We start from the raw sequence: 57,671 nt of genomic DNA on the forward strand, positions 1-57,671 counted from the left end.
TTCTCGCTGGCATTCGCCGTCCTGCCACCAACTCAGTACCCCGCTCTGGTCCACCAAATCGCTCGCCTTGATATCGTCCCGGCGACTCAGCAACTCAAGCTCTACCACATAAGGACTCGACAGCGATTCTTCCAGCTTGAACGACAGCACCGACAGGCTATCCTCTGCCAAACTGCCCGCCTTGAATCCAAAACGCATGCCGCTCCCTTGATGACTCATCTTCGCTGTCCTTATTATCCCTGTCCTTTCGCGGTACTCTTGCTGTCTGAGCTCTTGCTGTCTGAGCCCCGGCTTCCCTTGTTTTAGGGGAAGGCGTTGAGCTCCGCTCGCTGAGTGCCGTTTTGCTCTTGGTTTAAATGCGATTGACTCGAATGTCTGTTGAATGTCCGTTTAGCCGAATTGCACCAAAAGCCATTGGCCTGCTCTCTGGCTCTCCATCAACCGGTTACACTGTCAGTTGACGTCCCCACCAGAAAACACCCCAATGGCAAACAGCCACCGCAAGGCGGTGGCTGACACACACTATCAGGCTTCGATGGGCTTGCGCCAGTCATCCGCACCTGAAGTACCGGCACTCACGTGGTCCCAGTCTATCTTGCGATAGGCCATTGACACCTCAACCAATTGGGTGAAATCCGCCTTGTTCGGGTCCTGGCAGTGTGGCATGTGACAGTTGATGTCCACTATCGTCGCACCTTCAAGCTTGGTAGTGAAGAAGTGCTCCTGCTTGCCCTCGATAGAGGTGCGGTACCACTTCAGCTCAACCTTGTTCAGCTTCTCACCGGATGACAGCGAGTTGTACATCAAAGGCACCGCCTTGTTCAGCGCCACGGTGAACTTGAACGGCTTGTGCACCCGCTGACCCGAAGGCATACCTGACTGTGGGTCGGTCGGCACTGTCACCACATGGTTGAATTCCTGAACCAGCATCTCGTCTTCATGACCTTCCACAAAGATGTCGCCCACTGACTCGGCTGTAAACGCGCCTGCAGTGATATTGCCCTGGGTTTGACCTTCGATGGAGATATAACATGGTGTTGGCATGGTTAATTCCTTTTACTGTTGAATGAGTGATAAAACCTCATCACCCAATGCCAGAAGCATGCCAAATCGTAACCAACTGTTTTAAAACAACATCCAAACCAACCCCCACTCTCCGGGCAATTTCTTGCCCGAACCCGGGCAATTTTTTGCTCGCCGGGCAAGTTTTTGCCCGAAGAGAGTTGCCCGAAAGAGTGGCCTGAAGGAATGTCCCAAGGAATAAGCTGAAGTCGACTGGCTTTTGTGAGCCAATAACGCGTAATTCGATAAGAAAATGAATGGATAAAAAAACAGCAAGCCTTAGCTTGCTGTCTCAATTATCTCTACAAATCGCTTGAATGAGAGTCGCTTAAACAGAATTTTAAGCGGCGCAGGCGATTCCGGGATCGGAAAGCAACATAACGGCGCTGCGCCCCAGGAGATCGTTGATCATCTGCTCGCCCTTTTCACCCAGCTCTATCTGGGCATTTTCCCTGGCCATGGCCACGGCGCGAAACAGGGTTATCTCAGGATTGTTGTGTCCACAGAGACTAAAGAAGAGTCTCAATACTGCCCTGTGCTCTGCTTGTTGCAGCGCCTGCATCCAGGATTTTTCGAGTGCTTCAACACTGGAAAAATCCAGAGCGGCCAAAAACAGCCGACCAATGCGCACATCCAACCTGGCAAGAAAATCGATTTTGCGCGGAAAATGGTGACTGATCCCCGTGCGGCTAATCCCCGTTGCTTCTGAAAGAGTGGTGTAAGACATAGCCTCAAAACCAATAGTTAAGATTTGTTTGAGAGCTTCGTCCATAATCTGATTGATAGTCAGCTCAGTCTGAGCCTTTGAACGCTTGGCCATTCTTGTCTGCCTCTTATCCCCGTTGTTTTTATTGCCAACGAGCTTATCAAAGGCATAGAGAGAATACTGCCAAAAAGAGGGGTGTTAACAGCGTTTTTCACTTTTGTTCAGCAAGGGTTCAGCTAGGACAGCTGAAAAAAAGCCTTATTCGTCACATTATTGCAACATTTTTTCTTTAACCAACCAACGATTGGCCATTTCAGTTCCCACCAACTGTTTCAGAGTGGGTTGCAGCACTTTGCCCAGTTGCTCACGACGCCAAAACATATAGCCAGGAAGGGTTTGCCGACCAGCCCGGTTAAAGAGATGCTGCAGCAAGCTGGAAAACTCTGCCACTTCACCTGGAGAATAATGGCGGATCTCTGGATAAAAACTGAGCACAAATGTAGCAAAATCAGCAAATTCCGCGATTTGCTTCAGATCATACTTATTTAACACTTGTATCAGATAAAGTGGGCTCCAATGTGACAAATTGCCGATATCGGAAAATACTGCCAGGTTACGACGGTGGTATTGTTGCCACACAAGTTCCAGACTGTTCCATTCTTTAGCACAACGCCAAGCGAGATAAGTATCAGCCAACCACTCGTGGTCCAATTCAGACAACTCAGTAGGCAGAATGTTTCCTTGCAAGCGCTTTACTTCCAGATGCCCTAATTCATGCCACAGGGTTAGTTGCGGCTGATGCTGCAGCAAGAGTTCATGGTTTTGGCCGTTCCAGATAGCACTTTGACTTTGAGGGAGATAGTGCGGTGCCCAGAGAACCATACCGGCAACTCTTTCATCTTCGACGGGCAGAGACATGGCGCCTCTCATTCCCAGTGCATCGAAAAAAGCCTCTTGAGACAGGGGCAGTTGTTGTTTGACTCTATCGGGGAGTTGTTGCAGACACAGTGGCAGTTCCGATGGCGGGCATATCAAGGCTTGTTTTGGACCTACATCAGCCCAAAACAAGCTTCCCGATAGCAGCGCCGCCATCAACATCAGGGCTTGGCCATAATATTCTGAATAATGGCGGTGGTGGAGATACCATCTTCGAATCCCAGCACCTTGACACTGCCACCGGCGGCGATCACCTCTTCACCTCCGGCTATCTCCTCCACCCGGTAGTCGCCCCCCTTGACCAGGAGATCCGGCAGCAATCTAGAGATCACTCGCTGCGGTGTATCTTCACTGAAAGGCACCACCCAATCGACAGCGGCCAGCCCCGCCAGTACTGCCATTCGCCGCTCAAGACTATTGACCGGACGCCCCTCGCCCTTGAGCCGTTTAACCGAAGCGTCATCATTGACCGCCACAATCAATCTATCGCCCAAGGCACGGGCTTCTTTGAGGTAACTGACGTGTCCGGCATGGAGTATGTCAAAGCAACCATTGGTCATCACCACCCGCTCACCTCTGAGCTTGGCTTGCTGCATGGCGTACAGCAGTTGATCTTCGCTGACCACACCAAAGCCTGACTCTCCCTGATGTTGAGCCAGGGCCTCGATGAGTTCAATGCGGCTGACGGTGGAAGTGCCCAGTTTACCAACCACCACACCGGCGGCGGTATTGGCAATGGCACAGGCTTGTGGCAGGTCGCTGCCGGCCGCCAAAGCTGTGGCGAGCACCGAGATCACAGTATCTCCGGCGCCGGTCACATCATAGACTTCCCGTGCCACAGTAGGAATATGCAGCTCATCCCCTTCGCTGGTGATCAGTGTCATACCCTTTTCAGAGCGGGTAACCAGAATCGCTCCCAGTTGATGCTTGCTAATCAAAGCCTGGGCCTTGGCCACCAGATCGGCCTCAGAGCTGACAGTACCCACCACAGCCTCAAACTCACTCATGTTGGGAGTAATTAAACTGGCACCGGCATAACGGCCGAAATCGCTGCCCTTGGGGTCCACCAAGACACTGATCCCCTTGGCTCTAGCCTTGGCGATAAAGGCCTGAGGCTCAAAGATGGCACCCTTGGCATAGTCAGACAGCACCAGCACCTTGCAATCGTCCAGTAGAGCTTCGCTCTGCGCCAATAGCGCCTGGCTCTGCTCCTGGGCAAAGGTCTCTTCGAAATCCAAGCGAATAAGCTGTTGGTTACGACTCAGTACCCGCAGTTTGGTGATTGTGGGTTTATCTTCAACCGTCAGCCACTTAGGCTCCACACCTAGAGTACTGACACCTGTATTCAGGGCCGATGCGGCTTCATCGGCTCCGACAATACCGGCCAGTTGCACCGAGCCGCCCAGCGCCGCGATATTCAGCGCCACGTTGGCTGCTCCGCCGGGCCTATCCTCTATCTGATTGATACGCACCACAGGTACAGGCGCCTCGGGTGAAATACGGCCGGTTGGGCCAACCCAGTAACGGTCGAGCATCACATCACCAACCACCAGAACCTTGGCTTTTTCAAATGGGGGCAGAGTTACCTTCATAACGGACTTGTCTTATTAGGCAAAATAAACCCCGATTGTACCTAATTTTCACACTGAATTGGGTTAGAATATGCGGTAATTTTTCCTGTAAACGGGTTTATCGTTTTGGTAGAGAAAGCACAATTTTCCGCTCACTTGTATCACCCTAAATTCTGGTTGCTGTGGCTGGCTGTCGGTCTGGCCAGGCTGACCCTCCTACTGCCTCTCAAGTGGCAGATGAAGCTTGGCAGTGGCATAGGTCTGCTGGCAATGAAGCTGGCCGGAAGCCGGGTTAACACCGCCAAACGCAACCTGGAGTTGTGTTTTCCACAAATGAGTGAGGCCGAGCGAGAGACGCTGCTCAGACGTAATTTCCAGGAAACCGGCAAAGCGATTTTCGATACCATCAATGCCTGGTGGTGGAGCAACGACAAAGTGCAGAAGCACATGCAGATAAAGGGCCAGGAGCATGTGGAGCAGACACTGGCTGCCGGTCAGGGAGTTATTCTGTTTGCGGTTCACTGCTTGCCGCTGGAAATGGGTGCAAGAATATTTGGCCAATTTCAGCCCGGGGTTGGTGTGTACCGCCCCCACAACAACCCTGTAATGGAATATCTGCAGGTGAAGGGCCGTTTGCGTTCAAACAAGGCGCTGGTTCCCAAGCGGGATCTAAGGCAGATGGTGCGTTGCCTGCGTAACCCTGATGTCATTTGGTACACAGCAGATCAGGACTTTGGCCGCTCCAGCGCCATCTTTATCCCCTTCTTCGCCGTTCCCGATGCTGCCACCATCACCGGCGGCACCACTTTGGCCAAGCTGGGTAAAGCCAAAGTGCTGCCCTTCTTTGTTGAGCGCAACACCGACGATACGGGTTACAACATAGAGATCCAGGCGCCGCTGGATAACTTCCCCGGCGAAAATGAGGTGGAAGACGCCAAACGCGGTAACGGCATTGTCGAGCAGTTGATCAGCCGTAATCCGGCGCAGTACATGTGGCTGCACCGCAGGTTCAAGACCCGCCCCAATGAGAGTGATCCCTCGCTCTATTGAGAAAGTAGCCGTAAAAATGCCGACTCAAGGTCGGCATTTCTTCGTTCTTCGCTTTTTTCAGTCTTCAGAGGGCAATCTCAAACCAACCCGGCTGACTGTCCCTTCCTGCACCTCGGCGACTATCCAGTCCAGCCCTTGCCAGAGGAATTGATCCCCCACTACAGGGTGACTGCCGAGTTGCTGTAGCAGTAAGTCGGCAACCCGCATCTGCTCATATTCGGGTTCCAGCTGCATGCCGTAAATCGGTGCCATATCGGCCAGCATCACATCCACTGAAATAAAGAAGTCACCAAAGAAGCGGGGCGCCTCGCGTTTTTCTGGCGCCTCACTGAACAGCTGACTCAGAGGCTCCAAATCGTCCTCTTGCCCCAGCACACAAAGAATGTCATCGGCCATCAGCCTGGTACTCCCCGAAGGGTGCAACAGTTCGTTATTGCGAAATACGGCAGCAATCCGGGTTCCCGCCGGCATGGCAAGACGCCTCAGAGGCTCACCGATACACCATTTATTTTCACTGAGACGATAGACAAATATCTCCCATTCACTGGTGGGATAAATTTCCACCCCGGCGCGGGAAATAGGTGCCGGTTTGGGTGGCAACTCCACCTTGGCCAGCTGCGCCGCCTTGGACAAGGTACTGCCCTGCAGCAGCAAGGAAACCATCACCACGAAGAAGGCCAGGTTGAAGTAAAGCTGCGCTTGTGGCAGCCCCGCCATCATGGGAAATACCGCCAGAATAATGGGCACTGCGCCGCGCAGCCCGACCCAGGAGATAAACCATCTGTCTCTGTCATGGAAGCTGCGAAACGGTAGCAAACTGAGCCAAACCGCAATCGGCCGCGCCAGAAAGATCATCCCGAACGCCAGTGCCAAACCCGGTAAGGCGATATCTTTCAGATCCGATGGCGTCAGCAAGAGTCCCAGTACCAGGAACATGCCTATCTGACTGAGCCAGGTCATACCATCGAGCACGTTGAGAATCGAGTGTTTGCCACGGGTCGCCTTGTTACCGAGAAATAGACCCACCAGATAAATAGACAGAATACCACTGCCTCCCAGGGCATTGGAGATAGCGAAGATCATCAGTCCGCCACTCAGCACCAAAATGGAGTAGAGGCCTTCCGGCAATTGATTGCGATTGATAACCTGCCACAACAGCCAACCGCCGCCGACACCGAGGATCCCGCCCAGGCCAAACTGTTTGATAAAGCTCAGTGCCAAATAGCTGCCCGAGAGTTCATCGCCACTGCTGCCGAGAATGGCAATCAGAGTCACGGTCAAAAACACAGCCATGGGGTCGTTACAACCGGATTCGATTTCCAGTGTCGAACCGACACGCTCATTCACGTTTTTGCCTTTAAGCAGGCTAAATACCGCCGCGGCATCGGTCGAACCGACAATGGCTCCCACCAACATGCCCTGGAGTAAATTGAGATCGAATAACCAGGCAGCCAACAAACCTGTCAGCGTGGTGGTTAACGCCACCCCAAAAGTGGCCAATGACAAGGCCGGCCACAATGCCACCCTGAAACTGGCAACCCGGGTACGCATGCCACCATCGAGCAGAATAACCGCCAGAGCCAGGTTACTGACCAAATAAGCAACTGAATAGTCATTGAATACTATGCCGCCTGGGCCATCTTCACCGGCAAAGATACCCACCGCCAGAAATACCACCAAAATAGGAATACCGAGTCGCGAAGACAATGGGCTAAGCAGCACGCTGACTGCAATAAGCAAGGCCCCGACAAGGAAAAAGCTGTTGATGATATCTGCGTTCAAATGACCCTCCAGTTGAAAATGCGGGGAAGCTAATAAAAGAGAAACCTGACTCTAACGAGACTCCGGAAAACACGTGGGTTACAGACGGGATTATATCATTAATTCGGGTTATTTTTCAGTAGAAACAGTTGACTTATTTTTACTGCCAGCGAAAAAGACCAGTAAAAGAAGCCAGGTAAACCCTTAAAAAATGGAAAATTTACCTATAAAACATCAAATCTGAACCCAAAGAAACATAAACTCAAATTAATGAAAAAAACTTTATTTTTTCAAATAACTAAAGAATTTGAAATCCAAGAATTCTCGTCAAGATATCAGCTATAGCTTTCTGGCAAACAGCTAGTGTCATAATGACAGTTATTAATGTTAAAAAGACACTTTTAATACAATCAAAATGACATCATCAAAAACACACAAAAAAGTAATGCACTGATTAAAAACAAGAATAAAAGTTGGCACGTTGGCTGCTCTATGTAGGAAAACCTATCAAATAGACTTTGTCAGAGGGATGCCAATGAGCAGACAAAAATTCACCCTGATCGCACTGTTACTTGTGTTGGTCGCTTCTTTCACTGTACTTCTCAGTATCGGCAGTGAAATCTATCGGGAAAAACCACCGATTGCCGATGTCTATAGCGACAGCCAGGGCCAAGTGGTTTTCAGCGGCAAGGACATAGAACAAGGGCAGCTGGTTTGGCGCTCCATGGGCGGACATCAACTTGGCTCAGTCTGGGGCCATGGCGCCTATGTGGCTCCGGATTGGACCGCAGACTGGCTACACCGTGAGGCCGAAGCCTGGCTGGATATTCGAGCCAAGGAGACATACAACAAGCCTTTCAATAGCCTGGACAAGAGTACTCAGGCCGCATTGGAGCAAGCTTTAAGGGACGATTTGCGCCATAACACAGTCACTACAGACGAGAGAGGTCACACCCGGGTGGTGCTTTCCGATACCCGTATCGCCGCCATGGCGCAAGTGAGTCAGCACTATCAATCTTTGTTTGGTGACGATCCCGCGCTGAATGAGCTTCGGGAAGCCTATGCGATGAAAACCAATACCATAGGATCTGCCGAGCGCCGTCAACAGCTCAATGCCTTCCTGTTTTGGGGCGCTTGGGCCGCAGTGACCGAGCGCCCGGATGCCAATTACAGCTACACCAATAATTGGCCCTACGATCCACAACTGGGTAACACACCGACATCAGACAATATCGTCTGGTCGATTCTGAGCATAGTGACTCTGCTGGCCGGTATCGGTGCCCTGGTTTGGTATCATGCCGCCGGCAAACATGAAGCCCTGCCGGCTCCCGCCACTGAAGATCCCCTGTTCAGACACAAACCCACCCCGTCACAAAAGGCCACGGGTAAATACTTCATTACCGCTATCGGCCTATTTCTGCTGCAGATACTGCTCGGTGGCGTCACGGCGCACTATGCGGTTGAAGGCCAGGAATTTTACGGTTTTCCCTTGAGTGAGATCCTGCCCTATTCAGTGACCCGCACCTGGCATACTCAACTGGCAGTATTCTGGATAGCAACGGCCTGGCTCGGTACCGGGCTCTATATCGCACCGGCGCTTTCCGGCCACGAGCCCAAATATCAACGCTTCGGTGTCAACCTATTGTGGGTCGCTCTGCTGATAGTGGTGCTGGGCTCCATGGCCGGTGAATGGCTGGGGGTACAACAATACTTCTCACTGGACAACAACTTCCTCTTCGGTCACCAGGGTTATGAATACATAGATCTCGGCCGGGTGTGGCAACTGCTGCTGTTGGCCGGATTGATGATCTGGCTGGCACTGGTGAGCCGCGCCATGTTGCCCGCCCTGAAACAGGAATCTGAGCTAAAGCCTGTGCTCTGGGTACTCTACGCCTCCTGTGTTGCTATCGGCCTCTTCTATGGTGCCGGGCTGTTTATGGGTAAACACACTAACCTTGCCATCGCCGAATACTGGCGTTGGTGGGTAGTACATCTGTGGGTTGAAGGCTTCTTTGAAACCTTTGCTACCTCGGTTATCGCCCTGATGTTTGTGCGTCTTGGCCTTATCCGTGCCCGCAGTGCCAATGGTGCGGTACTCTTCTCTACCCTGATCTTCCTGACCGGAGGCCTGATAGGCACACTGCATCACCTCTATTTCACCGGCACACCCACTTCGGTCATCGCCTGGGGCGCTATCTTCTCGGCGCTGGAAGTGGTGCCTCTGGCCCTTATCGGTTTTGAAGCGGTGGAAAGCTATCGCCTGCGCCGGGCCGCTCCCTGGATGCAACGCTATCACTGGGCCATCATGTTCTTTGTTGCCACCGCTTTCTGGAATCTGGTGGGCGCCGGTGTACTGGGCTTCCTGATCAATCCACCGATTGCCCTCTATTACATTCAAGGGCTGAATACCACTGCCACCCACGCCCACGGCGCCTTTATGGGAGTCTACGGCATGTTGGGGATAGGCCTGATGTTGTTCTGCCTGTCAGGACTTGCCGGTAAACTGCGCTGGGAAGACAAGTGGCTCAAGGGGGCATTCTGGAGCCTGAATCTGGGGTTGGCCGCCATGCTGTTCCTGTCATTGCTGCCGGTGGGCATAGTGCAGTTCTTTGCCGTACTGGATCATGGCTACTGGTTTGCCCGCTCGGCAGAGGTGATCCACAGCCCGCTGGTAGAACGCCTGGTATGGATGCGGATGTTCGGTGACATCATCTTCTCCGTCGGCGGTTTATTGCTGGGCGCCTTCCTCTTGGGATTGTTGCGACAGGCAGTCAAGGCCAAACGCTTGGCCATTGCTACCAGTCACTAGCCACTCACACTGAAAAATAATGTCAAAATGACATTCCACTGTCCCTGGGGTAGACTCACCCCAGGGATTTTATTCAGGTCAGCTTATGCCACTCAGCCATTCCGATCTCACCCGTATCGCGCTGGATATCACCTCAGGTTTGCCAAACAGCGACAGATTCAGCCGTCTGCTGGCGACGGTACGGGACAATCTCCATTGTGATGCAGCCGCTCTGCTGCGATTTCAGGGCAATAGCTTTATCCCACTGGCAATCGACGGCCTCAGGGCCGATGTGCTCGGTCGCAGCTTCAACATCACAGAGCACCCGAGACTGGAGGCCATCGCCCGCGCCGGCGATCTGGTGCGCTTTCCGGCAGACAGCCAATTGCCGGATCCCTACGATGGCCTGATAGCCGCCCACACAGATAAGCTCAAGGTGCATGCCTGTATCGGCCTGCCGCTGCTGGACAAGGAACAGCTAATAGGCGCCTTGACCATAGATGGTCTGGACCCTTGCCAGTTCGACGATTTCAGCGATGAAGAGTTGCGAAGCCTGAGCGCCATCGCCGCCGCCTCCCTCGGCAATGCCCTGCTGCTGGATAAGTTGGAAAGCCTGTCGCTACAGAGCCAGAGTCAACCATTGCCGGAAACCGGCCACAGTGAACTTCTGGGGGAAAGCCCGCAGATGTTGGCGCTGAAGCGGGAAATTGCCGTGGTCGCTCCCAGCGACCTGAACGTGTTGATCCTCGGTGAAACCGGCACGGGTAAGGAGCTGGTTGCCAAGGCAGTACACGCCGCCTCGCCCAGAGGCAACAAGGCTCTGGTGTACCTCAACTGCGCCGCCCTGCCAGAGTCGGTCGCCGAGAGTGAACTCTTCGGTCATGTCAAAGGCGCCTTTACCGGCGCCATCAGCAATCGCGCCGGTAAGTTTGAATTGGCCGACAAGGGGACTTTGTTTCTCGACGAGATAGGCGAGCTCAGCCTACCGCTGCAGGCCAAGTTACTCAGGGTGCTGCAATACGGCGATCTGCAACGGGTTGGCGAAGACAGAAGCTTGACAGTGGATGTGCGGGTTATCGCCGCCACCAATAAGGATCTCAAAACCGAGGTGGTTGAAGGCCGCTTTCGCGCCGATCTCTACCACAGGCTAAGTGTTTTCCCGCTACTTGTGCCGCCACTGAGAGAAAGGGGCCGCGACATACTGCTGCTTGCCGGGCATTTTCTTGAACGTTGCCGCAGCAAGCTGGGGCTGGAGCGTCTGAGTCTGTCCGCCGAATCGGAAGCCTGGCTGCTGGCCAACGACTGGCCAGGCAACGTCAGGGAACTGGAACACCTGTTGCACCGCGCCAGCGTGTTGGCGCGCGCCGCCAGTGACCATAACCAATGCCAGTTGCAACTGGGTGAGTTGCAGTCAAAGAGCCCCTCTCCAAGTGCGCTGCCGCGCCAGTTGGACACAACAGTGCCTGCAGAAGCCATTACACTCAAGCAAGCCACAGCGGAGTTCCAAAGACAGCTGCTGCGCAGTGTGCTGGAGCGGCATCAATACAACTGGGCCGCCAGTGCCCGCGAGTTGGGCGTCGACCCTGGCAACCTGCATCGACTGGCAAAACGCCTGCAACTGAAATAGTTTTTTTGCCGCAATCTGTTGAAATCTGCGCCGGAAAAGGTAAGGATGCCTGCTCGACTCTGATGCTTGAAACCATGGCGACTGACAGCGTTTAATGAAGAATAATATCCTATGACAAGAATTCCCCGCCTCGCCCTGTTACTGGGCCTGTTGCTTCCCGCCTGCCTGTCGCAGGCCGTTGAATATCCTCTGCCGCCAGAGGGCAGCAGTATCGTCGGTGACAACCAGTATTATGTGGTGCCCGATGACAAGCGCACACTGGAGAGTGTTGCCGACGAATATCAACTGGGGCTGACCAACATGACCGAGGCCAACCCAGGGGTCGACCCTTTTCTTCCCAAGCCCCGCAGCACATTGCTGATCCCTCACAAGCTGATCCTGCCGGATGCCCCCCGTAAAGGGATAGTGATCAACGTGGCCGAAATGCGCCTCTACTACTATCCCAAAGACAGCAATACGGTACAGGTCTTACCCATAGGCATAGGCCAGATAGGTCGGGATACCCCGGAAAACTGGGTGACCAAGGTTTATCGCAAACGCGCCAACCCCACCTGGACCCCAACGGCCAGGATCCGCAAGGAATATGCCGCCAACGGTATCACCCTGCCCAAGGTCTGGCCCGCAGGCCCGGATAACCCCATGGGCTTGTATGCGCTTTATATCGGTAACCTGTATGCCATTCACGGCACCAATGCCAGCTTCGGTATAGGCCTGCGTGTCAGCCAGGGGTGTGTCCGCCTGCGTAATCAGGATATCGAGCATCTGTTCAATACTGTGCCCAACGGCACCCGGGTACAGTTTGTCAATCAGCCGATAAAGGCCAGCCTGGAGCCGGATGGCGGTCGCTATCTGGAAGTGCATCAGCCGCTGTCGCGCACCGAGGCCGAGTTTGAATCCACCGCACCTGTGGTATTGAAGATGACCCCGGCCATCAGCCGCTTTATCGCCCATGCCGATACCGACTCCACCGTGCTCAAACGCCTGTTGGATGACAGAAGCGGTATCCCTACCCGCCTCAACCCCTGAAAGCCTTTCAAAAGCAAGACCCCAGCCTAGGCTGGGGTCTTGCTTTTGAGCGGTATCGCTTTTGGCTGTTACCCCTTGATGGGAGCCAACTGCTGCTGCACAAAGGCGTGCATCACGGCGCTGTTGGCCAGAATTCGCTGATCCAGATTCTGGGTCGCCGGCGTTTCACTGCAAACACCCACCTTGGCACCGGTGCGAACCAGCCAGGCCTCGAACGAAGTATCAAAGTGGTTGAAGATGACCCCGTCTTGCACCGGACAGCCATCGATATCGCCATCGGCGGTAATATCAAAGAAACGCCCCAGAGTATCACGCAGCTGCAAACTGAATTGGCCGGGTGATTGTCTGGGCTCAAAAGAATAGATATAGGTTTGTTGCTGCAACACATCCTCATGACAGGTCAATATGCCTTCGCGGCTGGCGCCCTGCAGCAGTTGGCCATATTCCAGCAGCAGCTTGCCTTCAACCGAAGGTGAACTGGCTTCGCCCTCTTTGGGCTGTAAAAACCCCCGGTTGGGGTTTTCACCGAACTTATTGAATCTGTGCCCCTTGGCAAAGCCAGTGGGGTTGACCAAAGGCAACAAGCTTAGATTAATTCGCTCGAAAATATCCTGTTGCAGTTCACTGAGGAAATGCAGCAACCCCCAAGGGCCGGCAGCCTCTTCACCGTGGAATCCGGCACTGATCAACACAGAGGGCAGCTCCGCCGTCGCTGAGGGCGACTGATACAGCTCCAGTGGATAATCACCTATTTCGCCCAGCTTCTTGCGCCCCAACTGCAGACGATCAACTTCCTGTTGCAATTGGGCATAGAAATGTTCGATATCCGTACTGTCGCAGGCAAAAATGTCTGAATGCCATTGAAAAGATGCGAAGGGGGAACGGCTCATAGTGCTTTTATGACTCAGATGAATGAAGGGCAAAGCTATGATATCAGCTTTATATAAAAACAAAATCCATCTGAGCCAATAGCGCTCAAAAGCCCTGGACTCAATCGTCGCGGGTCAGGACTTCCAGCAGTTCAATTTCAAATTCAAGATCCGAATTCGGCTTGATCAGCGCCCCAACCTGGCGTTCGCCATAAGCCAAATGTGCCGGAACCTTGAGTCGGCGTTTGCCACCGACCTTCATCCCCATCAAACCCAGGTCCCAGCCCTTGATCACCCGCCCTGTGCCAATGACACACTGAAAGGGACGGCCCTTGTCCCAGGAAGAATCAAATTGAGTACCGTCACTCAACCAACCTCGGTAGTGAGCCGTAATAAGCGCTCCTTTCACCGCGGCTTTGCCCTGACCTTCCTCAATATCTATGATTGCCAATTCTGCCGTCATGGCTTGTTCCTCAACCTATGGCTCAAAAGGCGCATCTTAGCCGTAAAAGGAACTGAACACTATTCCATGAATAGATGAAGCGGCATGGCAGGCACTTTTCCTTCAGGCTCAAGCCCTTGCTATACTGGCCGCCCGCGGCACTTATATGGCACTTAAATAACAGTCACAGGATGAGACGTCCAGAATGAAGCACACAATTTCACCCTCTGAACGCTATGCCCAAGGCCCTTGGCAGCAAGACCCCGCCCAGTTGCCTGCGCTGGCAGCGCTTGATCAGCGTTTTCAGGCGCTCGGTCAGGGAAACAAAGTCCCCGGGCTCTACCTGTGGGGGGATGTCGGCCGCGGCAAGACCATGTTGATGGATCTCTTTTTCAATGCCGTCGAGGGGCAACCCAAGCTCAGACTGCATTTTCATCACTTTATGGCCAGGGTTCACAGAGATCTGAACCGCATCAGCGGCACCCGTGAGCCTTTGGATCAGATTGCCGCCACACTGGCCAAAGAATGCCGCCTGTTATGCTTCGATGAGTTTTTCGTCTCGGATATCGGCGATGCCATTATTCTCGGACGTTTACTCGAAGGCCTGTTTAACCGTGGCGTTATGCTGGTCAGCACTTCCAATACGCCAATCGAGCGCCTCTATGAAAACGGCCTGCAGCGAGAGCGCTTTTTACCGACTATCGACTTGTTGCAACAGAAGATGGAATCGCTGCACCTCAATGGCGAGCAGGACCATCGCCTCACCAAAGGCGCGCCCCATGCCCAGGCGGCACTTCCCCTGCTTCAGCTTGGCAATGAACCTGACTTCAGCCAGTGGTTTTCAAAAAACGCCTCGGGTCCAGGGCAACTCAACATCATGGGCAGAGCGCTTTTTTTCCAAGCCATGGAAGCCACACAATCACTGGCCTGGTTTCGCTTCGATCAGCTCTGCGAAGGGCCGAGATCCACTCTGGATTATATGGAGCTGGCCGAAACACTGGATACTCTGCTGCTGAGCCATGTGCCCAGGCTTGGCGGTGAGCGCCGCGGCTGGATCCGCGCCCGCGGCACCGAAGATGCTGCCGAAGCCGTCAGCACAGGCGATAGAAAACTCAGTTATGCTCCGGAGGATGATGCCGCCCGGCGCTTTATCGCCCTGATAGATGAGTTTTATGACAGGGGTAAACAACTGGTGCTGCATGCCCAAGTACCACTGGAGCAGCTTTATCAGGGCGACGCCCTCAGCTTCGAGTTTCGCCGCACCTATAGCCGCTTAACCGAGATGCTGGGCAGCTCAGAGCTGGCGCCTGGTGTTATCCAATAGGCGCACTGACTCGGCCGCCTCGGTACGCATAGCGTCCAGCGCTTTGCTATCAAACAAGGTACCGCGATAGAAGAGCCCTCTTATCGATTGAGTGGCACCTATGTCCTGCAGCGGATTGTCCTGCAGCCATAGCAGTTCTGCCTTTTTGCCGACTTCAATGCTGCCATAGTCCTTGCTCTGGCCCATGAAGCGGGCGCCATTAATGGTAGCCGAGCGCAGAATATCAGCATTGTTCACCCCGGCCTGTTGCCAGAGTTGCAGCTCAGTGTGCAGCCCTTCGGCGGGGTAAACATAAGTGTTGAGCGCAGCAGAATCGCTGCCCGCCAGCAGGGTAACCCCGGCCTGCAACAGTTTTGGCAACTCGGCAGCCAGCGCTTGATAATGCTGCTTACGTGTCTGCCACTGCTGAGGTGTTTGCGCTCCCATACGCTCAATTCGCCAACGATATTTTTCGGTAAAAGCTCGGGTCAGAAACGCCATGAAAGGATCTTGGCTGTGATCTTGAGTATCGAGCCAGGCCAACTGGTGGCCGCCAATCAAGGTTGGTGTCACGGCAACGCCTTTGGCTGCCAACATGCGGTAACCCAGCTGCGCCTGCTCCGGGTCGAACCCATCACGATACGCCTGGCTCGCCTGCTTAGTGCTCATGCGTCCGGCCGCAACCGCAGCAGCAATTTGAGGCTCTTGGGCATTTCCCAGCCTAAGTACATATGAAGCATGTTCTATGCTGGACAGCCCGCTCTTGGCGGCTTCGAAAATGCTGACCCCATAGGGAATATGGCTGGATACCAGATGTCCACGGGCACGGGCCTCTTTGAGTGTTTCCAGATAGAGAGCCGCCGGCATGGTATTTTCAGTGATCTTGATAAAGTCGACCGCCATACTCTCAAGCTTGTCCATGCCTTGACGCATTTCGGCGCCATCGGCCACTTCCAGATCGCCATTCCAGACAGAGTCCGGACCTTCAAACTTCTGCCCGGCGCTGAAAATTTTCGGCCCCAAACGGTTACCGGACTCAATCTGTTTACGCCATAACAGCACTTCCGGCGCCAGATCGCTGGCCGCTTCACGCACCGCGGTAATGCCGTAACTTAAGTAAAGCGGCAGTAACAGGGCATTGTCCTCCACCAGTTCCCGGCCTTCGAAGTGCACATGCATGTCCCACAAAGATGGCATCAAAATGCCGCCCTGAAGATCCACATTGCGCTCAGCCGTTAACTTGGCAGAGCTGTCTTCAATGGCGCTGATCCGCCCCTCATCGATCGCCAGTTGTTTACCTGATAGCAAACGCCCCTGCTCCACATCCAGCAAACTGAAATTGGTCAGCAGCCACTCATGGGGTTTGGCCTGCAGCGGCGGGGTAAATGATGTGGCCAAGAGACATAACAGCGACAGTTTTTTCAATGACATTCCGGCTTCCTTAATTATTATTTTAGGTCTAATAAACAAATTGTTATCAACAGTTCCAGGTCTTTGGAGAGTCACAATACCAACCTCTCCTGCCGAGGAATGATTTCGGCCTTATTGAGCATGAACCTTGGAGACTCGTTGCTGCTCATCTGTCTCCCGGCGCGCAGGCAAACCTGATGGACCAAAACCAAAACAAAGCACGGTCACCACCAAGACAAACAACCAATGCAACAACCACAGTGGAGCAAAATAGGTACTGCTCTGCATCACAGGCGCTGCGCCGTCAAGCAACAAGGGCGGTATGATCAAGGGAGGCAGCGCCGCCAGCAGGAAGCCGCCGCCCTGCACCATGGCACTGAGGCCGGCCGTCTGCTCGGCGCCGCGGTATTCTTCATGCACCAGGAGCAAGGTAAGTGAAAAGCTGCCGCCAAGCCCCACGCCAAGCAGCAGACTCCAAAGCACAGGGGCGCCCTGAGGCCACAAAGCCAAGGCCATAAAGCCTACTAATTGCGCGATAAGAGCCAACCACAACCAGGGACGGCGGTCGGCTTTTGCTTGCTTGCTGGCGAAACGACCAGCCAGCAGCGGTAACGTCAGGGCTGAAAACATCTGTGCCAGCGCCATCAGGGCCACCAGCCGCCCACTTGCAAGCTGAGACATGCCCAGTTTCTGATAGCTGAGCGGTAACCAAGCCACCAGGCTGGCATAGCCTCCATTGATAAGCCCGAAACTCAGCAACAAAGACCAGGCCTTTGCCCGGCGCCATGGCAAGCTTGGTTTAGCGGGCGCGGGATTATCCTCCCCTGATGTACTCACAATAGAGCCTTCAGTCAGAGGTGCAACTCTGGAAACAGCCGGTTGAGAGTCACGCCTGGCCAACCAAAGTGCGAGCAACAACACTGGTATGCAAGGCAGCGCCCATAATGCCAACACCGAAGCCCCCTCTGAAAACAGCGTTATCAACCAAGGAGTGACTCCAGCGCCCAGAGCGCCGCCGCCCATCAACAGCGCCGAGTATCCCCCCATTAATACCGGCAAGTGTCCGGCGAAATGCTGTTTGATAAGCCCTGGTAACTGCAGTTGCATCCAAGCTACGGCAAGCCCGGCCAGCAAGGTGGAGAGCCAAAGCAGTGGCATGGTAACTCTTGCTCTGAGTACCAGCGCCAAAGTCAGCAAGCCGAGGCTAAGAGCCACACCGGGCAAGCTGGAGAGCCTTTTAGGTAACCAAGGGGCAGTCAGCGCTCCACCCCCCATCAGCAACATTGGCATTGAGGTCAGCCATCCCAGAGCCTGCACCTCAATACCAAGCTCGCTACTGAGCTGTGCCAGCAAAGGCCCGGGCGATGTCAGAAAAGGCCTCAACGCCAGTGCACCACCAAACAATAACAGCAGCAGAGCCACTGCTTTCAGCCTGGTCAAATACGGCTGTTGAAGTGTCATTGCTCTTCGCTATCCCCAGTTGGATTTGCCTGAGCATCATGTGCCAAAGCGCCATAGAGCCAGGCAGGTTCAAAGGAGCTTTGACAACGACGAATGGTAAACCCCGGGCTTTGTGCAAGCTTTTGGCTCTCCAAACCCAGCAAACCATAGCTGGCTTCACTGGAGAATCCCCAGAATTCGGCATCGTGATTATCGAATACATAGCGTATCTCACGTATGCCTGCCATCAAGGCGGCAGCCAAACACATGGGGCAAGGGTGACCACTGGTGTAGAGCACGGCACCATCGAGTTGTGTCGTCTCTAATGACTTGGCCGCCGCACGTATGGCCTGCATTTCGGCGTGAGCCGAAGGGTCGCAGTCGGCTGCGACCCTGTTGACACCTTGTGCAATAATCTCCCCGTCTTTCAGCAACAGGGCGGCAAAGGGTCTGGCGCCGGACAGCAGATTATCTTTGGCCTTGATCACCAAGCGTTCTATTAGCTCGGCTTCTGTCAGCGGCATGCTTGTGAGTGTTGCTTTCATTCTGTGGCTTCCAGGCAAATTTTCCATCCAGTCTAAAAACTGCCTATTTGATTTGGAAATTAAATAATGAAATATTCATCAGTGGAATTCTCACTAATCCGGTACTGATGAAAACACCTCATTCTCCCGCCAACCTGGCACTGCTCGATCCTGTATTACTGCGGGCCTTTGTCGCCGTCGCCGACAGTGGCAGTTTCACCCGCGCCGCGGCCGCCACTCACCTGACCCAGTCAACAGTTAGCCAGCAGCTTCGCCGTCTGGAGCAACAATTGGGTTATCCTTTACTGGATCGCAGTGGCCGTTATGCCCAAACCACACCGGAAGGTGAGCGACTGCTTACTTATGCCAGACAGATACTGGCGCTGATGCGGGAAGCCGGAGGTCGAACACAAGAGGCGTTTACCCCACTTCGATTGGGAGTGCCGGAAGATTTTGCCGGTGAGGTACTGACCCAGGTGTTGGCCGAGCTGCAACGCCAGGAGCCGACATTACAACTGGAACTGACATCTGGGCTGAGCCAAGGCCTTTATGAAGCATTTCGTGATGGCAAACTGGATATAGTGCTGGTGAAACAACGCCTCGGCGCCAGTCGCAGCGTCGCCTGCTGGCCAGAACCTGTTTGCTGGTTCGACAGTCGCAGCCACTCGCTGGCAGAAAAGCGCCCGCTACCTTTGGTGGCCTTTCCCAATGGTGGTTTATATCGAAGTGAGATGATCCAGCTGCTTGATGAAACCGGGATAGAGTGGCAAATGGTGCAAGTCAGTAATTCACTGTCACAGGTGAAAGCCGCTGTAGCCGCAGGCATAGGAGTGAGCCTGTTGCCCAAACGCCTGCTCACAGACGCCCATATTCAGCAAGAGACTCTGCCACCGCCATTACCGATGGAACTGGTACTGCATGCTGCGCCCAGCCTGAACCATATGGGCAAGCGGCTAATTCAGGACTTGGTCGCCCGTTGTAATGACTTGATGGTTACTTAAGAAAACAAAACGCCAACCCAGCTAATCGCGCCCCGGCTTTCTGCGGTACATCAAGCCGTCGGCCTGAGCCATCAACTCGGCCAAGCTTCTGGGTTGGGCCGGATCGTATAGGGCTTCTCCGAGGCTGGCACGGATCTGATAGGGTTTTGCCAAGCGGAAGTTGAGTTCGGCCAAGGCTTTACGGAACCTCAACTTGATGGCTCTGACATCCAATGGTCGCAAATGGGTCAGCAGTACGGCAAACTCATCACCTCCAAGCCTGGCTACCACATCCGACTCGCGGAAACAGCTCACCAGCATGGCGGCAAAGGCCTGCAACACGGCATCACCTTCACTGTGACCATAGGTATCATTAATGGGCTTGAATTCGTTGAGATCCAGATACAGTAAGGCACCGTAGAAACTTTCACGACAACAGGAAGACAGTGCCATCTCCCCCAGTAACTCAAAGCCCCGGCGGTTGGCCACGCCGGTGAGTTCATCCTGACAGACCTCTTCCATATGCTGCAGTTCGTTTTCCACCATATGGCCGAGATCTTCCAGACACAGCTTATCTTCCTGGGACAGTTCTCTTGGGCGTACATCTATGATGCAGAAGGTGCCAACCCTACAACCATTGCGCATAGTCAAAGGATAACCGGCATAAAAGCGGATATGGGGAGCGCCGGTAACCAGAGGGTTGTCGGCAAAACGAGGGTCCTTGAGAGTATCCGGGATCAGCATGGATTCAGGCGACAGGATGGCATGACCACAAAACGACTGATCTCTGGGTGTCTCCCTGAGGGAGATACCTAAGGAAGGTGCGAACAAGTCCCATGCGTGCTCTGCGTCGGCTTACAGGCCTGGATGCAAGGCGTGGTTCGCAGCAAATGGCCCTAGTCCTTTGCAAGAAGCACAACACAGCAGGCAGGCTTGTAAGCCACGCCCTTTGGGGCTTTCACAGCAACCGGCTCTCTGCGTTATCCGACTTCGACAGGCCCCGGCATGCCTTCAGTCAGATGCCTTGAACGCCAATTGCTGTGTCAGCCAGAGTGCCGCGAGGACTTATTCGCACCTTCCCTAAGCTGGACTTGAACCATTGTCGTTTGGCATCAACCAGACTAACCAAACAGATGGGCACTTCAAACAGTCGCTGCGCCATGCGGCTGATGCGATCAAAGCGCTCCTCTGCTTCGGTATCCAACACCCCGAGTCCTTGCAGGGTAGCCAGCCTTAGTGGCTCATCCAAGGGCTTTTGGGGTCTTGGCATAGGCATTCCTCAACAGTGGCTTCAGGCAAAGCAATCGACAAAACTTCTCCGTTAACTATAGATAGCCTGAGCGCACCGGTAAACTATTGCCCCAGGATAAGCTCATAGATGTTACTGACCCGTTCGGCCTGCTCCGCCACTTTTTCCTGTGCCACCAGCCCTGGCAAACCGGCCAGAGTCAACCTGTGGTTTTCATCCCTCAGCATGCAATAGGCCTGAGTCAGATGCTGCGCCGACATCAAGGGCAGCAGCTCAAGCTCAGCCAACACCTCAAAAATCCGCACATTATCAGACCAGATACACAGCTCGGGGTGCTTATGGGCATGGGCCAGCACCAAATACTGAGCGATAAACTCAATATCGGCGATACCGCCAACGCTTTGTTTAAGATCGAACATTCCCTGCGGCGCTTTGAGCAGATGGTCGCGCATCTTAAGGCGCATCTCACGCACTTCGCTGGCCAGCTGTTTCCTGTCTCTTGCTTGGCGCAGCACGCTGTCACGCACCGCCTGAAATTCCTGCGCCAGGGCGTTATCGCCGAAGACAAAGCGGGCACGAACCAAAGCCTGATGTTCCCAGGTCCAGGCCTCCTGCTGCTGATACTCGCCGAAATGCCCAATTTCACTGACCAAGAGCCCGGAGGCGCCCGATGGTCGCAGGCGCATGTCTACCTCGTAAAGCTCGCCCGACATGGTGCGGGTGGAAAACAGGTGTAATATCCGCTGCGCCAGTTTGAGATAGAAGTGCCCTACATCCAACGGCTTGTCACCGTCAGTCGAACCGCCCTTGGCATTGTGCAGAAACACCAGGTCGAGATCCGAGCCGTAGCCCAGCTCAATGCCACCCAGCTTGCCATAGCCGACGACGGCAAAACCTATCTCCCCTTCAGCCAGGCCAGGCGGCACGCCGTGGCGCTCTGTCATTTGCTGCCAGGCCTGTTGCACCACTTGCTCTATGATGGCCTCGGCAAGAAAAGTCAGGTGATCGCTGACCTGCATGATAGGCAAGACCCCGGTGACATCCGCGGCGGCAATTTTCAACTGTTGCGACAGTTTAAACTGCCTGAGCGCCTCCATCTGCTGCTCCATATCCTCTTCCGGAACCCGCAGCAGGTATTGGCGCAGTTCACTGCCGTAGTCATCCAGAGAGGTGGTGTCATAAAGCTGCGCCGGATCGATCAGTTCATCCAGCAACATGGGGAATTTCGCCAGCTGCTGGGCAATCCAGGGACTGGCACAACACAGGCTCACCAATTGTTGGCGGGCGCCAGGGTTTTCACACAGAAGTTCAAGATAAGTGGTACGGGTGAGGATCTGCTCCAGTACGCCGGTTACCGGCTTGAATGCCTTGCCGGGATTGGGCTGCAGCGTCAGCTCCTCAAGCATTTTCGGCATCAGCTTATCCAGGGTATCCCGCCCTCTTGGCCCTATGGCCCGACGTGATACCGTCTCGCGCCAATGAGCCAGACTGCTCCAGAGTTCATTGTCTTCTATGCCTCGCTCGGCCAGCAGCGATTGTATGTCTTCCTCGCTGTCACAGACCCAAAGCTGACAGGCCCAGCTGTCGCTTTGCTCCTCATTGTCTTCATCACCGCCGACGGTATCGCGAAAATGGCGATGAATCTTGAACATGGCGGCCTCAACCTCACTGCGCAGCTCTGCCTCATTGGCCATCCCCAACGCGTAGCAGAGACGATGCCAATCCAGGCCGTTATCCGGCAGGGTTTGGGTCTGTTTATCCCCTATGGCCTGCAACAGGTTTTCTACCCGGCGCAGCAGCAGATAACTCTGCTTGAGTTCATCTACTGCCAGGTACTCAAGTTGCCCCAAACTAAAGAGGGTATCTATGGCATCGAACAGGCTTTGACTGCGCAGCGCCGGCTCCCGGCCGCCGCGGATAAGCTGAAAACTCTGCACCACGAACTCCACTTCGCGGATACCGCCGGCACCGAGTTTGATGTTGTCCTTGAGCTGTCGTCGACGCACTTCCTGGGCAATCAGGCGCTTCATCCGCCTTAAGGAATCTATGGCAGAAAAGTCGATATAACGCCGGTAAACAAAGGGGCGTAGCAGGTCGTGAAGCTCATCCGAGTATTGAGTCCAGGGACCAAGCGCGCGGGCTTTGACCATGGCGTAACGCTCCCAGTCACGCCCCTGCTCCTGATAATAATCCTCAAGGGCGCTGTAGCTGACCACCAGCGGGCCACTCTCTCCATAGGGGCGCAAACGCATGTCGACACGGAACACGAAACCGTCGACTGTGACCTGCCCCAGCAGATTGACCAGGCGTTGCCCCATGCGGATAAAGAACTGCTGGTTATCCAGGCTGCGCCGACCGCCCTGGGTCTCACCGTGTTCCGGAAAGGTAAAGATCAAGTCGATATCAGATGAGAAGTTCAGCTCACGGCCGCCCAGCTTACCCATCCCCAGGATCATCAAAGGTTGTGGCTTGCCGTTGCAGTCACAGGGGGTTCCCAGACTCTGGCACATTTCGCGATAGAGCCAGTCTCTGGCGCCGATGATCAGCGCCTCAGCCAATACAGAGAGATCGAGCAGTGACTCCTGCAGCGGGCTATAACCCATGAAGTCGCGCCAGGCGAGGCGCACCATTTGCCGGTTGCGATAGTTTCGCAGCACTGACTTGGCGGTTTCTTCCTGGGTGACAGGGTCGAGCAGGGATTGGATTTCGTCGGCAAAGTCTTGTCTATCCAGGCGAGTGAGCTGGCCGCTAAAGAAGGGGGCAATCCATTCAGGGTGGCGGCACAGCTGAGTGGCAACATAATCACTCAGGCCCATAACCCGCTGCAGCTCCTGCTGCTCGATGAGGCTGAGCTCGGTAACCACCTCAGGCCAGCGCTCCACCAGCAGATGCCAATGCTTACCGGCCTGTTTGCACAGCAACTCGGAAAACGGCTTTTGACTGTCACACCCCAATTCCATAGTTATCCCTGTTCGATTGTATTCAAGACTATTTAGACATATTATGTCATCTTTGCCGCACAAACGTCCGCTCGACATGGATTTTAACCGGCCGATGCAGATGATTCTGACTTCACCCCAATTCTTGTGGGTGATACTCTGTGCACAGATTACACCAACTTGCACTGACGGCCTACGGGGACCAGAGGTTTTAGCAGCGTTTGCCGGGCTCAAGTGCTTATCATAATGGAGAAAACATGGCAGGAATGCTGATCCGTATTCTCAGTCTGCTGATGCTGTTATCACTGACAGCCTGCGGTGACGACAGACCCGAGCAGATTGCCCAGTTGCAACAGCTGAATGACCAACGTCTGGAAAAACTCGGCCAGATGCTGGACAAAGACCAGCTGCGCAATGGCATCTTACTCAAACAGTATGGTCAAATTCTGGCGCAGCAGCGGCCGGAGCTACAGCCGCTGGTGGAACAACTGACACTGGATGCCACCAGTAAGGGACCACTGTACAAGTCACTGGAAAGCAGGGTGAAAGACGCCAAGGTGGCGAGCAACTTTGTCAATCTTGACCAACAGTTGGAAGAGGGAAACAACCTCTATCAAGCACTGGACTCTAGCCTGTTCAACGACATGCTGTCAGATCCCGTCAATGTGATTGCCGATATGTCAGAGGGCAAACTCGCCAGGGTCAACGCCATCAGCCGCGAGGCTTCAACCCTGGCCAATGGCTCGGAAGACTTTGGTGCCGGCAGCCAGTTAGTGGGTAACCCCGCCTATGGCCAGTGGCAAACCGATTCCAACGGCATGTCCTTTTGGGCCTGGTATGGCATGTACTCCATGTTTTCCAACCTGTTCCACAGGCCGGTTTATTATGACAACTGGTCCAGAGGCAGGGATTACAGCTACTACAATGATGTGGGGCGCTATCGCTATACCTCCCCCAAGCAGGCTAAAGCCCAAACCCAGGTCTATGAGCGCACCAAAAAACGTTTCGACTCTCAAGGCAAACGCTTTGACAGCCCTTATGCCAAGTCCCGCTCCGGCTCAAGCGCCCTCTCTCGTCAGAGCAGCGCCGCACCCAAGCCATCCAGCAGTGGACAAACGGCCAGCAAGTTTCGCTCAAATTACTCTAAAGACAGCAGTTTCCGTAATTCTGGCAGTCGCACCAGCCGTGGTGTCAGCCGGGGCAAATAACTCAGCCAGGATCACAACTTAAGGAATGAACATGACTCTATTTCAGGAATTCGGCATCACTCAGGAACTGGCCGTCATACTCGCCATCGACCTTTCTATCGCCGTGGTACTGCTCACTCTGACCCGCTACCTGCAGGGCTGGAGTGTTCGGGTAAACAGCAGTGAAGAGCTGGCGGTCAGAGACAACTTCGCCTTCGGCATCAGCACCGCCGGCGCTGTGGCGGCACTGGGTATAGTGCTGACCGGCGCCATTACCGGCGCCGCCGCTCACAGTTATCTGCAGGAAGCCATCGGCATGAGCGCCTATGGCCTGTTTGGGCTAGTGCTGATAAAACTGGGGCGCTTTTTGCACGATAAAATCGCCTTGAATAATATCGACAAGAACGCCCTGGTGCTCAAAGGCAATGTGTCGGTTGCCATAGTCGATGCCTCGGCCGCTATCGCCACAGCAATTATTATCCGTGCCGTGCTGCTGTGGGCCGAAGATCTGACCCTGGATACCTTTATTGCCATCCTCAGCGCCTTCGCTATTTCTCAATTGATGCTGGTGTTGCTGACCCGCCTCAGAGAGAATCGCTACGCCGCCCGCAACCAGGACAGCTCAATGCAGCAGGCGCTGGCGCAGGGAAATACCGCCCTGGCGATACGTCATGCCGGGGCGATGATCGCCATGGCACTGAGCTTCAATGCCGCCAGTCACTTTATCGTCTTCAGCCCTGAAGCCTATGTCACCAACGCCCTTGGCTGGCTGGTGTTCTCCTTCATTATGTTGGTGGTACTGAGCCTGTTGCTGCCCTTGGTCAAACTCCTGGTGCTGGCAAAAATTGACCTCGCCGATGAGGTGGAGAAGCAGCACAACATAGGCTTGGCCGCAGTTGAAATGGCGATCAGCATAGCGGTTGCGCTGATCCTCACCGCTTTGATGGCCTGATCCCGTGGCATTAAGTAGTAACGCCAACACCCAAGAGCCCAACAGACGCCACTTAGGTGCCCTCGATGATGCCCTGCTTCTGGGGATCATGGGGGTACTGGCGGCCTGTGGTCTAATATACGAATACCTGCTTTCCCATTATGCCGGGCGCATTTTGGGCGCCCTCGAGGCAGCCATCTACACCATGATAGGCTTGATGATAGTCTCCATGGGCCTGGGGGCCTTTGCCGCCCGCAAGATAAAGTGCGCCTTCAGTGGCTTTGCAGTATTGGAATTGACTGTCGCCTTGCTGGGCTCGCTGGCGATTCTAATCACCGCGGCCGTCATCGGCTTTGGCCACGAGCTGCCGGAACTGATAGGACGAACCCTGGGGCTACCGCCGGATCATCTGCCTCAGGGTGGCTTTATCGGCCGTTTTCAGGAGTTATCCCGCTACCTGCCCTATCTCTGGGGTGTGTTGCTCGGTTTGATGATAGGCATGGAGATCCCGCTCATCGCCAGGGTGCGTCAGGCACTGTCCGATGAACACCTGTTGCATAATGCCGGCACCATTTATGGCGCCGACTATATAGGTGCTGGTGTGGGTGCGGCGCTCTGGGTCGGCTTTATGCTGGCGCTGGATATCCAGCTGGCTGCAGCCATGACCGCCGCCTTTAACCTCTTGGCCGGGTTTATCTTTATCATCCGCTTCAGGGACAGGATCCGCGCCGCCAACTGGTTACTGGCGGCACACGTACTGGCCACAGGAGTGCTGCTGATGCTGGCCATCAAGGGGCCGACCTGGGAGCAAGGATTCAACAACCTCCTGTATCAAGACAAGGTGGTCTATGCCAAGGCTACCCGGTTTCAGCAACTGACACTGACCAAGCGCCTGATGGGTAACCATCTGCCGCCTGTTTACTCCCTCTATATCAATGGCCGGCTGCAGTTCTCCTCCAGCGATGAGCATATCTATCACGCCTTTCTGGTACATCCGACTCTGGCTGCCAGTGCCCGTCACGACAAGGTGTTGATCATAGGCGGCGGTGATGGATTGGGCTTGAAACAGGTACTGAAATGGCAACCCAAGCAGGTCACTCTGGTGGATCTCGATGCCGAGATGGTCAAACTGTTCAAAGAACCTGGGGCTGAAGTACCGGAAGATCTCAGGACAGCATTGCTCGGCCTCAACGGCAACGCCTTTGCCGATCCCAGGGTGGAAATGGTTTTCGACGATGCCTTTAACGGTGTCGACCGCTTGCTGGCCCGCGGCGATAAGTACGATGCCATCATAGTGGATCTGCCTGATCCCTCACATCCGGATCTCAATAAGCTCTATTCAGACCTGTTTTATAAAAAACTCAGGGAACTTTTGAGCGCAGATGGGGCCATCAGTATACAGTCCACCTCGCCTTACCATGCGACCAAGGCCTTTATCTCTGTAGGCAAGACCCTGGCACTGGCGGGATTCAAGGTGAATCAGTATCACCACAATGTGCCCAGCTTTGGCGAATGGGGCTGGACCATAGGGACACTCAATGGCCAGGACGCCAAGAGCCGGCTGCAGCAGATGCAGCAACTGCCGGTAGAGGATGACTGGTTGACGCCCGGGCTTATTCGCGGAGCCTTCGAGTTTCCGAAACAGTTTTACACTAAGATGGACCAGGTTCAGCCCAATACCATAGGCTCACTGCAGCTGTATTACTACCACCTGCAGGCATGGACAGATGAACAGGGTGTAGCAACCTTTTAAACAGGCAAAGATAACGCTTGACATATTATGTCTCGGTGTTATCTTTAAACGCAGACATAATATGTCAAAGAGGACAAATATGAATATTCACACTATTGCCAATCATTTAAATGGACTTGGCGACAACAGCTCTACTGGGTTCCAGTTTGACTGTTACCCCATTGAAGGGGATGTAGAAGTGTTGCAGGTCAATGTGGTTGGCCGTGAAGAGATCCCCGTATTTGTTTCGGTAACGGAAAACCAAATCCTCTGCATCAGTTATCTCTGGGGAGAGGATGAACTCAAGCAGGAACGCCGTGCCGAGATGTTTGAAACCATGTTGGAACTCAACATCCCTATGCCACTGTCTTCATTCGCCAAGATTGACGATAAATATGTGGTTTACGGTGCACTCTCCCTGCAATCGAGCATGCTGGAAATAGAGCAGGAACTCTCTGTCCTGTCTGACAACTGTCTCGAAGTCATTGACGAACTGGTCGACTTTTTGAAATAAGGAGCCAAATCATGGGCATACTGAACAAAATTCTTACAGCATTCCGCGGTGGGGCCAACGAAGTCGGCCAAAGCATAGTGGATGCCAACTCAACCCGCATCTTCGAACAGGAGATCCGTGACGCCGAGAAACACCTCACCAAGGCCAAGCGTGAACTGACAGATGTGATGGCCAAAGAGATGCAAGCCAGCCGTGAAATCGATCGCATTAAGCGTGCTGTCGCCGAGCATGAAGGCTATGCCACTCAGGCACTGGAAAAAGGCAATGAAACTCTGGCACTGGAAGTGGCCGAGAAGATTGCCCAGCTGGAAATGGAACTGGCCGAGCAACAAACTGCCAATGACAGCTTCAGCGCCCATGCTGCCCGCCTGAAAGATCTGGTGAAGAAGACCGAACGTCAGCTGGCCGACTATCAGCGTCAGTTGAGCATGGTCAAGACCACTGAAAGCGTACAAAAAGCCACGGCTTCCATTACCGACTCTTTCGCGTCAAGCAACTCCAAGCTGCTCAACGCCAAAGACTCACTGGAGCGTATCAAGGCACGTCAGCAACAGTTTGACGACCGCCTGAAGGCTGCCGAAAATCTGGAAGCCGAGAACAGCGACCAATCGCTGAAAGCCAAGCTGGCTGAAGCCGGTATCGGCGAGCAGAAGAGCAACGCCAGCGATGTGCTCGAGCGTTTGAAAGCCAAGAAAGGCTGATAACCTATGGGATTCTTTGGCAGCCTGTTTGGCAAAAAAGAAACTCCAGTGCGTCAGCTTAAGCACCCATCAGAGCTGCAAAAGGGCGATATGATCTCCCTTGATGACAGCTTTGCCCTGCCCGCGCATCTGCGCGGGCAGCAGCTTAGGGTCGAAGCCGTCAATACCTATGAGTATCAGCGCAGTCAGTCGACTGAGTGGGTACTCAAGGGGCACAGCGGCGAAGCCATCTATCTGGGGCTGGATGAAGACGACGAAACCTGGCTGGCTTTCTCGCTGAAGATAAGCCGCGCTCAGGTGGATGCCTTATTCGATCTGGATGATTTCTCCGCGATCTTCGATGAGCCGGGGAAAGCTGAGCTGAGTACCAAGGCACTCACTGCCGAGACTGAGATGCTTGAGCAATGGCTCGGGAAACACTACCATCAGGTCAGTTTTGCTGAGTTTGGCTATTTCCACCGGGAAGATTACCGTGGACTCAGGCCGCCTCAGGATGCTGACGGTGCAACAGGTGATGCCTTCGAAAGCTATCAGTTGCTGGATGACGATGAGTCTCGCGCTCTGGATATCGAAGTCTATGAAGGCGGCGAAACCGACGTTGCGCTGACCCTTTACCGCCCCCTCAGCGATATTCGTGACTACTGGCCAGGAGAATAATGCGGCATGAGCAAGAACCACCCTTATCCGGAAAAATGGTTACAAAACCAAAAGGCTGCCAAGGCGACTCAGGTAGCTTTTGATCTGGATGAAAGGTTTCAATACTCCATCCGCAAGGCGGCCCTGGATACAGGTGTCAGCCCTTCAGATCAGATACGCATGATATTGGGTTTATCCGTGGCCAAGCGTCCCAAGCGGCCACGGTTAACCGTTTCGCTCAGCCCCACCGATTATGTCCAGCTCGCCGAAAAATACGGCCTGGCTCCGGATGCGCAATTGGAAATCAAAAAACGGGTATTGGAAGACCTGGTACAATTCGTAGACGAGCAATAAACAAGCGCGTTTACAGCTAACGGCAAGTCTTTTACCCTGAAAGGATACAAAGTTTCTCAATGGAAGAACCAATGCCGGATAAATCTCGCTGGTTCCTGAAACCGCCTGTTCAGGTCTCCCCTTTCGAATTGGCGATGATGATGTTGTCGCTGATCTCTGTGGTTGTGATCCTTATCATGACCTTTGTCCCTGTCGATCCTGAAACCCACAAGTTGTTGTTTTATATCGATACGGGTATCTGCTTTATCTTTATGAGTTATTTCCTGGTGGGTCTGTTCCGGGCAGAGAATAAACTCACCTATATCAAGTCTCACTGGGTCGACTTTGTCGCCAGTATTCCGGCGATTGAAGCACTGCGCTTTGCCCGTTTATTTCAGATCCTCAGGGTATTGAGGCTCATTCGCATGAGTCGTTCCCTGATAGGGCCACTGCTGAAGCAAAGGCGTCAGGCCACCATCGCCAGCTTGCTGGTATCCATGGTCACCATCATCACCATAGCCTCGGTATTGATGTTGCTGGTGGAAAGCGGCGTCGAAGGTGCCAATATTCAAACCGCCGAAAACGCCATCTGGTGGGCAATAGTGACCATTTCCACCGTAGGTTACGGTGACTTTTACCCTGTGACGACTGTGGGCCATGTGATAGGTGGCGTAGTCATCGTCTGCGGGGTCAGTTTCTTCGGGGTTATTTCCGGTTATATGGCATCACTATTTGTCGCTCCCGATGAGCAAGAGAGCCTGGAAAACCAAAGCAAGGTCATCAAGAGCGAGTTGGATCTGGTACTCGAACGCATGGAAGCCAACCAACAACAGATGCTGACGGAAATCGCCGACTTGAAACAGAAGCTGGCGCAGCAACAACGGGACTAATCAATCGACTAAAAAGGACGCCGAGGCGTCCTTTTTAGTGCTTACTCCCAGGCGATTCGTCCGGAACTCTTACCAGGCATCAGCGCCAGTAGGGTTGCTGCTGCAGTGCCATCTTGCGGGATTGTTCCATGGCAAAAATCAGACTCTGCTGTTTGTCTGCCAAAGCCTCGGCAAGCTCTGGCGCCAACTGCTCGGCCATGGCATAAGCGCCAAGACTGATGATCCCCTGACTCAAGTCCTGCCAAGGCGCGCGGAAACTATCGCGAGCCTTGGATGAGTAGAGACTGCCATAGGCCAGCCCCACCAAAATACCTTCATCCAAGGGAGCTGCCAGCTTGAGATAATCATCACGGCTGAGTTCGTCTCCCGGCATGGCCGCCAGCAGTTTTTGCCAGGAAGCCTCCTGCAGACCGTCACAGGTTCCCTTCAAGCCCCCTGCCACGGCTATCTGCATCTCGCCACTGGCCAGCTCAAGCAACATATTCACCAGTTGCAACTGCAGCTGACCATAACGGCAATCCTGCCATAGCGCTTGCAAGCGGCTGCGGAAATCCATCTTTTGCAACTGTTGCACGGCTCGCTCGCGCACGCTCTCGGCATTGGCCAACTTACCAAGCAACAATTTATCCTGGGCCAGACGCGTGAGAGAGTTGGCTTCTGTTACAAAGGCGAGTTGCTGCTCCAGCCAGAAAAATCCCGCATCTGTCTGGCTGTTGCCCAGAGTAAACTGGCCCAGAGTCAAGCGCAGCAGGCGCACACAGGAACGCAGACGCTGCCACAATAACGCTTGCCCTGCCGGGTCATCCAAACTCTCGGCAATCATGCCCTCCAACAGTTGCCAACGCTCCAGCGCCGTTTCCAGCACCACCAGGAGGGTAGCTTTGATATCACTGTCGCAGGGCAGGCTGATATATTGCAGCGCCTCCAACGCCAGCGGACTGGCCTGCTGCGCCAGACGATAACCTCGCTGCGCCTTGCTGGCCTTCCCAAGACGCATGGGCAAATTGGCAGCAACCTGCTGTGCCAGCGGCAAGAGATCGGCCGCCCGGCCACGCTTGAGTTCAAACTCCAACTCACAAAGCGATTCGCTCTGGCCCCCGGCGGCGATAGTGCCGGTATCCAGAGCCAGTTCTATCAGGCTCTCCCCCTGAACCACCAACCAGCGGCAACGCTGAAAATCGGTATGAAACAGGCAGGTAAGCCGGGCCTGCAACGAATCGATGTCGGAATTCTCAGGCCAAATTTCGGCGGGAAATAGCGACAAAACCGGGCTATTGGCGTCTATATCGACATTGTATTCCGGCCGACTGTGGATCCCACCGCTAACACGACCGGCCGTTTTTATGGTTTGCTCCCGCTTGCCATCACATCCGCGGACTCTAAGGCCCATATCCAGCTGACGCAGTGCCAGCTCGGGCGTATCATAATAGCCATTACTTAGCTGCTGGCACCCTTGGGATGTGGCGGCGGGTAAGGAGTTCAGAAATGTGGTCAGGCGACTGACTTCCGTGGCGGGGAAAAAGAGCTTAAGTTCTATCTCATTTTGTTGATTGTCGGCATCCATGGTGCACTACTGCTCATTTTGTCATCAAAAATTCATCATCTCGTCATTTCGAGGTCACAATGTCATATTGTTGTCACAAAAATGACCTAGGATTATCCTGTCGGGTGATATATAACCCGATAGAATAAGAACTGACGTGTTTTCTGTAAAAACACAGTTTCAATAAGCGGACGCTTGGGTTAACATTCGCCCGCTTTTCCAATAGTGGAATAACCTAAATAGGTAAACGGCTATGCCAGTAAACTCTATTTTAGGCGTGTTTGCAAAATCGCCGATAAAACCTCTGCAAGAGCATATAGACAAAGTATACGATTGCGCTTCGTTACTTGTGCCCTTCTTCGAAGCAACCATAGCTGAAGATTGGGACAATGCGGTCACTATTCGCAAGAAGATCAGCCAAGAGGAAAAAGAAGCTGACTCACTGAAACGCGAAATCCGCCTGACACTGCCAGGTGGTTTGTTTATGCCAGTAGAAAGGACTGACTTGCTGGAGCTCCTGACTCAACAGGACAAAATCGCCAATAAAGCCAAAGATATTTCAGGTCGAATCATCGGCCGCCAACTGCTTGTCCCTCAAACCATCCAAACCCCTTTCATCGCTTATTTGCAGCGCTGCCTGGATGCAGTCGCCCTGGCCAAAGAAGCGATCAACGAGCTCGATGATCTGCTGGAAGCAGGCTTCCGTGGCCGTGAAGTGGATTTGGTTGCCAAAATGATCAGTGAACTCGATGCCATCGAAGAAGACACTGATGATCTGCAAATTCAGGTGCGTCGACAGCTGTTCGCTATGGAAGCTGAACTGAATCCTATCGATGTCATGTTTCTCTATAAGATAATTGAGTGGGTTGGTGACCTGGCAGATCTTGCCGAACGTGTCGGTTCCCGCCTTGAGCTGATGCTGGCTCGCGTCTAACAAACAAAAGGTTATCAAGGTAACAACATGGTTGATGTATTAGTCACCTATGGCCCCTGGCTCATAGGTATCGCGGCTGTTTTCGGGTTTCTTATGGCCTGGGGCATTGGAGCCAACGACGTGGCGAATGCAATGGGTACGTCTGTTGGTTCAAACGCAATTACCATTAAGCAAGCGATCATTATCGCAATGATCTTTGAATTCGCCGGGGCCTATCTGGCCGGTGGCGAAGTCACCAGCACCATTCGCAATGGGATCATAGATTCCAGCTACTTTACCGAAGTGCCGGAACTCCTGGTCTACGGCATGATAGCTTCGCTACTGGCCGCAGGCATTTGGCTGGTCGCCGCATCAGCTCTGGGCTGGCCGGTTTCCACCACTCACTCTATCGTGGGTGCCATCATAGGTTTTGCCGCCGTGGGCGTGGGCACTGAAGCCGTTGCCTGGGGCAAAGTCGTTGGTATCGTTGGCTCTTGGGTCATCACCCCTGCGATTTCCGGCTTTATCGCCTTTATGATTTTCCAGAGCGTACAAAAACTGATTTTCAACACCGAAGATCCTCTGGGTAACGCCAAACGTTATGTGCCTTTCTACATGGCCTTTGCCGGCTTTGTAATGTCTTTGGTCACCATCACCAAAGGATTGAAACACGTTGGTCTCAAGTTCAGCACTGTCGAAGCCTATCTGCTGGCACTGGCGATTGCCATTCTGGTGGGTATCGCAGGTAAAATTGCCATCAGCCGCCTGAAAATGAGCAGCAAAAATGACCGCCAAACTCAATTTGGTAACGTGGAAAGAGTCTTCGCTATCCTGATGGTAGTGACTGCCTGTTGTATGGCTTTTGCCCATGGTTCCAATGACGTGGCCAACGCCATCGGCCCATTGGCCGCGGTAGTCTCTGTAGTCAGCAGTGGCGGAGAAATCGGCTCTAAGTCAGCTTTGGTTTGGTGGATTCTGCCTCTAGGCGCCGTCGGTATCGTTATGGGACTGGCCATATTCGGTAAGCGCGTAATGACCACCATAGGCAAAAATATTACTCACCTGACCCCAAGTCGCGGCTTTGCCGCCGAGCTGGCTGCTGCGTCAACCGTGGTTATCGCCTCGGGTACAGGTTTGCCTATCTCCACCACTCAAACTCTGGTGGGTGCGGTACTGGGTGTGGGCATGGCCAGGGGTATTGCCGCCATCAATATCGGTGTGGTTCGCAACATTGTGGTCTCTTGGGTCGTCACCCTGCCAGCCGGTGCCGGCTTGTCTATTCTGTTCTTCTTCACCATTAAAGGTGTGTTCGGCTAACAGAAATAGCTGTAGAAATCACGGTAAATATCATGATTATAAGAGGGAAGTCGAATGACTTCCCTCTTGCATTGGCGCCCTCAAATCCCTAGCATGTGGGCAGTATTTTGCGACAGAGAATGACTAAGTGTTAAGACTCCTGACTCTCATAGGGATGATGCTCCTGTCTCCCACCCTATTGGCCCAAGGCCAGACGCGCTATATTTCGGACGATGTCTTCATCTATATTCATGGTGGACCCGGCACTCAATACCGGATCCTGGGTAGTGTCGAAGCCGGTCAGCAGATAAGCGTGTTGCCTGAGCGCCAAGGCGATTACACCAAGATTATCGACCATAAGGATCGTGAAGGCTGGGTATTGACCAGCATGATCTCCAAGGACAAGTCGCTGCGTTTTCGCGTCTCAGAACTGGAAAGCCAGTTGGCCGAAGCCAAAGGCCAGCTCACAGGACTTCAGAGCGAAAATGGTGACTTCAAGGGCGAGCTTGGCAGCCTCAAGTCTCAGCTGAGCAAGGCCCAGGCGGAACTGGCTGAAGCCAGCACAGAACGCGACGAAGCCATAGCTAAGCTCAAGTCGATGAAAGACAATGAACGTTTCCGTATGTGGCAGGAAGGCGGACTCATCGCCGCCCTGGGTTTAATCCTCGGGGTCATTCTGGTTTACATGCCAAGACCACAGCGACGCAAGAAAGATCGTTGGATGTAATAGCATTTTTTCCCTTCTCAAAGGCCAGTGTTTAAAACCACTGGCCTTTTGTTTATGTGACTTTACAGCTGGGCTACGTAAAGCCAATTAAACAATTTTCACATTCCCGCCAAGATTGGTGTCACAGATCACATTTTGATTGTATAATCGGCGCGCGCAAGCGCCAATATTGTATACAAAAATAATAAAGCGTCTTTTGCGTCAGACATATTCCAGGTAATTCGAGCAGTCCTTAACTGCCCCCAACCGGCTTAGATGGAAGCGATAACTATGTTCAAAGCGAGTGAAGTTCTGGCAGGCCACTATGATAGCGCCAATCTCGACGAACTCTTTAAAGCCATCAGTGACAACTATATTGTCGACGAAGAGCAATATCTGTCCGATCTGATCAAGCTAGTCCCGTCGAGTGACGAAACCATAGAGCGTGTGACCCGTCGCGCCCACGACTTGGTCAGCAAGGTTCGTCAATATGACAAAAAAGGTCTGATGGTAGGTATAGACGCTTTTTTACAGCAATACAGCCTTGAGACTCAGGAAGGCATCATACTCATGTGCCTGGCCGAAGCCCTGCTGCGGATCCCGGATCCGGAAACGGCCGATGCCCTGATTGAAGACAAGCTATCAGGTGCCAAATGGGACGAGCATCTGTCAAAGAGTGATTCTGTATTGGTCAACGCCTCGACATGGGGCCTGATGCTGACGGGCAAAATCGTCAAACTGGATCGCAACCTGGATGGCAGTCCAAGCAACTTATTGAAGCGCTTGGTTAATCGCCTGGGTGAGCCGGTGATCCGTCAAGCCATGTATGCCGCCATGAAGATCATGGGCAAACAGTTCGTACTCGGCCGCACAGTTAAAGAAGCGCTGAAAAACAGTGAAGACAAGCGCAAGCAGGGCTATACCCACTCTTACGACATGCTGGGTGAGGCCGCTCTGACCCAGAGAGACGCCCAGAAATACTTCCAGGATTACTCCCACGCCATCAGCGAATTGGGAGCCCAGCAGTACGATGAATCCCAGGCGCCCAGACCGACGATTTCCATCAAACTGTCGGCGCTGCATCCCCGCTATGAAGTGGCCAATGAAGACAGAGTCATGTCCGAGTTGTATGCCACAGTGATCAAGCTGATTGAGCAAGCTCGCAGCCTGAATGTCGGTATCTCTATCGATGCCGAAGAGGTAGACCGTCTCGAGTTGTCGCTCAAGCTGTTCCGCAAGCTATACAACTCAGAAGCCGCCAAGGGCTGGGGCCTTTTGGGCATAGTGGTGCAGGCTTACTCCAAACGGGCACTGCCTGTACTCCTGTGGCTGACCAAGCTTGCCAAAGAGCAAGGTGATGAAATCCCGCTGCGACTGGTGAAAGGCGCTTATTGGGACAGCGAACTCAAGTGGGCTCAACAGGCAGGTGAAGCCGGTTACCCTCTCTACACCCGCAAGGTGGGGACGGATCTCTCCTATTTGGCCTGTGCCCGTTTCCTGCTGTCGGACAAGACCCGTGGTGCCATCTATCCACAATTTGCCAGCCATAACGCCCAGACGGTCGCGGCCATCAGCGATATGGCCGGCGATCGTGAGTTTGAATTCCAGCGTCTTCATGGCATGGGACAGGAACTGTACGACACTATTTTGGCGGAAAGCCGAGCTCGCACCGTCAGAATTTATGCCCCGATAGGTGCCCATAAAGATCTGCTGCCCTATCTGGTGCGCCGTCTACTGGAAAACGGTGCCAACACTTCATTTGTGCATAAGTTGGTGGATCCCAAGACACCGATCGATTCACTGATCACCCACCCTCTGGTGACAGTCAAACAATACAAAACCCTGGCCAATAACAAGATAGTGAAGCCTGCCGACATTTTTGGCAGTGAACGCAAAAACTCCAAGGGACTCAATATGAACATTCTCTCTGAAGCCGAACCCTTCTTCGCAGCACTGGATCAGTTCAAGACTCATCAATGGCATGTCGGCCCGCTGATCAATGGTGAAACCCTGAGCGGCGAGTCAAAGGCGGTTGTCAGCCCCTATGACACTACTCAAACCGTCGGTCAGGTGGTTTTTGCCGACAACCAAGCCGTCGAGCAGGCCATCAGTTCAGCCGTCGCAGCTTTCCCTGCCTGGTGTCGCACACCGGTGGAAAAGCGCGCCAACGCGCTGCAAAAACTGGCCGACCTGCTGGAAGAAAATCGCGAAGAGCTGATCGTGCTCTGTACCCGCGAAGCAGGCAAGAGCCTGCAGGACGGCATAGATGAAGTCCGCGAAGCCATCGACTTCTGCCGCTACTATGCGGTGCAGGCCAAGAAGATGATGAGCAAGCCCGAGCTACTCCCTGGGCCGACCGGCGAATTGAACGAGCTGTTTGTTCAAGGCCGCGGTGTCTTTGTCTGTATCAGCCCCTGGAACTTCCCGTTGGCGATTTTCCTCGGTCAGGTGACTGCTGCCCTTGCTGCCGGCAACACAGTTATCGCCAAACCTGCCGAGCAAACCTGCCTGGTGGGTTACCGCGCCGTACAACTGGCCCATGAAGCCGGGATCCCCAAAGAAGTGCTGCAATTCCTGCCGGGCACAGGCGCCAGTGTCGGCGCCGCACTGACCAGCGACGAACGTATCGGCGGCGTATGCTTCACAGGTTCTACCGGCACGGCCAAGGTGATCAACCGTGCTCTGGCTGCCCGCGAAGGCGCCATCATTCCGCTTATCGCCGAAACCGGTGGTCAAAATGCCATGGTGGTAGACTCCACCTCCCAGCCGGAGCAAGTGGTCAACGATGTGGTTGCCTCTTCTTTTACCAGTGCCGGCCAGCGCTGCTCGGCGCTGCGGGTACTCTATCTGCAGGAAGATATCGCCGATCGGGTACTGGAGATCCTCAAGGGTGCCATGGATGAACTCAGCATTGGCTATCCAGGTTCAGTGAAGACAGATGTCGGCCCTGTGATCGATGCCACAGCCAAGGCTAATCTCAACGCTCATATCGAGCACATCAAACAGGTAGGCAAGCTTATCAAACAGGTGGAGCTGCCCGCTGACTGTAAGGATGGCCATTTCGTTGCTCCAACAGCGGTGGAAATCGATTCCATCAAGGTGCTGGAGAAAGAACATTTCGGCCCGATACTGCACGTTATCCGTTTCAAAGCCTCAGAGCTGGACAAGGTGATTGCCGATATCAACAGCACAGGCTTTGGTCTGACTCTGGGAATCCACAGCCGCAATGAAGGCCACGCCCTGAGCGTTGCCGACCGAGTCAATGTAGGTAACGTCTATATCAACCGTAACCAGATTGGCGCTGTGGTGGGTGTACAGCCCTTCGGTGGTCAGGGGCTTTCCGGCACAGGCCCCAAGGCTGGCGGGCCACACTACCTGACCCGCTTTATGACAGAAAAGACCCGCACCAACAACATCACAGCCATAGGTGGCAATGCCACTCTGCTATCACTGGGTGATGCGGAATAATCTCCACCCATGAAAAAAGCCAGGAATAGTTTCCTGGCTTTTTATTACCTGCTCACGGCAAACAAACTCACGCTATCAGCTCTTGGCTTCCTCGGGACAAAAGTTGTCCATCACCAGAGCGCAGGCTGCATCGCCGGTAATATTCAGCGATGTACGTATCATGTCAAATACCCGGTCGAGGGCAAACAGCAGTGGCAGTCCATCAATAGGGATCTTGGCCGCCAGTAATACGGCCACCACCAGGAAAGAAGGTCCCGGCACCCCGGCCTGGCCAATAGCGCCCAAGGTGGAGGTGAAGATGATAGCCGCATAGGCGGCAAGGCTCAGATCAATGTTATACATTTGGGCAAAGAACATGGCGACCAAACCATAATAGATGGCGTTGCCGCTCATATTGATGGTGGCACCCAACGGCAATACGAAAGAAGCCGTGGCTTTTGAGACTTTCAACTCCTGCTCACAAGTTTCCATATTCACCGGCAAGGTTGCCATGGAGGAAGCTGTGGACAGCGCCATGACCTGTGGCTTTTTCATTGCACTGATAAAGCGTGCCGCCGACACCTTGGAAAACAGTTGCACCACCAAGGGGAAGAAGATGAAACCATAAATCAAAATTGCCCCAACGAAGACGATGAACAGTTTAAATACCACCTCCAGGGCTTCAAAACCAAAGGTGCCGACTGAGTCAGCCATCAGACCGAATACGCCTATGGGGGCCACCAGCATCACACAGTTGATCATCCATACCATGGCCTCTGTGATGGCGTTGAGCGCGCCGAGGATCGGCTTGGCACCATCGCCCTTGACCTTGGTCAGTGCTATGCCGAAGAAGATACTGAACACCAGGATCTGCAGAATATTGCCGCCTGTCAGCGACTCAAACACATTGGTTGGTATCATGCCGATGAAGGTATCCATCACCCCGGGGAGATCGCCCTGCTCCTTGGTGACTTCCATCAGATCCGTCATACTGTGAGCGGTAAAATCAACACCCTTGCCCGGTTCAAACAGGTTTCCCAGCGCCAATGCCATCGCCACGGCAATGCCCGAAGTCACAATAAAGAAGCCGAATGTTCCGAGACCGATTTTCCCAGCCGATGGCGTATCCCCCAGGCTGGCGGCACCGGAGATGATGGCCACCAATACCAGAGGAATGACCAACATCTTGATTAGGTGGATAAAAATAGTCCCCAATGGGGCAAACATGCTGGCATCTTTGCCCAACCACCAGCCGACAGCCGCCCCCAAAAACATGGCAATCACGACTTGCACGCCGATGTTGCCAATCCAGTGTTTGTTATTCATTGTTATGTCCCCGCCGCACAAGGGCGTCATCTTGTCAAAATCAAAGCGGGCAAAGGTACCACATTCAAGCCAATCGCTTCCGTGAGTTTTCTCGACTCAGGCTCAACAATTAGTCAAAAATGGCAAAAGATGCAAAGAGAATTGGAAAAATTCAATTCTCTTTACCTAGAAATGAGGAAAGTTTAAAAAAACTTGGATTTTAGCAGCCAGAAGTAGAGATATTTCAAAACCTACAACTGAGTAGAAACTGCCAAGGCTGCAGCTGCGGCCAATGCCACCAGCACTATCCAGACCATTGCATTGCCGCTCCCCGGCTCTTGGTCGGCCAATTCCAGTTCCGGATGCCCCTGCAAATAGTCTTCCACCTTCCTCTTTGCCTCTTTTAGGCTCAAGTTCTCACGTTCACGCAGGTGTTTAATTGCAAGAATCTTTTGCTTGTCTTCCAGTAAACTGATCACTTCCAAATCCAAGGAGCTTTCTTTGGTAGGGTTCATAGTATCTTCCTGATTGAGGGTGGACATCATTGTCACGACTTTCCTAATACAGATAACTTTAGCCATAAAAAGGTGTTGAGCCAAGTAGTAACTTGTTCTCTTTTTTAGCTATTAATGTTTTCCTACGGGATAAAAGCCTGGCTCCTACAAGGCAAAAAACATCAAAGCGCATTGATTGCGCTGCAACCGCATGTTTGTGCCTCAATTGCGGCCAATATGGGAGATTTATTCCCATAACCGCTTCAGAAAAAAACCACTACAGCACGGGGATTTTCACAGTAACCCGCTATTTATTAACGGCAACACCCGGTTATTAACAAAGTTTAATTCCCTCCTCATCTTGGCCTCATCTGCAGTTGTTTATTCTGCCGCCGTTTTTGAAATCCATGACCCTAAGGAGAACAGAATGCAAAGAAGCATATGGCTGGTTCCTCTCGTTGCCGGACTGAGCGCCTGTGGCGGTTCAGACTCCAATGAGCCGAACAATCCCGATCCCCAACCGCCGGTTTCCACTTTGGCCAAGACTATCCAAGGTACCCTGCAAAAGGTCGATACGGATAAGCTCTGGGTCAATGGTGTAGCAATCCCGGCGGCCCGGGCCAGTGTTGAAATCAATGAAACCAAGGCCAGTGTCGCCGAGCTGAAACCCGGTATGCAGCTCAACATCAAGACAGATGGCAGCAGTGCCACCAGCGTGGATTATGACCCTGTGCTGGTTTCCCCGGTGAGCGCTATTGATGGCGAGCAAGCTGTTGTGGCCGGCTACCGGGTGACTGGGTTGGACATAAGTAAAATCAAGGCCGGTGACATAGTTGAGATCAGTGGTTATAACCTGAGTGATAACCAGTTCAAGGCCACCTACTTTGCTATCGACAATGACAGGCAAGAGATGGAAGTTGAAGGCCGGGTAAGCAAGCTGGACACCCATCTGAAGCAGTTCTATATCGGTAGCATGCAGGTGGACTATGGTGCCAATGCCGTGCAGGTAGAAGGCACGCTGGCCAATGGTTCCTGGGTAGAAGTTGAAGGTCAATATCAGGGTGAAGTATTACTGGCTTCTGAAGTGGAAGTCGAACGCGCCCCGGATTTGGACAACGGCACTGAGGTGGAACTTGAAGGTCAGGTTACCTGGGTCAACGAGTTGCAAACCCGCTTTACCCTGAACCAAAAATGGCAAGTGACACTGGATGGCAAGACTCTCTTTGAAGATGGCACTGTTGCCGATCTCAAACCCGGTGCCTTGGTCGATGTGGAAGGCCTGTGGCAAGACGATACTCAAGAGCTGAAGGCCACCGAAATTGAATTTGAGAAACAGAGTCAGCCTCCTGTAATTGCAGGCCACGGCTTCGAGGTTGAAGGCAAGGCAGTGTATGAGGCCGGTGTATTCAGCATCAACGGCATAGTGCTGACACTGACGCCTCAGACCCGCTTTGAAGATGGTTTGAACCAAGCCAGCCTCAACGGCACCTGGGTACAGGTTGAAGGATCAGAGCAAAATGGCCAATTCCTGGTAATGGAAATCGAACCTGAGGTGCAGGAAGCGGACATAGAGCTCAAGGGCTTGGTCAATGATGACGGTCAAGGCGCCAGCCTCTGGGGTTATAAGGCCAGCGACGACAGCCTCAAGCCTCATATCGGCAAGAGGGTCGACCTGGAATGCCGCTTCAGTGGCGAACTGCTGAGCCAGTGCCGCCTGGATGATTGATAGCGCAAGACTTTGCTAACCCAAGGTTTTGGGCAAAAGAGTGCCGGCTTTCTGCCGGCACTCTTGTATCTATTTCTGTAGACGGCTTTATCGCAAAGGCCTGAAGCCTGCGTAACTCAACTTGCCTTGCTGGTTTAACGGGTCACCAAGAGGTTTTAGTTTGGCCTCGGTGCGGCTCTTACAGCCACAGCCGCCACAACCGCCTTTCGCATCCGCTTCATGGCCATGATCATCACCATGACAAGCTGCGCCGGTTTCATTATGACCATGGCAACCACAGCCGCCACCACAACCTCCTTTGGCTTGATGTTTGAGTGATGGACGTCCAGCCGCGGCATTGGTCAGCCGCAACTGAATATCGCTGGCCGCAACCAGCAAAGCGGCGATATCGCAGCTCTCTTTGCCTGGCCGACAAACGCTGATGCCGCCATCGAGCAGCTTACCCAACATTCGCTCGCCGATTTGATCCACCAACACAATGCGGCCACCTTTGTCCTTGATAAGTTGCAGCATCGCCTTTTTGGCGGCGCAGTTACCGCCTGCGACTGCCGGGTTATCCAGGGTAAAACAGTGGTTATGGTGGTTATCATAAAAGGCCAGTTCTTTGGCCTTGGTAAAATGCCCGGCCAAGCGGCCCCGGCTCAAGGGTATCACTATCATCTCTGTTCCTCAGTGTGGGGCAACTCCAGCATCTGTCCCTCTATCAGGGCCTTGGCCAGCTTATGGCGTGCCTGCTTAATCAAGTTACCAAAGGTCTGTCTGGATATCCCCATCTGCTCGGCGGCCTCTTGTTGCGCCAGACCGCGAAAGTCGGCTAGCGCCAGGGCCTCAAACTCATCGGCCGCCAAGGCGACCGCCTCCAGGGCTGAGGCCGGAATGCCGTTGGGTTTGTAGAAGCGGCAGGGCGTGCCATGCTGCAGGCGGCGGCATTTTCTGGGTCTGGGCATGGGAGTATCCTTATTGGTTATTAGCATATGCCAATAACTTTATTCTGACTTTGAACCCGTATGGGATCTGTGATCCAGGCGAGAATTTAGCGCTTTTAAAGCAAAAAGGGATGCCGATGCATCCCTTTGAATAAGCTAACTTGAGTCTCTTTTTGAACCTCTGCGGCTCAGTGTAACCTCTGATACAGGGCGCTGTAGGCAGTTGACTCCTGCTGCAACTGCTCATGGCTGCCACTGGCCACTATCTTGCCTTCATCCAACAGGTGAATGGCATCCATCTGCGCCATACCGGTTAAGCGATGGCTTATCATCACCAGCGTCTTATCTTTGGCAAACTGCAACAGCAACTTGAGGATCTCCTGCTCGGTACGCCGATCAAGCCCCTCTGTGGGTTCATCAAGCAGCAGCAGCGGCGCATCCCGCAGCAATGCACGAGCCACGCCAATCCGGCGCTGCTCGCCACCGGATAGCTGACGCCCGCCTTCACCTATCCAGGCTTTGAGCCCCTCACCCTCAAGCAGCCCCTCCAGCCCAACCTGGCGCAGCACCTCGGCTAGCGTGTCATCGGTAACTTTTTCCGGCAAAGCCAGCTGCAGGTTATCTCTGAGACTGGCGCTGAGCAGTTGCACCCGTTGACTGACCACTGTCATGGAAGCCCGCAAAGTCTTTTCATCCAAGGAGGCCACAGGCACACCGCCCAGCTGTATCTCACCCTGCTGCGGCTGCCACTGACGGGTTATCAAGGCCAGCAGGCTGGACTTACCCGAGCCGGTTTTCCCAAGGAGCGCCACCTTGCTGCCCGCCGGCACCTGCAGCGACAAGCCTTGCAGCACTGGCTGGGTATCTGTGTAACCGAAATGCACATCTTTAATGATAAGGGCGCCGCTATCGGGCACACCTGCCGAGACGGCAGGGAATTCAATGTCAGAGCGCTGCTCTGTCAACTCGGATACCCGCTTGGCAGCCAGGAGCACAGAAGACAGATGTTGAAAGGCGCCGGCCAGCGGCATCATCATCTCGATACAGGCCAGAGTGGCAAACAAAACCATGGCCAGCAAAGGCCCGGGAGGCACGGCCGGCCCAACACCAGCGGCGGCAAACCAGAGCAACAGCAACACCAATAAGCCGTGACAGAGGATCAACATGGCCTGGCTCAGGCCGGTGATCGCCGCCATCGCCTTCTGACTGGCAAACCAGCTCTGCTCGGCGCGGTCGAGTTCCGCCCGAAAGCTTTCAGCAGCGCCGCCTTTGGCATCAGAGAACAAACTCAGCTCCGCCTGGCCGGACAACCACTCCAGCAGCCGTACCCGGTAGCTGCGCCGTGCTTCAATCAACTCGCGCCCGGGCTGCCTGCCAAGCAGATAGAACACACTCGGCAACAACAACCAACTGAGCAAGAGGCCAGTACAAAGCAGGAGAGCCAAGTTGAGATCAAACCAACCGATAAAGGTGGTCAATGCCAGCAACATCAGCAAGAAGGCCGTCAGCGGCGTCAACAACCTCAGATACAGGTGATCCAGCGTGTCGATATCGGCCACCAAACGGTTGAGCAGATCGCCGCGGCGCATCCCGGAGAGATTGCGTTCACTCAAAGGCAGCAAAGAGCGCCAGGCCCACAACCTGAGATCGGTCAGGATCCTGAAAGTGGCCTCATGAGTAGCCAGCCTTTCACCGTAGCGGCTTGCCGTGCGGGCAATGGAGAGGAAACGCACCCCGCCCGCTGGAGTAAAGTAGTTGAAGGTTTCCGCCGTCGCCAGAGCCAGACCGGCCACTGCCGTAGCAGATAAGAACCAGCCGGAGAGCGACAACAGGCCAATACCGGCCATTAGGGTCGTTACTGTCAGCAGCAGGCCGACAAACATCATCAACGACTGGCGGCGGAACAGACGGATAAAGGGCAGTAACAGCTTCATCTCAGCGCTCCTCCCCTGACTCTGGTTTTGACTCAGACGCGGGTTTTGAGTCTGCCCCGGCTTCCGCCTCAGTGGCCGCGGCAATCGGCGGCGCCGATGCCTTTGACGTATCATCGAGGGAGACCGCCAGCGGCAGCTCATCCAACATCTGCGCCAATAAGCCAGGCTGTGCTTTGAGCTCGGCAAAGGTGCCCTGCTGCACCAGTTTTCCCTGATCCAGCACCAGGACTCTGTCCATCCGATCCAGTTGATCCAATCTGTGGGTCACCATCAGGCAGCTCTTGCCTGCCATCGCCTGCCACAGCGCACTAAGCACCAGTTGTTCACTCTGGCTATCGAGGCTGGCGCTGGGCTCATCGAGCACAAACAGCTGCGCCTGACGCCCAAGGGCACGGGCCAAAGCCAGCCGCTGCGCTTGCCCCACAGACAGGCCTCCGCTGTATTCATCCAATTGATGCGCCAGCCCATCCGGCAAGGCGCGAACATAGTCGGCCACCTTGGCCTGTTGCAGATAATCCCACAATTGCGCCTCGGTCAGCTCGGGCTGGCCGAGGCGCAGATTATCGGCGATGGTGCCGTGGAACAGCTGAGGATTCTGGCCAAGCCAAGCGATACGGCTACGCCAGGCGGCAGGATCCAGCTCGGCCAGTTCAATACCATTGAGCTTTAAGCTGCCCTCATAGGGCAGAAACCCCAGCAGAGCGTTGAGCAGGCTGGTTTTACCGGCGCCACTCGGGCCCACCAAGGCCAGCTTCTCGCCCGCCGCTAAACTAAAACTCAGCGGCCCGAGTAAGGGCACGCCGTCTATGCTCAACACCTTGAGATCCCGGGCCTGCAGTTCAATACTCTCACCGGAGAGGGGCTGTTCGCCACGCTTGAGTGGCTCAGGCAATTCCAGCAGTGCCATCAAGGATTCGGCGGCGCCCACCGCCTGGGCCTTGGCATGGTAGTGAGTGCCCATGTCGCGCAGCGGCTGATAAAACTCTGGTGCCAAAATCAGTACAAACATCCCGGTAAACAGGCTGATACCCATGCCGTAATGGCCAAAGTCCAGGTGTCCCAGATAACTGAAGCCGAAATACACCGCCAAAATGGCGATGGATACCGCGGCGAAAAACTCCAGCACGGCGGAGCTGAGAAACGCCATTCTGAGCACTGCCATGGTACGCTCACGAAAGTCTTCCGAGGCCTTGCCTATGGCGCGCTGCTCCGCTTCGGCGCGATAGAAAAGCTTGAGTGTCGGCAAAGCCTTGAGGCGATCCATAAAGTGGCCGCTCAATTGCTGCAGCGCACTGAAATGCTTGCGGTTGGCATCGGCGGCGCCCATGCCGACCAAGACCATAAACAGTGGAATAAGGGGAGCGGTGCCGAGCAAAATCAGGCCACCGGCCCAGTTGATGGGGAACACACATACCAAGATGATTAGCGGAATAAAGGCCGCCAGACTCATCTGCGGCAGGTAACGGCCGTAGAAATCCTGCAAGTCTTCTATCTGTTCCAGCACTATACTGGCCCAACTGCCGACAGGCTTGCCATTAACAAAGGCCGGCCCCAGGCGCTCAAGCTTATTGAGCACAGCGGCGCGCATCTGCTCTCTAAGACGCCTGCCGGCCTCGAAGCTGACTCGCTCCCTGAGCCAAGCGATAACCGCTCGCAGCAGCACCAGGGTGGCAAAGGCCAACATATGCGGAATAAATGCCTGCCTCTCTAGCTCATCGATGATCAGCCCCTGCAACACAGTGGCCAGCACCCAGGCCTGGCCCACCAGCGCCAAGCCGTTGAGTACGCCCAACAACACAGAGAGTTTAAGGAAGGGGCCACAGGCAGATTGTTGCGCTTTGAGCCAGCGACCGAGTTGTTTCTCTAAGGATTTATCCATGGGATCCTACTGCAAAATCAGCTAATGACGCTGTTGCTGCCACAGCAGCAAGGTAATAGCTTGACCTAAGGCGAATCGTTCGGTAGGCAAGCAGTATCGCAGGCATTGCCAAGGGAAGAAACCCTCCGCCAAGGAACTGTTACCGGACTCACAAAATTTGCGCCAGATCAAATAATCGTATCTTACGCCGAACGGATTAAGCCCAGGTTAACGCCACAACTCGTCACCCTGAGATCACATCACCTAGCCGACTCATGCTCTCGTCATTGCGGCCATAGAGTTCGAGCCAGGCGTACAGGTCCAACTACGCATGCTCATTTATCAAGACCAACTGCCAGGGATAGTAGGCCGGCAACGTCCCTCAACGGCTGTGACCAAAACGCACCAGCACATGCCACAGCAACTTGAGCTGCTGCTTGAGCTCGGTTTCATTGCCATGCATGCGCCACTGCTGCGGATCTTTATGCAGTGCCAGCGCCGCCTCCCCTATCAGACGGGCATCGAGCAGGCCATCCGGTGCCACCAAGGCGGCGAGCTTGGGCATGGCGGCACCGCGAAAATCTGGCGGCACTTGGTCAACCGGCATTTGATAGCCCTGATGCCAACACAGCTGCAGTCGGTACTTATCACACAAGCGCTGCATCAGAATGTCCATCTCTGTGCCTTTGAATGCCGGATCGGCCACTAGGTGAGTCAAGTCTTCACCTATCACCAGCTCACCATGGCATTGAGCCTCAATATAATGATCCAGGTCACCGCTCATGGGGCGCTCAAACCTGGCTGCCACCCCCGAAGGCAAGGCATTAACTAGATAATCGACCAAGGCCGCCGGGCGCAACTGACTTACACCCAATGCCGAACTACGCTCAAAGCACTCGTTGAACAGTGCGGCAAAAATATCTTCAAAGCAGGCCGCAGTGCCTTTTTCCCTGGGCTCTCGGCAGGAGTCCAGATAGCTGAACGTGCAGCGGTGCAGCAACGCAGGTGATGACAACAGATAACAACTGCCGAAACGGGCCGAGGGGCCGTTTTGGTGCATGCCCAGATCCAGGGCGCCGTATTTTGGGCGCCCTCTGGCGCCACGATAACAGTCGCCAAACAGCTGGTTTTCCCAATGATCTCGCGGACCACCAACCTGAGGCGAGAGTTTGCCGTTGGATACCCGGGTTTCAAACTGGGTCTTGTAAATACCGTCGGCCAGCATACCGGCCAACACGGGCCAACCGCGGGAGTCGATTCTGTCCGGGTGGAAATGAAAGGCGATACGGCCATGTTGAGCCAGCATATTCAACCCGAGCGCAAGCCGTGCCGTGTCGATGGCGGACATCAACTGCACATTCTTGATCACGCTCAGCGCATACTCCCTGCGATGCAGGGCCTGTGCCTGTATATGCTCTATTGCCCCCATACACCTCACCGAGTCGAGGCCTGAATTTGGCTCTTGCTTTTCCAAGATAGGTTAAGCGGCTGCTTTGCAACAGTAAAAGTTAAGACAAGCGTAAAATAAAAGGGTTCAAGTTGGCTGCAATTAGCACTTTAGCCGCAAATGCTGTAAGCTTGCCGCCTTCGCCGCAACGCTGTGCACTGCGGCTCCCATATCTCAGCTCCGCGCTGTCAATTGAGAAGATTGCATGAGTTTTGCCTCCCTGGGCCTGTCGGCCCCGATTTTGAACGCTGTCGCCGAACAAGGTTACTCCACTCCATCCCCCATTCAAGCCCAGGCCATTCCCGCAGTATTGCAGGGCCGGGATGTGATGGCTGCCGCCCAGACAGGGACAGGCAAAACCGCCGGCTTCACCTTGCCTTTGCTGGAGCGTCTCAATGGTGGCATTCGTCCGCGGGGCAACCATATCCGCGCTTTGGTGCTGACACCCACCCGTGAGCTGGCCGCTCAGGTGGCCGAAAGCGTCAGTCTCTATGGCAAGCATCTGGATCTGCGTAGCTCAGTGGTCTTTGGCGGTGTTTCCATTAACCCACAGATGCAGACCTTGAGAAAAGGGGTCGATATCCTGGTGGCCACACCGGGGCGCCTGTTGGATCTGTACCAACAAAATGCCGTCAAGTTCGGCCAGCTGGAAGTGCTGGTGCTGGACGAAGCCGACCGCATGCTGGATATGGGCTTTATTCACGACATCAAAAAAATTCTGGCTTTGCTGCCGGCCAAGCGGCAAAACCTGATGTTCAGTGCCACTTTCTCTGACGACATTCGCCGCCTGGCAAAGGGCTTGGTGCACGATCCCGCCGAGATCTCAGTGGCTCCGGCCAATAGCACCGCCGAGCGGGTGAGCCAGAAGTTGCACCCGGTAGACAAGTCAAAGAAATCGGCGCTGCTGACCTCGCTTATCAAAGAGTACAAGTGGCAACAGGTACTGGTGTTTACCCGCACCAAACACGGTGCCAACCGTCTGGCCAAGCACCTGGATGGCAAAGGAATTGGCGCGGCGGCCATCCACGGCAACAAGAGCCAGGGTGCCAGAACCAAGGCACTGGCCGATTTCAAGAGTGGCAAGGTCAAGGTATTGGTTGCCACAGATATTGCCGCCCGCGGCCTAGATATAGATCAATTGCCGCAAGTGGTTAACTTCGATCTGCCCAATGTGGCCGAAGACTATGTGCACCGCATCGGCCGTACCGGCCGCGCCGGTGCCAGTGGTCAGGCAGTGTCTCTGGTAAGTGCGGAAGAATTCAAGCAGCTCAAAGACATAGAGCAGCTGATCGGCAAGACTATCGAGCGTGAAATCGTCAATGGCTTCGAACCTCAGGAAGCCTTGCCGGAATCGCGACTCAACCCGAACAAGATAGGCCCGAAAAAGCCCAAGAAGCCGAAAAAGCCCAAAGAGGGACATCAGGATGGCCAGCGCAGCGGCAACCTGGACAAAGGTAATGGCAACAAGCCGGCCAATGCTGAAAACCGCCATCGTCGTCCGGCCCAGGGCGCCAAGACCGAGGGTTCAAGTGCCAGACGTAAGCCCACAAACGCCAAGCCTCAGGGCGGTCGCTCCCAGGAGAGTAAGCCGCAAGGCGCCGGCAAGGGCAATAGCGGCTCAGGTCAGCAGCGCAATAACCAGGGCAGGGCATCACAGCAACGCGACTCACAAGCGCGCGGCTCCCGGCAAAGAAATGAGCGCTAAGCTCAATCAAGCCTGAGATTGAAAGCCCACCCGAGTGGGCTTTTTCAATGCTGCTAGATTAGTCTGCCTAAAAACCATCCCCGCCTGTTACAATACCCCTTTACCATTTTTGCTCCATTTGCGAGCCCATAGGACACAGCTTGAGTGATTTACCCTTTTCCAGCCTGCCGTTGAAACCCGCGCTGCTGGCCACCCTGAACGATCTTGGTTTCACCGCCATGACCCAGGTTCAAGCCGCCAGCCTGCCGGCCATTATTGAAGGCCGCGACGTGTTGGCTCAGGCGAAAACCGGCTCGGGCAAAACGGCGGCCTTCGGTCTTGGGCTGTTGAATCGACTCAATGTGAAACGTTTTCGGGTGCAGTCCCTGGTGCTCTGCCCTACCCGGGAGCTGGCCGATCAGGTGGCCAAGGAGCTGCGCCGTTTTGCCCGCGGCATTCACAACATCAAGATCCTGACCCTGTGTGGCGGTGTGCCTGTGGGGCCACAGATAGGCTCGCTGGAACATGGCGCGCACATTATAGTTGGCACCCCGGGGCGAGTACTGGACCATCTGCAGAAGGGGCGTCTGGATCTGGGCGAATTGCAGCAACTTGTGTTGGATGAAGCCGACCGCATGCTGGAGATGGGCTTTGCCGATGCGCTGGAGCAGATAAGCGCCTATATGCCGGACAAGCGCCAGAGTTTACTGTTCAGCGCCACCTTCCCGGAGCCGATTGCCGAACTGGCCCGCGCCATGATGGATAAGCCGCTAAGCATTAAGTTGGAGCAGCAACATGATCAACTCAGCATAGCGCAGCAGTTTATCGAAGTGACGGACACCGCCTCCAGGCTGCAAGCGGTGGAAGCATTGCTACTGGCTCACAGGCCGGAGAGTGCAGTTATATTTTGCAATACCAAAAAAGAAACCCAGGAGCTGGCCGATAGCCTGGAGCAGCAGGGCTTCAGCGTGCGTGCACTCCATGGCGATCTGGATCAGCGCGAGCGCGATCAGGCGCTGGTGCAGTTTGCCCTCAAGAGTGTGGTGGTGTTGGTAGCCACAGATGTTGCCGCCCGGGGGCTGGATATCGAAGCCCTGGATCTGGTGATCAACTATCAACTGGCGTTCGATCCCGAAGTGCATGTGCACAGGGTCGGTCGTACCGGCCGCGCCGGTGCCTCGGGCCAGGCTGTCAGCCTGGTAGGCCCCAAGGATGGCATGCGAATGGCGCTGCTGGAAGATATCTTTGGCCCGCAAACCATGAGCGAACTGCCACAGCCCGGCAGTTTTTCCTCTGCGCCGATAAGAGCGGCCATGCGCTGCATCCGCATTGAAGGCGGCAAGAAGCATAAGCTGCGCCCAGGAGATATTCTCGGCGCCATCACAGCCGACAACCGCCTGACCGGCGCCGATGTGGGCAAGATACAAATTCAGGATATCTGGTCTTATGTGGCGGTACGCAGTGAGTGTGCCAGTACCGCGGTCAAATTACTGAGTGAGCGCAAGCTCAAAGGCAAGTCGTTCCGCGCCTGGGCGATGAAACCTTAAACCGAAACCATCAACACCGCCAAAGGCGGTGGTTTAAGAATGATAAAAAGCCTGCATCAATTGCAGGCTTTTCTTTTCGCAAACTGTGTTTTCATTTTTGCCGCTTTTTCACTTCAGGTCAGGCAACTCAGCTCTTATGGCTGCATTGTTTGCAGCACCCCAGCAGCTCAAGCTGAGGCGATGCCAGGCTGAACTGATTGGCATCGGCACTCTGTTGCAGCGCTTTACTGATCCCGGGCTCCAGCAGCACTTCCTCCACCTGATGACACTCTTGGCAGATGAGAAACTGTGCCTGACTATGACATTGGCAGTCGAGGGCACCGCAGCTAACAAACTTATTAAGCGTCAGTAGCTTATGTACCAGTTGCTGCTCAGCGAGAAACTCCAGCATGCGATAGACAGACACTATGGGAAGTTGCTGGTGAAACTCACTCTTGACCCTATCGGCTATCTCATAGGCAGACAGCGGCGTATCGCTCATCAGCAGTACACTCAACACCTGGCTGCGCTTTGCCGTCAACCGGCCGCCATTGGCCTGGCAACGGGCTTGCGACTGCTGGAGTTGTGCTTGGAGCTGTTCATTTTGATTCATAGTGGCGTTTGAGTTTAATTGAATTATCTTGGCTGAACGTTTTGGCCATGTCTGTTGCCAATGTAAGTGGTCTGCATCGGCTCGGACTCTATGCTTTGAGTCTCTATGCTTTGAGTCCCTATGCTTCGAATCCCTGTGTTTCGAATCCCTGTGCTTTAAGCTCTGGCTCCCGGCTCATAGCATTGTACCTGCAATGGCTAGCGGTCGTCCAAGCCGGGAGAGAAAGCCTATCTGGCTTCACTGCATCAAGCGATTGTTTTGGGCTTGTCTATTGCCACGGCCCTTCCCTCGACTGTGACTTCAATGTCTATGTTGGCTGGCGCACGCCTCCCCCCTGCACAGCTGCATAAAAGATCAAAAATAAAACAATCAAAACAAAAACCAAACAAAAGTAAATGAACTTACTCCAAAGTCATGACAACAACAAAATAATGAAACGTTATAACATTACAAAAACAAACCAATGAAATACTCAATTCCTTTGCTCTTGCTTGGCAGCGCCCTGCCGGTCGCAGCTGAGCAGATAGAACACCTGCAAGTCAGTGGTCAACGTCCTGAAACTTCACTCAGCTATCGCCTCGATGCCGATAAACTGGTTATGGAGGGGCCTAAGCTTGAGGAACAGAAAGCCGCCACGCTGGGAGATACTCTGAAATTACAACCCGGACTCAACAGCAGCTTTTTTGGCACTTCAGCCGGTCGCCCTCAAATCCGCGGTCTTGGCGGCCAGCGGGTTCTGATAGGCCTCAATGGCCTGGGGGTAAGAGACATGTCCTCAATAAGCGATGATCAACTGATCCCGGTGGAACCCTTTCTTGCCGACAGCATTAGTGCCATCAAGGGGCCAGCGGCCACTATTCTCTACGGTGGAGAGGCAATAGCCGGCCTGGTAGAGCTTCAGGATGGTCGTATTCCATTAGAGCAAGCCACTAGCCCCCTCCAAGGAAAGCTGGAGCTGCAAACCGGCTACAATGCCGATCAGAGCCTGATGAGCCGACTTCAGGGCGGCAATGAACGCCTGGTATTTAACTTGAACTTACTGCACAGGGAACGCAGTGATTATCATATCCCCGGCTTCAGTAAAGACCGCGATTGCAAGGATTGGAGCCAGATTGTGGGCGACTCACGCTTGGCGGATCAGTGCCAGGTCGTACGCAGTCAGCCCGATTGGGAGTGGAACGGCAGTCGTTGGGTTGATGCAACCCCTGTTGAGCGGCAACAGATACGCGACCGCTCCATAGACAGCTTTGGTCGCGTCGACAACAGCAGCCTCTATATGACCAGCGGCAGTCTGGGGGCCAGCTTGCTGGGTGACAACAGCCTGCTGGGTGCCTCTGTGGGATATACAGAGAGTAATCGCGGCATTCCCGGATTCATGCATCTTGGCTCAAGGGCCACAGACACGCTGGAGCAAACCGGCGATATTCGCATTCACAGCAAACAACTAAGATTCGACGGCCTCTATCAATACAGATTCAGCGACCAGACATGGTTGCAGGACTTCAATCTCGCCACGGTCTACTCCAGACAGGAGGATGACGAGCAGATGTCAGCTCTGGACGTCAACGGCTTTGAACTCAATAACTGGCAACTCAATCCCAAGCTGAGCTACCAGCTCCATCCACGTCTTCCCGGAGCGCTGGGGCTGCAATGGGAACAAAGCCAACACCAAGGTTCGGGTGTGGACAATTACCTGCCGGAAATAGACACCAAGCGCCAGGCCGCCTTTTTGCTGCAGGACATTCTACTGGGGCCTGTCAGTGTGCAACTCGGTGGCCGCTTGGAAAAAATCGACTATCAACCCGAATTGGGAGATTACCAGCCGGGGAGAGGCGCGGGAGCCAATATCAAGGCCCGTGATTTTCATTTGAAAAACTATTCCGCCACCCTGCGTTGGGATATTTCCTCCCTCTGGTGGTTACGCACCGCCTTTGTCCATGCAGAGCGGGCTCCCGCGGTGAATGAGCTTTACGCCAGTAATCCCCATTTTGCCTTACTCATAGAAGAGCAAGGCAACAGCGACCTCAAGGCCGAGCAGAGCGACTCTTTGAGTCTCAGTACCGGCTTCAGCTATGGCGGCTTCAGTGCCAGTGCCAGTTGGTATCAAAACAAATATCAGGACTTCATCTATCTGGGGAACACAGGTGTCAGTCGCGGTGGTGTTTACGTCAGAGAATGGCGCCAGGCCGATACGGATAACGAAGGTATGGAGGCTGAAGTCAGCTATCGTTTGCCCTGGCAACGCTTTGGCGACATAGAACTGAGCGCCTTCATAGACAGGGTCAAAAACCAACCTGTATACCGCTACGATGGCAGTTATAACCCCTTTGATTTCCAAAATCCGCGAGAACCCCGCCCCGGAGAAGAGAAGGAATACTGGCGCCGTACCATGGAGGGCAGCAGCATGCCGAGAATGCCCGCCTCCCGCCAAGGGGCGGAACTGCGCTGGCAATATGGCGATCTGCGCGCCAGCATCAACTATATCCACTACGACAAGCAGAACAAGGTGGCTTATCTGGAAAATCCTTCCCGCAGCTATGGCCTATTGGGGGCTTACCTGGGAATAGAGCAAAACCTGTTTGGCCTCGACAGCGAGTGGTTTATCCGCCTGGATAACCTCACTGATGAAGATGCCCGCCCACACAATAGTTTCCTGCGTTACCTGGCACCATTACCGGGAAGAAGCGTCGCAGTGGGATTCAGAGCCAAGTTCTGACGCCATTCCCATTGCAGTAGTCTCTCTAAAAGAAGCACACTGCTGCGACCGCCTGATGCAGCCGCAGCAGTGGCTAAATTAGGCGAAACCTTAGCGATAAGAAGCCAAATTCTGTTCGCTAGTGAGATTCAGGCTCGCAATCCCGGCATCAATATCCCGCGCCAGCTTTTCAAGCCCCAGGGAGAGACTCTCAACCAGCGCCGGGTATCCGTCTGAAGCCAGGGGCACGTCATAATGAAAGTCGGCCTGCAACACTTGTTCGCCGGAAGACTTACTGATGCGCCAATGGCCCCCAATCAAGGCATCGCCGCTGTATCGTCCGTGAAACTCGTTGAAACTCAAACTCAGGATTAACGGCTGCTGCGCTGGTATATTGACCGAGGCCTCACGCAGGCATTCATTAGCCAATAAAGACGCCATCTTGACCTTTATCTGCTCAGTGATATCACCGGCCCACAGATGCTGACGGGCAATAGCCAATTCATGGTTTGAAACCTGATAAACCAAACCATTGCCCGCCAGAAAGTCGGCCATTTCCACCCCAACGAGGCGCCATTGGCACTGGCGCAGAGGGGATGTCGCTCTCGCTTCAGGAGTTGCCTGCGGCGCTTTACCCAAGAAGTAAGTGGTTACCTGGGGTTGGCTGGAGCAGCCGGCCAATACCAGCAGTAGAGAAAACAGGATAATTCGCATATCAATCGGCCTTTTTCGGTGTCGGATCGGCGGCAGTATCAGCCCCCATGATCAAGAGGTTGGGTTTTTCATTCAGTTGCCGTGACAAGGGCTGCAACTCCCGCATCACAGCCTTGAGCTGTTTCAGGCTGGATTGCAATTCGGCATACATGGCCGAGTCCTGGCCATAGTCCTGCGCCATCCCTTGAAATTCCCGCAGCGTGTTTTGTAGCTCACCCGGTAAGGCCTGCATCTCCTGTTGTTTAAGCAACTGCTCCAATTTTTGCCCCACCTTGTCCCATTGCGCCAAGGCGGCACTGGTGTTTTCCAGGGTATGGTTGACGCCCTGGAAAGCGCTCTCCAGTGGTAAGTTATTTAATTTGCTGATCAGTTGCCCCACCTGTTTTTGTATTTCGGCCACTCCGGCACGCTTGGTGGGAAACAGTGGATACTCCATAAAAGTTCCGGCCTGGTATGGCTCGGCATCCGGATACAGATCCAAGTCGATGAACAGCGCGCCGGTTAACAGACTCCCGGTCTTGAGACTCGCTCTCAGGCCCGCCCCCAAATCTCTGTCTATTTCTGCGCGCAGCTGCTCAAGCCCCGCCGACTCGGCGTTTTCAAATACCCGCGCCAGCTCAATTCTGACCAATACCGGAATGGTGCCATTGCTGAGGCCTGCGCCATGAACACCATACTGCTGTAACGTCAGTGGCGCCTTGACCACCTTGCCTATGGTAATACCGCGGAATTCGACGCCGGCGCCTTCATGCAGCCCCCGCACCGACTCATCAAACAACATGACATATTCCAAATACTGGCTGTAGAGGCTCTGACTGGCCAACTCCCGCGAGTCATAGAGAGGGAAATTGTCCTCACCATCCTCAACCTTTTCCCCGGCCAAACGCCCCTCAGGCAAGCCAAAGCTGACGCCTCCTCTGAGCAATGACTCCAGGGAACCCACTTGCAGATCCAGCCCCTTGGCAGACAGCTGCATATTCAGCCCCGAGGCCAGCCAAAATTGGCTGTTACTGCGTACCAACTCATCATAGGGTTTATTGATAAACAACTGGTAAAACGCCTGGCGTTTATCGGTATCAAAGCCGGTGCTTTCCACTCTGCCGACAGTGAAGCCTTCGTAGAGTATAGGGTCGCCGACACCGAGCTTGCCCGCCTGGCGGCTATTGAGCACTACCCTGATGCCCTGTTCATCGGCCGAGGCCACCGGTGGGTGCTCCAGTACATTGAACTCATAATTGGCGACGGCAGATCTTCCCGGCTCCAACTCTATGTAGGCACCGGACAACAAGGTATCCAGTCCTGTGATCCCCTCTTTGCCGATTCTGGGCTTCACCACCCAGAAGCGGGCGTCTGTGGTGAGCATTCTCTCGGCGTCCGGCGACACTCTTGCCGTCGCAATAATCGCGCTGTAATCATCACTCAATTTAATGCTCTCAATCACACCAACATTGACATTACGCGACTTGATAAAGGTTTTGCCTACCTCTATGCCTTCGGCGGTCTTGAGGTGTAGCTTGATCTCACTGCCGAGCTGATTGAAGTAGTCGTAAAGCATCCAGCAACCGATGAGTAGTGCAACTATAGGTATCAGCCAAACGGCAGACACCTTGGCGCTGGGGGACTCTTCGGCCCGGACAAATTCGTCATTTAACATAGATTCACTCATATTATTCATGGGCCCGCTTTTTGAGCCCTGACTGACTCCAGAGCACCCTGGAGTCAAAACTAATGGCAGACAGCATGGTCAGGATCACCACCATGGCGAACGAGAGTGCCGCAGGTCCCGGCTTGATGGCCATAAGCTCATCCAACTGAACCAGAGCGGTCAACAAAGCCACCACAAAGATATCTATCATGGACCAGCGGCCGATGAATTCGGTTACCCGGTACAGCGACTGATTGCGACTCTCTTTGCCCTTAACCCGCCCTTTGCCCGCCTGGCGAAACAGATAAGCCAGAGACAGGATCTTGGCGGTAGGGATCACTATGCTGGCCAGAAAAATCACCGAGGCCACAGGATAGGAACCCAGATGCCAAAGCAAGACCACACCGCTGATAATGGTCGATGCTTCGGTCTGCCCGACGCTGGTGGTATACATGATGGGATAGAAGTTGGCCGGTATATAAAACACCACGGCGGCCAGCAAAAAAGCCCAGGCCGTCTGCATGCTTTGCAGCGGAATATAGGGCTGAACCCCGGCGCCGCAGCGGCAGCAGTTTTTACTCGACACCAGATT

At 54.1% G+C, this 57,671-nt stretch carries 47 protein-coding genes and 1 pseudogene (1 of these 48 running past the window's edge); 22 read left to right on the forward strand and 26 right to left on the reverse strand.

Annotated features, from left to right (window positions below; all coding sequences use genetic code 11):
• The 5 genes and pseudogenes from ACF8D4_RS19685 to hldE form a co-directional block, all read right to left on the reverse strand.
• A pseudogene (locus ACF8D4_RS19685) lies at window positions 1-219 on the reverse strand (type VI secretion system tip protein VgrG); the annotation flags it as partial.
• Between the two features lie 306 nt (window positions 220-525).
• The gene (locus tag ACF8D4_RS19690) at window positions 526-1,044 is read right to left on the reverse strand and encodes an Hcp family type VI secretion system effector (protein ID WP_025890191.1); all 519 of its coding nucleotides are present in this window, start codon (window positions 1,042-1,044) and stop codon (window positions 526-528) included.
• 358 nt (window positions 1,045-1,402) lie between these two features.
• The gene (locus tag ACF8D4_RS19695) at window positions 1,403-1,882 is read right to left on the reverse strand and encodes a TetR family transcriptional regulator (RefSeq protein WP_025010373.1); all 480 of its coding nucleotides are present in this window, start codon (window positions 1,880-1,882) and stop codon (window positions 1,403-1,405) included.
• 156 nt (window positions 1,883-2,038) lie between these two features.
• The gene (locus ACF8D4_RS19700) at window positions 2,039-2,866 is read right to left on the reverse strand and encodes a hypothetical protein (RefSeq protein WP_052678626.1); all 828 of its coding nucleotides are present in this window, start codon (window positions 2,864-2,866) and stop codon (window positions 2,039-2,041) included.
• On the reverse strand, window positions 2,866-4,296 hold the full coding sequence (hldE, locus tag ACF8D4_RS19705) for a bifunctional D-glycero-beta-D-manno-heptose-7-phosphate kinase/D-glycero-beta-D-manno-heptose 1-phosphate adenylyltransferase HldE (RefSeq protein WP_392466842.1): 1,431 nt from the start codon (window positions 4,294-4,296) through the stop codon (window positions 2,866-2,868). Before hldE ends, ACF8D4_RS19700 begins: the two co-directional genes overlap by 1 nt.
• Window positions 4,297-4,401: 105 nt before the next feature.
• Between hldE and ACF8D4_RS19710 the strand changes: the two genes are divergently transcribed.
• Window positions 4,402-5,325, forward strand: coding sequence for an LpxL/LpxP family Kdo(2)-lipid IV(A) lauroyl/palmitoleoyl acyltransferase (locus ACF8D4_RS19710; RefSeq protein ID WP_045283114.1), 924 nt, complete (start codon window positions 4,402-4,404; stop codon window positions 5,323-5,325).
• A gap of 57 nt (window positions 5,326-5,382) precedes the next feature.
• Here the strand turns inward: ACF8D4_RS19710 and ACF8D4_RS19715 are convergent, their stop codons facing one another.
• Window positions 5,383-7,107, reverse strand: coding sequence for a potassium/proton antiporter (locus tag ACF8D4_RS19715; protein WP_025010370.1), 1,725 nt, complete (start codon window positions 7,105-7,107; stop codon window positions 5,383-5,385).
• 514 nt (window positions 7,108-7,621) lie between these two features.
• Between ACF8D4_RS19715 and ACF8D4_RS19720 the strand changes: the two genes are divergently transcribed.
• The 3 genes from ACF8D4_RS19720 (at window position 7,622) to ACF8D4_RS19730 (ending at window position 12,527) form a co-directional block, all read left to right on the forward strand.
• Window positions 7,622-9,895: a nitric-oxide reductase large subunit gene (locus ACF8D4_RS19720; protein ID WP_234505871.1), complete on the forward strand. Its 2,274-nt coding sequence runs from the start codon at window positions 7,622-7,624 to the stop codon at window positions 9,893-9,895.
• 85 nt (window positions 9,896-9,980) lie between these two features.
• Window positions 9,981-11,501: a nitric oxide reductase transcriptional regulator NorR gene (norR, locus tag ACF8D4_RS19725; protein ID WP_045283115.1), complete on the forward strand. Its 1,521-nt coding sequence runs from the start codon at window positions 9,981-9,983 to the stop codon at window positions 11,499-11,501.
• 111 nt (window positions 11,502-11,612) lie between these two features.
• Window positions 11,613-12,527 carry a L,D-transpeptidase family protein gene (locus ACF8D4_RS19730; RefSeq protein WP_025890079.1) on the forward strand — a complete coding sequence of 305 codons (915 nt, stop codon included), beginning with the start codon at window positions 11,613-11,615 and terminating at the stop codon, window positions 12,525-12,527.
• Window positions 12,528-12,595: 68 nt separating this feature from the next.
• Here the strand turns inward: ACF8D4_RS19730 and ACF8D4_RS19735 are convergent, their stop codons facing one another.
• On the reverse strand, window positions 12,596-13,417 hold the full coding sequence (locus ACF8D4_RS19735) for a M14 family metallocarboxypeptidase (RefSeq protein ID WP_392466848.1): 822 nt from the start codon (window positions 13,415-13,417) through the stop codon (window positions 12,596-12,598).
• A gap of 100 nt (window positions 13,418-13,517) precedes the next feature.
• A complete protein-coding gene (locus ACF8D4_RS19740; RefSeq protein ID WP_025890081.1) occupies window positions 13,518-13,859 on the reverse strand; it encodes an FKBP-type peptidyl-prolyl cis-trans isomerase in 342 nt (113 codons plus the stop codon).
• 184 nt (window positions 13,860-14,043) lie between these two features.
• On the opposite strand from ACF8D4_RS19740, the gene zapE reads away from it, so the two are divergent.
• Complete coding sequence (gene zapE, locus ACF8D4_RS19745; protein ID WP_392466851.1) at window positions 14,044-15,162, forward strand: cell division protein ZapE; 1,119 nt, start codon at window positions 14,044-14,046, stop codon at window positions 15,160-15,162.
• On the opposite strand, the gene ACF8D4_RS19750 is transcribed toward zapE, so the two are convergent.
• The 3 genes from ACF8D4_RS19750 to ACF8D4_RS19760 all read right to left on the reverse strand — a co-directional run bounded on the left by ACF8D4_RS19750 (window position 15,133) and on the right by ACF8D4_RS19760 (window position 18,536).
• On the reverse strand, window positions 15,133-16,572 hold the full coding sequence (locus tag ACF8D4_RS19750) for an amidohydrolase family protein (protein ID WP_392466853.1): 1,440 nt from the start codon (window positions 16,570-16,572) through the stop codon (window positions 15,133-15,135). The two genes, zapE and ACF8D4_RS19750, sit on opposite strands and share 30 nt — an antisense overlap.
• Window positions 16,573-16,683: 111 nt before the next feature.
• Window positions 16,684-18,012, reverse strand: coding sequence for an MFS transporter (locus ACF8D4_RS19755; RefSeq protein ID WP_392466855.1), 1,329 nt, complete (start codon window positions 18,010-18,012; stop codon window positions 16,684-16,686).
• The gene (locus ACF8D4_RS19760; protein WP_181317246.1) at window positions 18,009-18,536 is read right to left on the reverse strand and encodes a nucleoside deaminase; all 528 of its coding nucleotides are present in this window, start codon (window positions 18,534-18,536) and stop codon (window positions 18,009-18,011) included. Before ACF8D4_RS19760 ends, ACF8D4_RS19755 begins: the two co-directional genes overlap by 4 nt.
• A 107-nt stretch (window positions 18,537-18,643) precedes the next feature.
• Here ACF8D4_RS19760 and ACF8D4_RS19765 point away from each other — a divergent pair, with 107 nt between their 5' ends.
• The gene (locus ACF8D4_RS19765; protein WP_392466858.1) at window positions 18,644-19,516 is read left to right on the forward strand and encodes a LysR family transcriptional regulator; all 873 of its coding nucleotides are present in this window, start codon (window positions 18,644-18,646) and stop codon (window positions 19,514-19,516) included.
• A gap of 21 nt (window positions 19,517-19,537) precedes the next feature.
• Here ACF8D4_RS19765 and ACF8D4_RS19770 read toward each other — a convergent pair whose 3' ends face one another.
• From ACF8D4_RS19770 to glnE, 3 genes are all read right to left on the reverse strand, one after another.
• A complete protein-coding gene (locus tag ACF8D4_RS19770) occupies window positions 19,538-20,326 on the reverse strand; it encodes a sensor domain-containing diguanylate cyclase (protein ID WP_082052689.1) in 789 nt (262 codons plus the stop codon).
• Between the two features lie 184 nt (window positions 20,327-20,510).
• Window positions 20,511-20,765: a hypothetical protein gene (locus ACF8D4_RS19775; RefSeq protein WP_208141309.1), complete on the reverse strand. Its 255-nt coding sequence runs from the start codon at window positions 20,763-20,765 to the stop codon at window positions 20,511-20,513.
• A gap of 83 nt (window positions 20,766-20,848) precedes the next feature.
• Window positions 20,849-23,704: a bifunctional [glutamate--ammonia ligase]-adenylyl-L-tyrosine phosphorylase/[glutamate--ammonia-ligase] adenylyltransferase gene (gene glnE / locus ACF8D4_RS19780; protein ID WP_345852608.1), complete on the reverse strand. Its 2,856-nt coding sequence runs from the start codon at window positions 23,702-23,704 to the stop codon at window positions 20,849-20,851.
• Window positions 23,705-23,940: 236 nt separating this feature from the next.
• On the opposite strand from glnE, the gene ACF8D4_RS19785 reads away from it, so the two are divergent.
• The 8 genes from ACF8D4_RS19785 to ACF8D4_RS19820 all read left to right on the forward strand — a co-directional run bounded on the left by ACF8D4_RS19785 (window position 23,941) and on the right by ACF8D4_RS19820 (window position 30,607).
• Window positions 23,941-24,891 (forward strand): hypothetical protein, encoded by a 951-nt coding sequence (locus tag ACF8D4_RS19785; RefSeq protein ID WP_044733743.1) that lies wholly within the window; start codon window positions 23,941-23,943, stop codon window positions 24,889-24,891.
• Between the two features lie 31 nt (window positions 24,892-24,922).
• Window positions 24,923-25,822: a DUF350 domain-containing protein gene (locus tag ACF8D4_RS19790; protein WP_025010360.1), complete on the forward strand. Its 900-nt coding sequence runs from the start codon at window positions 24,923-24,925 to the stop codon at window positions 25,820-25,822.
• Window positions 25,823-25,826: 4 nt separating this feature from the next.
• A complete protein-coding gene (locus ACF8D4_RS19795; RefSeq protein WP_208192810.1) occupies window positions 25,827-27,554 on the forward strand; it encodes a polyamine aminopropyltransferase in 1,728 nt (575 codons plus the stop codon).
• Window positions 27,555-27,633: 79 nt separating this feature from the next.
• The gene (locus ACF8D4_RS19800) at window positions 27,634-28,047 is read left to right on the forward strand and encodes a YjfI family protein (protein WP_025010359.1); all 414 of its coding nucleotides are present in this window, start codon (window positions 27,634-27,636) and stop codon (window positions 28,045-28,047) included.
• Between the two features lie 11 nt (window positions 28,048-28,058).
• The gene (locus ACF8D4_RS19805) at window positions 28,059-28,748 is read left to right on the forward strand and encodes a PspA/IM30 family protein (protein WP_025010358.1); all 690 of its coding nucleotides are present in this window, start codon (window positions 28,059-28,061) and stop codon (window positions 28,746-28,748) included.
• Window positions 28,749-28,754: 6 nt separating this feature from the next.
• Window positions 28,755-29,405: a hypothetical protein gene (locus ACF8D4_RS19810; protein WP_025010357.1), complete on the forward strand. Its 651-nt coding sequence runs from the start codon at window positions 28,755-28,757 to the stop codon at window positions 29,403-29,405.
• 6 nt (window positions 29,406-29,411) lie between these two features.
• Window positions 29,412-29,738 carry a hypothetical protein gene (locus ACF8D4_RS19815; RefSeq protein ID WP_025010356.1) on the forward strand — a complete coding sequence of 109 codons (327 nt, stop codon included), beginning with the start codon at window positions 29,412-29,414 and terminating at the stop codon, window positions 29,736-29,738.
• A 71-nt stretch (window positions 29,739-29,809) separates the two neighbouring features.
• Window positions 29,810-30,607: an ion transporter gene (locus ACF8D4_RS19820; protein ID WP_144191759.1), complete on the forward strand. Its 798-nt coding sequence runs from the start codon at window positions 29,810-29,812 to the stop codon at window positions 30,605-30,607.
• A 79-nt stretch (window positions 30,608-30,686) separates the two neighbouring features.
• Here the strand turns inward: ACF8D4_RS19820 and ACF8D4_RS19825 are convergent, their stop codons facing one another.
• Complete coding sequence (locus ACF8D4_RS19825) at window positions 30,687-32,171, reverse strand: inorganic triphosphatase (protein ID WP_392466866.1); 1,485 nt, start codon at window positions 32,169-32,171, stop codon at window positions 30,687-30,689.
• Between the two features lie 232 nt (window positions 32,172-32,403).
• On the opposite strand from ACF8D4_RS19825, the gene ACF8D4_RS19830 reads away from it, so the two are divergent.
• From ACF8D4_RS19830 to putA, 4 genes are all read left to right on the forward strand, one after another.
• Window positions 32,404-33,084 carry a TIGR00153 family protein gene (locus tag ACF8D4_RS19830; RefSeq protein ID WP_025010354.1) on the forward strand — a complete coding sequence of 227 codons (681 nt, stop codon included), beginning with the start codon at window positions 32,404-32,406 and terminating at the stop codon, window positions 33,082-33,084.
• Window positions 33,085-33,111: 27 nt separating this feature from the next.
• The gene (locus ACF8D4_RS19835) at window positions 33,112-34,380 is read left to right on the forward strand and encodes an inorganic phosphate transporter (protein ID WP_025010353.1); all 1,269 of its coding nucleotides are present in this window, start codon (window positions 33,112-33,114) and stop codon (window positions 34,378-34,380) included.
• A gap of 127 nt (window positions 34,381-34,507) precedes the next feature.
• Window positions 34,508-35,086, forward strand: coding sequence for a TIGR04211 family SH3 domain-containing protein (locus ACF8D4_RS19840; RefSeq protein WP_025010352.1), 579 nt, complete (start codon window positions 34,508-34,510; stop codon window positions 35,084-35,086).
• A gap of 255 nt (window positions 35,087-35,341) precedes the next feature.
• Window positions 35,342-38,533: a bifunctional proline dehydrogenase/L-glutamate gamma-semialdehyde dehydrogenase PutA gene (gene putA, locus ACF8D4_RS19845; protein ID WP_392466871.1), complete on the forward strand. Its 3,192-nt coding sequence runs from the start codon at window positions 35,342-35,344 to the stop codon at window positions 38,531-38,533.
• Window positions 38,534-38,608: 75 nt separating this feature from the next.
• Here putA and ACF8D4_RS19850 read toward each other — a convergent pair whose 3' ends face one another.
• Both ACF8D4_RS19850 and ACF8D4_RS19855 read right to left on the reverse strand, forming a co-directional pair.
• Entirely contained in the window at window positions 38,609-39,838 is a 1,230-nt protein-coding gene (locus ACF8D4_RS19850; protein ID WP_025010350.1) for a dicarboxylate/amino acid:cation symporter, read from the reverse strand.
• Window positions 39,839-40,068: 230 nt separating this feature from the next.
• Entirely contained in the window at window positions 40,069-40,362 is a 294-nt protein-coding gene (locus tag ACF8D4_RS19855; RefSeq protein WP_062793526.1) for a hypothetical protein, read from the reverse strand.
• Window positions 40,363-40,738: 376 nt separating this feature from the next.
• On the opposite strand from ACF8D4_RS19855, the gene ACF8D4_RS19860 reads away from it, so the two are divergent.
• Window positions 40,739-42,037, forward strand: coding sequence for a DUF5666 domain-containing protein (locus tag ACF8D4_RS19860; protein WP_071237752.1), 1,299 nt, complete (start codon window positions 40,739-40,741; stop codon window positions 42,035-42,037).
• Between the two features lie 87 nt (window positions 42,038-42,124).
• Here ACF8D4_RS19860 and ACF8D4_RS19865 read toward each other — a convergent pair whose 3' ends face one another.
• The 5 genes from ACF8D4_RS19865 to ACF8D4_RS19885 all read right to left on the reverse strand — a co-directional run bounded on the left by ACF8D4_RS19865 (window position 42,125) and on the right by ACF8D4_RS19885 (window position 48,184).
• The gene (locus ACF8D4_RS19865; RefSeq protein ID WP_101059221.1) at window positions 42,125-42,697 is read right to left on the reverse strand and encodes a NifB/NifX family molybdenum-iron cluster-binding protein; all 573 of its coding nucleotides are present in this window, start codon (window positions 42,695-42,697) and stop codon (window positions 42,125-42,127) included.
• Window positions 42,694-42,984: a DUF134 domain-containing protein gene (locus ACF8D4_RS19870; protein ID WP_025888568.1), complete on the reverse strand. Its 291-nt coding sequence runs from the start codon at window positions 42,982-42,984 to the stop codon at window positions 42,694-42,696. The genes ACF8D4_RS19865 and ACF8D4_RS19870 overlap by 4 nt, the downstream gene beginning before the upstream one ends.
• A gap of 167 nt (window positions 42,985-43,151) precedes the next feature.
• Window positions 43,152-44,897: a cysteine/glutathione ABC transporter ATP-binding protein/permease CydC gene (cydC, locus tag ACF8D4_RS19875; protein WP_392466877.1), complete on the reverse strand. Its 1,746-nt coding sequence runs from the start codon at window positions 44,895-44,897 to the stop codon at window positions 43,152-43,154.
• Window position 44,898: 1 nt separating this feature from the next.
• Window positions 44,899-46,776, reverse strand: a complete 1,878-nt coding sequence (cydD, locus tag ACF8D4_RS19880; RefSeq protein ID WP_208141306.1) for a cysteine/glutathione ABC transporter permease/ATP-binding protein CydD — start codon at window positions 46,774-46,776, stop codon at window positions 44,899-44,901.
• A gap of 361 nt (window positions 46,777-47,137) precedes the next feature.
• Window positions 47,138-48,184, reverse strand: coding sequence for a DUF3626 domain-containing protein (locus ACF8D4_RS19885; protein ID WP_208141305.1), 1,047 nt, complete (start codon window positions 48,182-48,184; stop codon window positions 47,138-47,140).
• 223 nt (window positions 48,185-48,407) lie between these two features.
• Here ACF8D4_RS19885 and ACF8D4_RS19890 point away from each other — a divergent pair, with 223 nt between their 5' ends.
• Window positions 48,408-49,907, forward strand: a complete 1,500-nt coding sequence (locus ACF8D4_RS19890; RefSeq protein ID WP_025888572.1) for a DEAD/DEAH box helicase — start codon at window positions 48,408-48,410, stop codon at window positions 49,905-49,907.
• A gap of 140 nt (window positions 49,908-50,047) precedes the next feature.
• Window positions 50,048-51,433, forward strand: coding sequence for an ATP-dependent RNA helicase DbpA (dbpA, locus tag ACF8D4_RS19895; protein ID WP_392466881.1), 1,386 nt, complete (start codon window positions 50,048-50,050; stop codon window positions 51,431-51,433).
• 127 nt (window positions 51,434-51,560) lie between these two features.
• Here the strand turns inward: dbpA and ACF8D4_RS19900 are convergent, their stop codons facing one another.
• Window positions 51,561-52,025 (reverse strand): Fur family transcriptional regulator, encoded by a 465-nt coding sequence (locus ACF8D4_RS19900; RefSeq protein ID WP_045283125.1) that lies wholly within the window; start codon window positions 52,023-52,025, stop codon window positions 51,561-51,563.
• Between the two features lie 463 nt (window positions 52,026-52,488).
• Here ACF8D4_RS19900 and ACF8D4_RS19905 point away from each other — a divergent pair, with 463 nt between their 5' ends.
• Window positions 52,489-54,741 (forward strand): TonB-dependent receptor, encoded by a 2,253-nt coding sequence (locus ACF8D4_RS19905; RefSeq protein ID WP_392466885.1) that lies wholly within the window; start codon window positions 52,489-52,491, stop codon window positions 54,739-54,741.
• A 90-nt stretch (window positions 54,742-54,831) separates the two neighbouring features.
• Here ACF8D4_RS19905 and ACF8D4_RS19910 read toward each other — a convergent pair whose 3' ends face one another.
• The 3 genes in view from ACF8D4_RS19910 to ACF8D4_RS19920 are tightly spaced (at most 1 nt apart) and all read right to left on the reverse strand, a layout consistent with a single transcriptional unit that may run on beyond the window.
• The gene (locus tag ACF8D4_RS19910; protein ID WP_392466888.1) at window positions 54,832-55,434 is read right to left on the reverse strand and encodes a membrane integrity-associated transporter subunit PqiC; all 603 of its coding nucleotides are present in this window, start codon (window positions 55,432-55,434) and stop codon (window positions 54,832-54,834) included.
• A gap of 1 nt (window position 55,435) precedes the next feature.
• Window positions 55,436-57,109 (reverse strand): intermembrane transport protein PqiB, encoded by a 1,674-nt coding sequence (gene pqiB, locus ACF8D4_RS19915; RefSeq protein WP_392466889.1) that lies wholly within the window; start codon window positions 57,107-57,109, stop codon window positions 55,436-55,438.
• On the reverse strand, window positions 57,102-57,671 hold the 3' portion of the coding sequence (locus ACF8D4_RS19920) for a PqiA/YebS family transporter subunit (RefSeq protein WP_392466892.1). It continues 738 nt past the right edge of the window; 570 of the gene's 1,308 nt are visible here — the last part of the coding sequence; the start codon falls outside the window, past its right edge — the gene reads right to left on this strand; the stop codon is at window positions 57,102-57,104. Before ACF8D4_RS19920 ends, pqiB begins: the two co-directional genes overlap by 8 nt.

The organism is Shewanella sp. YQ_9 (assembly GCF_043103185.1).
GTDB lineage: Bacteria > Pseudomonadota > Gammaproteobacteria > Enterobacterales > Shewanellaceae > Shewanella > Shewanella algae.

Bases quoted from the DNA above. Each gene is read 5' to 3' on its own strand.
- ACF8D4_RS19890 (WP_025888572.1), top strand. From the start codon at position 48,408: ATGAGTTTTGCCTCCCTGGGCCTGTCGGCCCCGATTTTGAACGCTGTC.
- ACF8D4_RS19785 (WP_044733743.1), top strand. From the start codon at position 23,941: ATGGCAGGAATGCTGATCCGTATTCTCAGTCTGCTGATGCTGTTATCA.
- ACF8D4_RS19755 (WP_392466855.1), bottom strand. From the start codon at position 18,012: ATGACACTTCAACAGCCGTATTTGACCAGGCTGAAAGCAGTGGCTCTG.
- hldE (WP_392466842.1), bottom strand. From the start codon at position 4,296: ATGAAGGTAACTCTGCCCCCATTTGAAAAAGCCAAGGTTCTGGTGGTT.
- ACF8D4_RS19800 (WP_025010359.1), top strand. From the start codon at position 27,634: ATGAATATTCACACTATTGCCAATCATTTAAATGGACTTGGCGACAAC.
- norR (WP_045283115.1), top strand. From the start codon at position 9,981: ATGCCACTCAGCCATTCCGATCTCACCCGTATCGCGCTGGATATCACC.
- ACF8D4_RS19760 (WP_181317246.1), bottom strand. From the start codon at position 18,536: ATGAAAGCAACACTCACAAGCATGCCGCTGACAGAAGCCGAGCTAATA.
- ACF8D4_RS19865 (WP_101059221.1), bottom strand. From the start codon at position 42,697: ATGATAGTGATACCCTTGAGCCGGGGCCGCTTGGCCGGGCATTTTACC.
- zapE (WP_392466851.1), top strand. From the start codon at position 14,044: ATGAAGCACACAATTTCACCCTCTGAACGCTATGCCCAAGGCCCTTGG.
- ACF8D4_RS19775 (WP_208141309.1), bottom strand. From the start codon at position 20,765: ATGCCAAGACCCCAAAAGCCCTTGGATGAGCCACTAAGGCTGGCTACC.
- ACF8D4_RS19765 (WP_392466858.1), top strand. From the start codon at position 18,644: ATGAAAACACCTCATTCTCCCGCCAACCTGGCACTGCTCGATCCTGTA.
- ACF8D4_RS19900 (WP_045283125.1), bottom strand. From the start codon at position 52,025: ATGAATCAAAATGAACAGCTCCAAGCACAACTCCAGCAGTCGCAAGCC.
- cydC (WP_392466877.1), bottom strand. From the start codon at position 44,897: ATGAAGCTGTTACTGCCCTTTATCCGTCTGTTCCGCCGCCAGTCGTTG.
- ACF8D4_RS19815 (WP_025010356.1), top strand. From the start codon at position 29,412: ATGAGCAAGAACCACCCTTATCCGGAAAAATGGTTACAAAACCAAAAG.
- ACF8D4_RS19905 (WP_392466885.1), top strand. From the start codon at position 52,489: ATGAAATACTCAATTCCTTTGCTCTTGCTTGGCAGCGCCCTGCCGGTC.
- cydD (WP_208141306.1), bottom strand. From the start codon at position 46,776: ATGGATAAATCCTTAGAGAAACAACTCGGTCGCTGGCTCAAAGCGCAA.
- ACF8D4_RS19820 (WP_144191759.1), top strand. From the start codon at position 29,810: ATGCCGGATAAATCTCGCTGGTTCCTGAAACCGCCTGTTCAGGTCTCC.
- ACF8D4_RS19690 (WP_025890191.1), bottom strand. From the start codon at position 1,044: ATGCCAACACCATGTTATATCTCCATCGAAGGTCAAACCCAGGGCAAT.
- glnE (WP_345852608.1), bottom strand. From the start codon at position 23,704: ATGGAATTGGGGTGTGACAGTCAAAAGCCGTTTTCCGAGTTGCTGTGC.
- ACF8D4_RS19695 (WP_025010373.1), bottom strand. From the start codon at position 1,882: ATGGCCAAGCGTTCAAAGGCTCAGACTGAGCTGACTATCAATCAGATT.
- ACF8D4_RS19825 (WP_392466866.1), bottom strand. From the start codon at position 32,171: ATGGATGCCGACAATCAACAAAATGAGATAGAACTTAAGCTCTTTTTC.
- ACF8D4_RS19740 (WP_025890081.1), bottom strand. From the start codon at position 13,859: ATGACGGCAGAATTGGCAATCATAGATATTGAGGAAGGTCAGGGCAAA.
- ACF8D4_RS19835 (WP_025010353.1), top strand. From the start codon at position 33,112: ATGGTTGATGTATTAGTCACCTATGGCCCCTGGCTCATAGGTATCGCG.
- ACF8D4_RS19870 (WP_025888568.1), bottom strand. From the start codon at position 42,984: ATGCCCAGACCCAGAAAATGCCGCCGCCTGCAGCATGGCACGCCCTGC.
- ACF8D4_RS19810 (WP_025010357.1), top strand. From the start codon at position 28,755: ATGGGATTCTTTGGCAGCCTGTTTGGCAAAAAAGAAACTCCAGTGCGT.
- ACF8D4_RS19700 (WP_052678626.1), bottom strand. From the start codon at position 2,866: ATGTTGATGGCGGCGCTGCTATCGGGAAGCTTGTTTTGGGCTGATGTA.
- ACF8D4_RS19805 (WP_025010358.1), top strand. From the start codon at position 28,059: ATGGGCATACTGAACAAAATTCTTACAGCATTCCGCGGTGGGGCCAAC.
- ACF8D4_RS19885 (WP_208141305.1), bottom strand. From the start codon at position 48,184: ATGGGGGCAATAGAGCATATACAGGCACAGGCCCTGCATCGCAGGGAG.
- ACF8D4_RS19750 (WP_392466853.1), bottom strand. From the start codon at position 16,572: ATGTCATTGAAAAAACTGTCGCTGTTATGTCTCTTGGCCACATCATTT.
- ACF8D4_RS19855 (WP_062793526.1), bottom strand. From the start codon at position 40,362: ATGATGTCCACCCTCAATCAGGAAGATACTATGAACCCTACCAAAGAA.
- putA (WP_392466871.1), top strand. From the start codon at position 35,342: ATGGAAGCGATAACTATGTTCAAAGCGAGTGAAGTTCTGGCAGGCCAC.
- ACF8D4_RS19730 (WP_025890079.1), top strand. From the start codon at position 11,613: ATGACAAGAATTCCCCGCCTCGCCCTGTTACTGGGCCTGTTGCTTCCC.
- ACF8D4_RS19860 (WP_071237752.1), top strand. From the start codon at position 40,739: ATGCAAAGAAGCATATGGCTGGTTCCTCTCGTTGCCGGACTGAGCGCC.
- ACF8D4_RS19910 (WP_392466888.1), bottom strand. From the start codon at position 55,434: ATGCGAATTATCCTGTTTTCTCTACTGCTGGTATTGGCCGGCTGCTCC.
- ACF8D4_RS19720 (WP_234505871.1), top strand. From the start codon at position 7,622: ATGAGCAGACAAAAATTCACCCTGATCGCACTGTTACTTGTGTTGGTC.
- ACF8D4_RS19850 (WP_025010350.1), bottom strand. From the start codon at position 39,838: ATGAATAACAAACACTGGATTGGCAACATCGGCGTGCAAGTCGTGATT.
- ACF8D4_RS19790 (WP_025010360.1), top strand. From the start codon at position 24,923: ATGACTCTATTTCAGGAATTCGGCATCACTCAGGAACTGGCCGTCATA.
- ACF8D4_RS19735 (WP_392466848.1), bottom strand. From the start codon at position 13,417: ATGAGCCGTTCCCCCTTCGCATCTTTTCAATGGCATTCAGACATTTTT.
- ACF8D4_RS19830 (WP_025010354.1), top strand. From the start codon at position 32,404: ATGCCAGTAAACTCTATTTTAGGCGTGTTTGCAAAATCGCCGATAAAA.
- pqiB (WP_392466889.1), bottom strand. From the start codon at position 57,109: ATGAATAATATGAGTGAATCTATGTTAAATGACGAATTTGTCCGGGCC.